The organism is Skermanella aerolata KACC 11604 (assembly GCF_000936425.1).
GTDB classification, from domain to species: Bacteria; Pseudomonadota; Alphaproteobacteria; order Azospirillales; family Azospirillaceae; genus Skermanella; species Skermanella aerolata.
Genome location: NZ_AVFK01000008.1, coordinates 169941 through 227611 on the forward strand (window position 1 = coordinate 169941; position 57671 = coordinate 227611).

The window sequence follows — 57671 nt, forward strand, 5'->3', positions numbered from 1 at the left end:
TCCAGCGGGCGGCGATCCACGTACAAAGTTCCGGTCGTGAAGAAGTGACTGGGGCCAATGTGCTTGTTGCGCTGTTTTCTGAACGCGAGAGCCATGCGGTCTATTACCTGCAAGAGCAGGAAATGACCAGGTTCGACGCGGTAAACTATATCTCTCACGGGATCGCGAAGGCGCCGGGCCGCAATGAAACAAAGCGGGTATCGGGAGCTGACGACGACGCTGCGGCGGAGAAGGTCGTGAAGAAAGGCACTGAGGCTCTCGAGGCATATTGTGTCAACCTTAACAAGAAGGCGGCCGGCGGGAAGATCGATCCGCTGATCGGCCGGGATCAAGAGGTGGAACGGACCATCCAGATCCTTTGCCGTCGCTCCAAGAACAACCCGCTCTACGTGGGTGATCCCGGTGTCGGCAAGACCGCCATCGCCGAGGGTTTGGCGCGCCGTATCGTTCATGGCGAAGTTCCTGACGTTCTGGAAAACGCGACCATCTTCTCGCTCGACATGGGTTCGCTGCTGGCCGGAACACGGTACCGCGGCGACTTCGAAGAGCGGCTGAAGGCTGTGCTCTCCGAGCTGGAGGCCATGGAAGGCTCCATCCTGTTCATCGACGAGATACACACCGTGATTGGTGCGGGTGCCACCTCGGGCGGTGCGATGGATGCGTCCAACCTGCTGAAGCCGGCGCTTGCCAGCGGTGCGCTCCGGTGCGTCGGATCGACGACCTACAAGGAATACCGGAACTACTTCGAGAAGGATCGGGCCCTGGTCCGGCGCTTCCAGAAGATCGACGTCGCCGAGCCGTCGATCGAGGATGCGGTCAAGATCCTGCGGGGCCTCAAGCCCTACTACGAGAAGTATCACCGGGTCCGCTACACGAACGAAGCGATCCGCTCCGCGGTGGAGTTGTCGGCCCGCTATATCGGCGACCGCAAGTTGCCCGACAAAGCGATCGACATCATCGACGAAGTCGGCGCCGCGCAGATGCTGGTTCCGGAGTCGCGCCGCAAGAAGACCATCCAGGTCAAGGACGTCGAGGCGGTGGTCGCCAAGATCGCCCGTATCCCGCCGAAGAGCGTTTCGCGCGATGATCGCGAAGTATTGCTGAACCTGGAACGCGATCTTCGCACCATGGTCTTTGGACAGAATAAGGCCATCGAAGCGCTTTCCTCCGCAATCAAGCTGGCCCGTGCCGGCCTGCGCGATCCGGAGAAGCCGATCGGCAACTACCTGTTCAGCGGCCCTACCGGCGTCGGCAAGACCGAGGCGGCGCGCCAGCTCAGCTTGACGCTGGGGATCGAGCTGATCCGCTTCGACATGTCCGAGTATATGGAGCGTCATACGGTATCGCGCCTGATCGGTGCGCCTCCGGGCTATGTCGGCTTCGATCAGGGTGGGCTTTTGACCGACGCCATCGATCAGCATCCGCATGCGGTGCTACTGCTCGACGAAATCGAAAAGGCGCATCCTGATCTGTTCAACATTCTGTTGCAGGTGATGGACCACGGCAAGCTGACGGACCACAACGGGAAGACGGTCGATTTCCGCAATGTGATCCTGATCATGACGACAAATGCAGGTGCGTCCGACATGGCGAAGCCGGCAATCGGGTTCGAGCGGGCGGCGCGAGTCGGAGAGGATACGGAGGCGATCAACCGGATGTTCACGCCGGAATTCCGTAACCGTCTCGACAGCATCATTCCCTTCTCGGCTTTGTCGCCCGAGGTCATCGGCCAGGTCGTCGACAAGTTCGTCATCCAGTTGGAAGCCCAGCTTACCGACCGGGGCGTGTCGATCGAATTGACCGACGAGGCTCGGGAGTGGCTTGGCAAGAAGGGCTACGATCCGCTTTACGGCGCCCGGCCGCTTGCCCGGGTGATCCAGGAGAACATCAAGAAACCTTTGGCCGAGGAACTGCTGTTCGGCAAGCTGGCGAAGGGCGGCAATGTCAAGGTGGCGGTCGCCGACGACAAGCTGACCTTCATCTACCCCGATCCGCCGCCGACGGATCACGAAGAGGAAAAAGTCCCCGAGATGGTGGACTGACGGCAAACTGACGATCCGGTGAAGATTGCGGCGGCGGGGCTCTTCGGAGCCCCGCCTTCGTTTTTGCCGCAGGGCAACAAACTGCCGCCGTGTTCACGTGACGCCACTCGCATCGCATGCTAATAGATTGGATCCCAGCTACTCGCCGGATGCTCCCCGTGGTTCAACGCACCTATAAGCGCAGTGAAGTCGAAGGCCTGCTACACGCATTGGAGCGACAGGCCAGGGAAGCGGCCAAGCTCGCGGTCGATGCCCAGAAGGAAGCTGCCAACAACAGCTTCATCGCCTACCGTCACTTCCGCGACAAGGTGGGCGAGTTCAAGGCGCTTTGCATCCTGATCGAAGGACGGTTGAAGCATATCGCCGACGGCAAGGCGGACGATCTGAAGAGCGAGTTCGAGCGGATGGACATCCTGATGCTCGGCCTGCTGATCAAGGCCAGCATGCGGTTCTTCTTCGTGCTCTCGGCCAATACGATCCTGCCGCTGGGAGCACGCGAAATCTTCATCGCGGAACTGCACAGCCTCTACGAGGCGCGCGAGAAATTGCGGCGGCCCGATTATCTGAACAGACTGAGCGCGGGACTTGCGGCCGACCTCGATACGGCAGAGGCCATCCTGGAAGAAATCATCGACAAGGCGCCTGGCCTGCTGAAGTTCGGGACCGGCTGACAATGGTGGATACGCTGCTGGAGGGAATTCGGGTACTCGACCTCAGCCAATATCTGCCAGGACCCTATGCCGGCCAGATGCTGGCCGATCTTGGCGCCGATGTCGTCAAGGTCGAACCGCCGGCGGGCGACCCGATGCGACGCCTTGGCGGAGTCGACAGCGACGGTCTGGCTCCAGGCTACAAGCTGGTGAATGCCGGAAAGACCGTCATCCTGCTCGATCTCAAGGGCGAGGAAGACCGGGCTGCGTTCGAGGTGATGGTCGAGCATGCCGATGTCCTGGTCGAGAGTTTTCGCCCTGGCACGCTGGACAAGCTCGGGTTTCCCTATTCCCGGCTGGAAGCGATAAATCCCGGAATGATCCACGTGGCTCTGTCCGGCTGGGGGCAGGGCGGTCCTTACCGCCTGCGCGCTGGCCACGATCTGAACTATATGGCGCTGGGCGGCGGTTTGGTGGCATCCGGCGCCGACGGGACGCCGGTCATGAGCTATCCGCCGGTGGCGGATCATTCCGCCGCCATACAGGCAGTCGCCGCGGTTTCGGCCGCCCTGTTCCGCCGGTCACGAACGGGCAGGGGCGCCTATCTGGACATCAGCCTTATGGAAACCGTGCTCGGCTGGCAATCCTGGCCGCTGACGATGGCCCGCCGCGGCCATCCTCCCCGTCCTGGGGAGGACATGCTGACGGGCGGAGCCGCGTATAACAGGATCTACCGGACTGCCGACGGCCGCTTTGTCAGCCTCGGGTCCATCGAGCAAAAGTTTTGGGCGACTTTCTGCACGACTATCGGCAAGCCCGAACTGATCGGCCGGCACTCGGATCCGATCCCACAGACCGGACTGATCGCCGAAGTGGCCGCAATCTTCGCGGCCGAAACGCTGGGTCATTGGGAGTCGCTGTTCGCGGGGGTGGACTGCTGTCTGGAAACCGTCGCGGAACTGGCCGATGTGCCTGATCACCCGCATATTGCTGCTCGCGGACAGGTGAAGGTCACCGGCGGTCCCGAGCCTATGGTGGAGACCTTCCTGGGCCTGCGGGTCGATGGAGCGCTGCCACGCGAGCGACCGCCTCTGGTTCACGGCGATGCAGAGTCGGTTCTATCCCGGTGGCGCGGCTGACCGTTATCCGTTCTCCTGACGGAAGGGACTGTCGTCCATCAAGGCATCGATATCCTGGGCGACGGCAACCCGCTCGCGCTTCAGGTAGTCTTCGACCGCCGATCGGAAGCCGGGGTCGCGAATCCAGTGGGCGCTATAGGTCGGAGTCGGCAGGTAGCCGCGCTGGATCTTGTGCTGACCCTGCGCACCGGCTTCGACCCTGCTCAACCCGCGCTCGATCGCGAAATCGATGGCGCGGTAGTAGCACGCTTCGAAATGTAGGTGCTTGTAGGTAGCGTTGCATCCCCAGTTGCGGCCATACAAGGTATCGGCACCGAGAAGGTTCAGGGCGCCCGCGACCCACTCGCCGTCGTCCTCGACCAGGATAAGCACGACCCGATCGGCCATGGTTTCACCCAGCAGGCGGAAGAACTTGCGGTTCAGGTATGCACTGCCCCACTTCCGGTCGCTGGTGTCCATGTAGAACTTGTAGAAGACGTCCCAATGCTCCTGGCGAAGATCGTCGCCGGTCAGCGTGTGGATCTTGACGCCGGTTTCAGCGACTTCGCGCCGTTCCTTGCGGATGCTCTTGCGCTTGCGGGAGTTCAGATCGCCAAGGAAATCGTCGAAGCTGCCATAGCCTCGGTTCTCCCAGTGATATTGCTGGCCGATTCGCTGGAGCCAGCCTGCTTCGCCCAAGGTCTCCCAATCCGCTTCGGTCGGAAAGGTGACGTGCACCGAGGAAACCTGATGCCTCAGCGCCAGTTGCTCGAGGGCGGCTATCAATGCCTGGGCCGCCCCTTCCGGCGCGCTCGGATGAAGCAGCAGGCGCGGGCCGGTTACCGGAGTGAACGGCACCGCTGCCTGAAGTTTCGGATAGTAGCTGCCGCCCGCCCGTTCGTACGCATTGGCCCATGCGTGATCGAACACGTATTCGCCGGAGGAATGGCTTTTCAGATAGAGCGGAACCGTTCCGATAATGCTGCCGTCGGGCGCTTCCAGCGCAAGATGCTGCGGCTGCCACCCGGTCGCGGCGCGGCAGGACCCGCTGTCTTCAAGCGCCTTAAGGAAGGCATGACTGAGGAATGGGTTTTCCTCGCCGGCACAGGCATCCCAGGCGGCGGCGTCAATCGCACCGATGCCCGGCATCACCTTGACCGTAACAGTATCTTTTCCGTCTGGCATGCCTACAGAATTAGAGTTTTTGCGGTGCGGCGCAAGACGATTACAAGAGTTCGAAAATCGCCTCGACCTCTACAGCCGAACCGAGCGGCAGGGAGGGGGCGCCGACCGCGAAACGAGCATGCTTGCCGTTGTCGCCGAAGACCTGGAGCATCAGTTCCGACGCACCGTTGATCACCTTGGGATGGTCGTTGAAGTCCGGACCGCAGTTGACGAATCCGCCCAGCTTCAGGCAACGCGCCACCTTGTCCAGATCGCCGCCGCACGCCGCCGCTGCCTGGGCCAGGATGTTCAGGGCACAGACGCGGGCGCAGGCATAACCATCCTCGACCGACAGGTCGGAGCCGACCTTGCCGGTATGGGACAGCGCGCCGTCGCGCATCGGGATCTGCCCGGAGATGAACAGCATCTTGCCGGAGATCGTGTACGGGACGTAGGCGCCGGCCGGTGCCGGCAGCTTCGGCAGGTCGATGCCAAGTTCCGCAAGACGCGCCGCAATGGTGCCCGCCATGTTCTTTCTCCCTTGTTGTTGCCTGTGGCAAATTGTCCGGATCGCCGCTCGCCGGCGCCGGAGGCCAAGACCATAGCCGGACACGCGGCGGCAAGCCAGAGCAGGGCCGCATGAGGGAGAAAAGGGGCCGTCAGGCTGCCAGCTTGTAGCCCTTGACGAGTTGGTCGAGGATCGTCGCAAGCCTGCTCAGTTCACCGGCTGCACTGGACGTTTCGGTCGCACCTGCCGCCGTGCTCTGCGCTATCTCGACCATGGTCAGCAAGGCGTCGTGGACCATATTCGCCTGATCTGCGGTCTGCCCGGTATCGGCTGCTACCGTCTTTGCCGAATCCGCCACCTGACTGACATTGCGCCCGATCTCGCTGGTAGTTGCCGTCTGCTGGGCGACCTCCGTCGCGATGGCGGCTGCTATCTCATCGATCCGCGCGATCACGCCGTGAATGGCTCCGATGGACCCGGAAACCCGCGTCATGGCGTCGGCGACTTGAGAAATGGAGGCGACGGAGCGACCGGTCTGCTCCTGGGTGGCGGTGATGCGCTGGGCGATGTTCTCGGCGGCACGAGCACTTTGGGTAGCCAAGTTCTTGACCTCGGTGGCGACCACGGCGAACCCCTTTCCGGCCTCGCCCGCGCGTGCCGCTTCGATCGTGGCATTCAGCGCCAGAAGGTTGGTCTGCTCCGCGATGTCCGAGATGACCTTGATCACTTCGCCGATTTCGGCGCTGTTGGCGGAAAGCTGGCGGATGTCCTCGACCGCCGATCCGATCGCCGCTTCGGCGCCTCCCAATGTGTCGCGTGCCTGCCCGGCGGCGGCGGACGCCTGATGGGCGACATCCGAACTGTTGGCGGCGTGGCGTGCCACCTCGCTGATCGAAGCGGTCATTTCCTCCGATGCCGCGGCTACGCTGTCGGCACTTTCCGCCAAGCGGCCTGCGATGCTGGACAGTTCGCCGACTGCCGCGACGACGCCGTTCATCGCGTGGCTGATATCGTCGGCGCGGTTGTTCATCGATTCCGCGTTTCGGCTCATCTCCTCGGACGAAGCCGTGAGTTCCACCGACGCCGCGGATACCGATCCGCTTGCCAGACCGACTTCACCGATGCTGCTGCGCAGGCTTTCCAGCAGATGGTTGAAGTCACGGGCCATTTCGGCAACCTCGTCGCCCGTGGAAATGCTGACGGTCTGAGAAAGGTCGCCTCTCCGTGCGGCGGCGATGGATCGTTGCATGACCGGAATCGGCCTTACGATCGCGCGGCCAAGTAGGATGGCGACGGTTCCGAGCAACAGGACGACTAGAAGACACGCGCCACCCAGTTGAAGGGCGGTTACGACGAAGGCCTTGTTGACGTCATCGATATAGATGCCGGAGCCGATGACCCAGCCCCATGATTCATGGCGTTTGGCAAAAGCGATCTTGGGCTGCGGCGCGGTATCCTTGCCCTTGGGCCAGACATACCGAACGGTCACGCCGTTTCCGGCAACCGCTCCCTCCAGCATCTTCGCGACGAAGGCAACGCCATTCTGGTCCTTGACGGCTTTGAGGTTCTTGCCGACCAGGCGGGGGTCGGCGCCATGCGCCACGACGGTTCCGGCCGGGTCCAGAACGAAGAAATACTCACCGTCCGCGTAGCGAAGCGAGGACAGCGCTGCCAATGCCGCCTTCTGGGCCGCATCGTCGGAAGAAGCACCGTCGCGGGCCGCCTGGGCATAGTGATCGACCAGGGTCATGGCGGTCTCGATCAGGTGCTGCGTCTGCCCCTGGCGTTCGGAAAACATTTGGGACCGCAGCGTCATCAGCGATATGCTGGCGACGACAATCAGGCCGGCCAGACCGGCGGCTACGATCAGCATGATCTTGTATTTTATCTTCAAAGTGCCGATCACTTTCGCCTCCCGGCAGAATTATTTACTTACTCCCCAGTAGGAACAGTCTCAGTAGGTTTTGCGAATTAATCGTTAATTTGCGGCATCTCGCGGCGGTTGGACACACCAGTCACCCTGCTAAAGTTTCTTGCGACTGATTCTCAAAACGTGTATTTCAATAATGCGAGTGATTATCAATTTCATGGAGACGGCCGTGTCGAACCAGATGCTCAGTGCCTCCACCTCTCTCCATCGCGACCAGGAAGCGGCTTTGGACCTGGATCACGCCGAACATGACGATGCCGAAACGCTGACCTTGTGGGCCTTCCGGCGCTGGGTCATGGGGCTCAGGTACAAGGCTCCCGAGCAATGGGAAACCGTTCTGCGCGGGTTGCGTCGGCGCTGCGGCGAGGCGGCGGGGCACGATGCGGCCGTGGCCATGGCGGAACTGGTCGATTGCTTGCGCAGAACGGCCCGCCGCACCGTCACTCATCACCAACTCTGCTGCGCCGAACTTGGCGACGACGAAGCTACCCTGCTCGTACTCCTGGCGGCCTGCCAGCGCGGTCATTCCGCGCTGGCCGAAGCGGCAGCCCAGGCATTGTCCGGGACTTCCCGCAATGAAGAACTGACGTTGGCAGCCACACGCTTCGCCGACGCTTTCTCCCAGCGGGGTTTGATGCTGCCCTACCGCGATTTGGCGTTGGACTTGGCCTTTGCCGCCGGTCCCGGTTCCGCGGCTTCAGTCCACTGAACCGCCGACCCGACTGAACTGCCAGCTTGGTCCGCGCTACGCCAGCCCCGTCGTCTGACGCGGCCGGCAGCGGTGCGGCACTTCACCATACTGCGAAATTGAAACCGCACGCGCTTCAAGCGAGGTCCGGCTGACTCCCGGGGAAACGCGGGTCGGAAGGGTCCGTCGGCCGTCCGGGTATCTCGCCCGGTATGATGCCTGTTTGCTCCTCGTCCGGACCTACGTCCGGTGTCTCCGCCGGTTCCGGCACCGGCGGAGCTTTAGGCGAATCCGCTAGATTTTCCGCACTGGCGCTGCCCGCGGATAGTTCGAAAAGCCGATCTTCCATTTCTCACCTCCTGTTCCTATTTTACAACAGTGGCGTGACCTTCTGGTTGCGGCGCCGGTGCTCTCGACATCGCGAAAACCTTCGGCCGAGTCGCTCGAAAAGCATGAGCGGTAGACGCTATGGCGATCTGATGGGAGTGCCGAATGGAGCGGAACGAGTACAGCTTGGGTGTGTTTGATAAACCACAGCGCATGGGAAGATACTGATTCAGGCTTCGATAGTCGCAGAAGCCTTGCTGCGTTGATGAGGACCCCCGGAAAACCAGGGAGAGCGCGCAAGTTCGCCACGTACAGGCGGTTCAGTGTCGTTACGGAATGCGTCGACATTCCACCTGATGAAAATGCCGATGTAACTTCCACACTTGCTCAGACTCCACAGGTGCCCGAAACTCCTTGTTAACTAACTGCCACTTAACGTAACGATTAACCATCATGGTGTCTGAAAGGGTGACGGCTTGACGCAACGAACCGCAGACCATCACAGCTCCAGCCGGACCTCACGGTCCGACCGCCGCACTGAAGGTTTGCCGTCACGGCCTCGGTCCCCGCTACCCGACAGGCACCAAGAATGGCGTCGTGCAAGCAATAAAATCGCGCCCAAAAGCCGCAGTGCGGTATACTCCGTTTTGCCATCGAATTGTCAAACTGTACGGCAAGCATACGGGTATGATTTGGGCAGTGTGGCTGACATATCCTTTTCCAACGAATCCGGCTTCGGCCAACGCTGGCAATTTACGTACGGCGTCATAAATCTCTTTGAGACTAAGCTTATCGATTCGATGAACATGAACCGCCCATGCTCTAGGCTAAATCGTTATGAAGCCGGAATGTCAGCGTGCCGGCCAAGTAGCGATATAGAAAAGGACAGCCTTAAAGTTCGGCGGGGAGGAGTGACTGCTTTCGTTGCCTGCGGCAGCCCTGGCGGAAAAATTTACCGATGAAGCCAGTCGAGCGCTGTAGGACCAATGGAGACCCTTTGAAAGAGGAGTGACCGATGTTCCCGGCCGACGACCTGTTCTCCCGTTACTCGCAAAACTATGAGGGTCGCAAAGAAGTAGAGATGACCCTCTTCGAGTACCTCGAAGCGTGCAAGAATGATCCTCTGATCTATGCCACGGCCGCCGAGCGACTTTTGGCCGCCATCGGTGAAGCGGAGGTTGTGGATACGGCGAAAGACCCGCGTCTTGGCCGCATCTTCATGAACCGCACGATCAAGGTATATCCCGCTTTCAACGAATTCTACGGCATGGAAGAGACGATCGAGCGGATCGTCGGGTTCTTCCGGCATGCGGCCCAGGGTCTGGAAGAGCGTAAACAGATCCTGTATCTGCTGGGACCGGTCGGAGGCGGCAAGTCGTCGCTCGCCGAGCGTCTCAAGTCGTTGATGGAACGGCAGCCGATCTATGCGCTCAAGGCCGGCAAGGATGTCAGCCCGCTGTTCGAGAGCCCGCTCGGGCTGTTCGATCCCGAACAGATGGGTCCGGTGCTCGAAGACAAGTTCGGTATCCCGCGCCGCCGCCTGACCGGCTTGATGAGCCCCTGGGCGGTCAAGCGTCTCGACGAATTCGGCGGCGACATCTCCAAGTTCCGCGTCGTACGCCTGATGCCGTCGAAGCTGCGTCAAGTCGGCGTGTCGAAGACGGAGCCCGGCGACGAGAACAACCAGGATATCTCAAGCCTTGTCGGCAAGGTCGATATCCGCAAGCTCGAGATGTTCAGCCAGAACGATCCCGACGCCTACAGCTTCTCCGGCGGCCTGAACCGGGCGACCCAGGGTATCCTGGAATTCGTCGAAATGTTCAAAGCGCCGATCAAGATGCTGCATCCGTTGCTGACGGCGACCCAGGAAGGCAACTATGTCGGCACCGAGAACATCGGCGCCATGCCATTCCAGGGCGTGATCCTGGCCCACTCCAACGAAGCGGAGTGGCAGACCTTCAAGAACAACAAGAACAACGAAGCTTTCATCGACCGCATCTGTGTCATCAAGGTGCCGTATTGCCTGCGGGTCACCGAAGAACAGAGCATCTATCATAAGCTGATCCAGGGCAGCGACCTTGCGAACTCGCCCTGTGCGCCCGCTACTCTTCAGATGATGGCCCGATTCTCCGTCCTGTCCCGTCTGCGGGAACACGAGAACTCCGGCATCTATTCGAAGATGCGGATCTACGACGGCGAGACCCTGAAGGAAACGGACCCCAAGGCCCGCTCCATGCAGGAATACCGCGACGCCGCCGGCGTCGACGAAGGCATGGAAGGCATCTCGACCCGTTTCGCCTTCAAGGTCTTGGCCGCCACCTTCAATTATGACAATACGGAGATATCGGCGGACCCTGTCCACCTGATGTACATGCTTGAGCAGTCGATCAAGCGTGAACAGTTCCCCGAAGACACGGAAAAGCGTTATCTTGAGTTCATCAAGGGTGAACTGGCTCCCCGCTATGCCGAGTTCATCGGAAACGAGATCCAGAAGGCTTATCTGGAGTCGTATCACGATTACGGACAGAACATGTTCGACCGGTATGTCGATTATGCAGATGCCTGGATCGAGGATCAGGACTTCAAAGACCCCGATACCGGCCAGCTGATGAACCGCGACCTGTTGAACCAGGAACTGACGAAGATCGAGAAGCCTGCGGGTATCGCCAATCCCAAGGACTTCCGCAACGAAGTGGTGAAATTCGCCCTTCGTGCCCGGGCCAACAACGCCGGCCGCAACCCGCCATGGACTTCCTACGAGAAGATCCGCGAGGTGATCGAGCGGCGCATGTTCAGTCAGGTCGAAGACCTGCTGCCGGTCATCAGCTTCGGCAGCAAGAAAGACAGTGATACCGAGAAGAAGCACTCCGACTTCGTCGAACGCATGACCTCGCGTGGATACACCGAACGTCAGGTTCGCCGGCTGGTCGAGTGGTACATGAGAGTGAAGCAGGCCGGCTGACGGAAGGGAATATCGCTGACATGAACATCATTGACCGGCGCCTCAATCCCAAGGGCAAAAGCCTGGCAAACCGCCAGCGCTTCCTGCGCCGCGCCAAGGAGCAGATCGTCAAGGCGGTGCGTGACAGCTCGGGCAAGCGCAACATCCAGGATATCGAGAACGGCGACAAGATCTCGATATCCACGGGTGGCGTGCGGGAACCTTCGTTCCACCGCTCGGCCTCGGGCGGCCTGCGCGAGCATGTGGTGCCGGGCAACAAGGAGTTCGTCGAAGGCGATACCATTCCCAGGCCGGATGGTGGAGGCGGACGGGGCGGCTCGGAAGGCGCCCCGGACGGAGAAGGCGAGGATGACTTCCGGTTCGTCCTGAGCCGGGAGGAATTCCTCGACATCTTCATGGAAGACCTTGAGCTGCCGGATCTCGTGAAGCAGAAGATCAAGCAGACCGAGAGCTTTTCGCTTCATCGGGCAGGCTACAGTTCCAGCGGTTCGCCCAGCAACCTCAATCTGGTGCGCACGATGCGCAACAGCCTGTCGCGCCGCATCGCTCTCCGCCGGCCCAAGCCGGAGGAGATCGAGAGGCTTGAGCAGGAGATTTCGGACCTCGAGGCCAACGGCACCGACGACGACCGGCTGCTGGAACTTCGCGGCGAACTGGACCGCCAGATGCGGCGGAGCCGGCTGATCCCCTACCTCGACCCGGTCGACGTACGCTACAACCGGTTCGAACGCGTTCCTAGGCCGGTGGCCCAGGCGGTCATGTTCTGCCTGATGGACGTTTCCGGTTCGATGACCGAGCATATGAAGGACCTCGCGAAGCGGTTCTTCATCCTGCTCTTCCTGTTCCTCAAGCGGCGTTACCGCCACGTCGACATCGTCTTCATCCGGCACACCCACGAAGCCAAGGAAGTGGACGAGGAGACGTTCTTCTACAGTGCGGAAACCGGCGGCACCGTCGTTTCCACGGCGCTGGAGGAGATGAAGCGGATCATCGCCGACCGGTATCCCGAAGGCGACTGGAACATCTACGCGGCGCAGGCTTCGGACGGCGACAACATGTCCAACGACAATGCCAAGTCGGCGGCGTTGCTGGAGAACGTTATCCTGCCAATGTGCCAATACTTCGCTTATATTGAAGTAAGCCAGGATTACGAAGGCGGACTTGGCGGCGCGCTGGGGGCGACGCTCGGCCGGGAGACGGACCTGTGGCGGACCTACAAGCTGGTGGCGAAACCGGGAGCGCCGATCGCCATGCGGAAGGTCCGGACGCGTAGGGAAATCTTCCCCGTGTTCCGGGAGCTGTTTTCCCGCGAAACTGCGACGACGTAAAACGGCGCCAGCGTAAAACGGCTCCAGTGTAAAATGGCGGTAGTATAGACGGTCGCTCCAATGAGACGGTCACGTGACGGATAGTCTCCGAGGATTGCCAGAGGAACGGTAGATGTCCATGCAGATGCTCGACAGCCCTAACCAGTTGATCTACGAAGGCGCCGATTGGGATTACGATAAGATCAAGCGCGCCTACGACGCGATCGAGCGGATCGCGTTCGACGAGATGGGACTGGATATCTATCCGAACCAGATCGAGGTGATCACGGCCGAGCAGATGCTGGACGCCTACTCGTCCATCGGCATGCCGCTGATGTACAAGCACTGGTCGTTCGGCAAGCATTTCGCGCAGGACGAGACCATGTACCGCAAGGGGCTGCGCGGTCTGGCCTATGAAATCGTGATCAACTCAAGTCCCTGCATCAGCTACATCATGGAAGAGAATTCCATGACGATGCAGACGCTGGTGATCGCGCACGCGGCATTCGGCCACAATCATTTCTTCAAGAATAACAATCTCTTCCGCCAGTGGACCGACGCCAAGGGTATCCTGGACTATCTGGAGTTCGCCAAGACCTTCATCCTCAAATGCGAGGAGCGCTACGGTCATCAGGCGGTCGAGCGCACGCTGGACGCCGCCCATGCGCTGATGAGCCATGGCGTCCACCGCTATCCGCGCAAGCAGCCGCTCGACCTTCGGGAAGAGCAGAAGCGTGAGGACGAGCGGCAGGAATATAACCGCAAGATGTACAACGACCTTTGGCGCACGGTTCCGACAAAGCCCGGCGTCAAGGAAGCCGTTTCGGCGGTCGAGAACCGCAAGGCGCTGCTGGCGCTGCCCGAGGAGAACATCCTCTATTTCCTGGAGAAGAAGGCGCCGCGCCTGCATCAGTGGCAGCGTGAAATCCTGCGCATCGTCCGCCGCGTTGCCCAGTACTTCTATCCGCAGAAGCAGACCAAGCTGATGAACGAAGGGTGTGCCACATACACCCACTACTACATCATGAACCGTCTGCATCAGAAGGGACTGATGAGCGACGGTGCGTACCTGGAGTTCCTTCACTCCCATACCAGCGTCGTCTTCCAGCCGAATTTCGACGATCCTCGCTTCAGCGGGATCAACCCCTATGCCATCGGCTTTGCGATGATGGAGGATATCGAACGTATCGCCACCAAGCCGACCGACGAGGACCGCCAGTGGTTCCCCGATTTCGCCGGCAACGGCGATGCCATGGGGACGTTGCGGGAGGCCTGGGCCAATTTCCGCGACGAGAGCTTCGTTCTCCAGTACCTGAGCCCGCACCTGATGCGCAAGATGCGGATGTTCGAGGTCCGCAACGACGCCTCCGAGCCGGAAATGATGGTGGAGGCGATCCATAACGAGCGTGGTTACCGGAAGCTCCGCAAGGCGCTTGCCCGTCAGTACGACATCGGGTATCTCGAGCCGGACATCCAGATCGTGGATGTGGACTTGGCGGGCGACCGCAAGCTCATCCTTCAGCACCGGGTCATCAACCGGGTCCTGCTGGACGAGAGCGACGCTCGCGCCGTCCTGCGGCATATTGCCAACCTTTGGGGCTACGAGGTCATGCTGGTCGAGGTCGATGCGACCACCGACGCGGTCCTGAAGGAACACACCGTTTCCGCCAGTTCGCTTCTATTGAGTTGAGGTGATGGGCGGACGTCTTGCGCTGGGAGCAGGCATGCTGCTTGGTCTTGCCTACGATAGTAACCGACGCGCCGCCCAAGCCGAACTGGACAACCCACCGATCGGCAGGATGATCGACCTGTCCGACGGTTCCAGGCTTCACTATGTCGAGCGCGGCTCCGGTCCGCCCGTCCTGCTGATCCACGGCGCCTTGATGCAGGCCGAAGACATGGCGATGTCCCTGCTTGGCCCGTTATCGGCAAATTATCGCACGATCGTCATCGACAGGCCGGGGCACGGATACAGCACGCGTCCCGCTCAGTTCGTATCGACCACTTCCGCGTCGATGGCCGGGCAAGCCCGGATGATCCACGAGGCCATGGGCTTGCTCGGCGTCGAGAAGCCGATCATCGTCGGCCACTCCCTCGGCGGAACCGTTGCGCTGGCTTATGCCGTCCAATTCCCTGAACATGTCGGCGGCATCGTATCGCTAGCCGGCTACTGCTTCCCGACACCCCGTTTTGATCTGATGCCGATCATGTTGAACGGCGTTCCCATGGTCGGGCCGATCAGCGCGCATACGATGTCGGCGGACTTCGGGCGGATGTACCTGTCGGCGATGATCGACCGGATCTTCTCGCCCGATCCCGTCCCGGACTATTTCCAGGAGCGCTTTCCCGGTGGCATGCTGCTGCGGCCTAAACAACTTTGCTCGAATGGCGAGGATTTCTCCGCCATGGTCGCAGGTGCCGCCTCCATGTACCACCGCTATCCTCAGATCCAAGTCCCTGTTGCAATCTTGTCGGGATCCGAAGACAGGATCGTCTGGCCGCAATACCATGCGAAGCCTTTGCACAAGATCGTAAGAGGATCGACGCTGGAACTACTGCCCGGGGTGGGGCACATGCTGCATCATGCCCGGACCGATGCGGTTGTCGCTGCCATCCACCGGATAGCCGAGCGGATAGATGAGCGGGTCGGGAAGCTGGGTCTTACCGGTTGAGCCGCTTCGGCCAGCCCCGCATTCACTGGCCGAAGCTTTCCTGACATCAGCGATAAGGTCTAGACGCCACTGCCCTTCTGGTTCTCTGCCTCGGCTTCCGCCGCTTGGCTGCCGAACTGGTCGGCGTCGGTACCTTCCGTGCTTCCGGTGGAAACTCCTCGCAGGGCGTCGGCTGCTTCGGTCAGGTTGTTCGGCACGGTGTCGCCGTCGGCGCCGGAATCCAGCTGGGTGCCGCTCTGGTCCGGGTTGCCGCCAAGCTCGCGAACTGCCTGATCCCAATGGTCCTGTTCTCTGCCTTCAGGCTGGCCTTCCTGTTGCCAAAGCTCATAAGCCCGCTGTTTGATGCGCTCTAGGTCCATCGTGCTTTCCTAGGTCGGAGGGGTGGGTGGGATGGGGTCAAACACATCCCGCGGATTGCTTTAAGTCAACAGGAGTCCCCGATATTCATCCCTGGCGGATCGACACAAATCGCCGGGCAAAGATCGCACTGGATCGAGACCAGGGTTTGGGAGGATGATCGGGTCGGAGTTGTTCGGCCAATGGGGAGGGAAAATCAATGAAGCCCGTCAAGAAGCGCCGCTCCGGCATCGATCCGTTGTTTTTGATCCTAGGCGGTGCCCTGCTGCTGATGGTGATCCTGCTCAGCCTTAGCCGGTAAGTCGTCACCGTTCATGGTCGCGGTGTATGATTGCGAGCACAGTTTGTCGCATCGCAAGAAGTTGAGGCGAGGCATAGAGTCTGCTGTGGCACGGTAAAAACAAGGACTGCCCACTCAGGGGTCCGACGCTGCCGGATCGTCCTGTCACGGACAGGAAGGAGATTTTCCATGGCATCTTCTCTCATCACGACCATCAACGAAGAACACCGCACGATCGCCAAGCTGCTTCATTTGATCGACCGCCAGGTGATGCTGTTCGCGGAGTCGGTTTCGCCCGATCTCGACCTGCTGCACTTGATCATGGAGTACACCCAGAGCTTCCCCGACCTTTACCATCACCCCAAGGAAGATGCGATCTTCGTCAAGCTGAAGGAGCGCGAACCGGCGATGGCGAGTCAGATCGACACCCTGCTCGAAGATCACCGCAACATGCACCAGATCAGCAGCAAGTTCGCCAATCTGGTCGAGCAATTGATCGGCGACGCGACCATGCCACGCGAAGTCTTCATCAAGGCTGCGGTCGACTATGTCGATTTCCAGCGCAATCACATGATGCGGGAGGTCGGAGACGTGCTTCCCGCAGCGATGCGAGTCCTGTCGGCGGCGGACTGGGCGGAACTGGAGGCGAACGCCGAGGAAGGCCACGATCCGCTGGAAGGTGGCAAAGAGCATTTCCAGAGACTTTCGGCATTGCTCCTGAGCGAAGCCTGACGCGGAGCTAGCGCTGCGGAGTAGGGGGGGGGCGATACAAACCTACTCCGCAGCCTTCGGGAAACATATATACAGGGCGCATTATTTGTTGCCGAGGGCACGGAGAGCGCCATGCATCTGACCACCTATACGGACTACTCGCTGCGGGTGCTGATCTATCTCGGGGTCAGGAGCGATGAGCTGGTCACTATCAGGCAGATTTCCGATCATTACGGCATCTCGAACAACCATCTCCTGAAGGTCGTTCACCAGCTTGGGCTTCAGGGATTTATCGAAACCGTCCGGGGACGGAATGGTGGGCTTCGCCTAGCGCGTCCAGCCTCTCAGATCGTGATCGGCGATGTCGTACGGAAAATGGAGCAGGACATGGCCCTGGTCCACTGTTTCGCTTCCAATGGGGCTGCCGAACGCGGAACCGATTGCAAGATCGTAAGCGCCTGCGTACTGAAAGGTGTGTTGAACAAGGCTTTGCTGGCATTCCTGGAGGTGCTGGACCAGCATACGCTGGCGGAACTGGTGGTGCCCAAGGCCAAGCTGGCCGAGCTTCTGATGGCTGAACCCGAGTGAGCTCCATAGTGACTTATAGTCGCGGACCGACAAAGACCAAAGAATTTTCTTGAAGATAATGTTTCCGCATCGTTAGTTCTAGGAAGACGAGGCTATTGGAAAGCCTTGGCTGTGCGTGAGAAATCATAGGATTCGTTCGAATGAATATTCGAGTAATCCGCTATGCCAAGCGCTTCAGGAACTACGATAATGAATTTCATGTTGAGAATCGGACTGCTGGCTGGCGTTGTTCTAGCCAGCGTAGCCTGTCAGTCTACTGAGGAAGCTTATTTCTCCGGGCGGGACGGACCTGTGGATTGTGCGAACTTCCGCATACAAAGTTCTCGTAGCGATCTGAAGCCAGCTGGCGAAAAAAGTTGCTGGATGTCGACGACCAACACTGTCGAGCATGTCGCGACCGGATATGGACGGGCATTCGAGAGTAGCAGCAATCGCATGGCCACCATGCTCTATCTTGCCGGCGCCAAGACGATGATGGGCCATAGAGAGCCTCAATCTCTACTTGGCGACTTCGATATGATCAAGAATGAAGCTGAAGCATGGGAGACGTTGCCAAGCGTCAGGGTGAACGATAAGACGTACAAGCTGATGAGGTTTTCGTTAGAAAAACGAAAATTTTCCTGTATCGGGTTCGTCAATTATGGTGACTCGATTGCCCACGGATACAGAAGCATCAATTTTGGGTTTTCCTGCATGCCCTCTCAGACTGGGATCATGCCTGAAGCTGCAATCCTGAAGGACTTGGAAGCGCTGCACGTCCGGATCTGATCTGCTCATCGGGTGACAGTATCCGGACGCGCGCTTGCTTCGTTCCAGTCAGCCTTCCGCTACCAAGCCGCGGGCGGGACCCTGCTTCTGCCGGTCGCGGTCGCCGGCTTGCGGCTGGCGGCTAAGATCGCGCAACCGCCGCTCGGCCGCAGCGATGCTCTCGTTGTTGCGGCGGGCATCGGCGTCGATCGCTTCGAGCAGGGACCGCAGCATGGCGCGTAGCCGGTCGTTCTCGTTGACCAGCCGGCTATTGTCCGTAGCAAGCTTGCTCATGGACACGCGCGCCATGCTGAGTTCGGCGACCTGACGCTCCAGCGTGCTGGAAAACGTCTCGATCTGGGATAGCAGGCCTTCGCCGCTGGATTTGGACACTTCGAGGCGGGCGAGGGTGGCCTGGTATTCATCGAACAAGGAGTCCTCCCGCGCACTGCTGTTTTCCGGAGCCTTTCGGGGTTCTTCCGCCGTGACGGCGACCAGTGCCCGTGCCGGGAGTGAGTCCGGTTCGTCGTCGCTGAGCTGCCCGATCAGGTTGGCGATAGCCTGGAGGTCGTCCGTCATCGTCGTCTCGCCGGCATGGAAGGACGGGGCGCCGCCGGATGCTGCGGCGCGATCGCGTGGTGTGCCTCTGAGCGCCGCCGGGGTTGGCGGCGCCAGAGGCTGTGAGAGAGACTGCGCGATTGCGGGCAACTGTTTGGTTTCCGCATCCGACTGCGGCTGGGGCAATTGGTCCACCTTGCCCCGTACCAGGAAGTTCAATGACATCGGCAAAGCTCCGCACGATTCGGGCCTGTGATGTCATGGTTATCGTTTGTTAAGCTTAATAAGTCGTGAACTACCCCCTCGACCTGCGCCAGAAGTACAGAGCCAGCGGCACTATCCAGATCGCCAGCGTTATGATCCCAAGGCCCGCAGCCAGCGGCCTTTCGAAGAAGCCCAGGAAGCTGCCGTCCGACTTGATCATCGACGTGACGAAGTTTTCCTCCAGCAGCGGCCCCAGGACGATCCCCAGGATAGTTGGGGCTATCGGAAAGCCGTTCTCCTCCATGATGAAGCCAAGCAAGCCGAAGGCGAGCATGACGCTGATGCCAAAGGCGGAGTTGTTGATGGCGAACGAGCCAACGATGCAGAACAGCAGGATCGTCGGCATCAGCACGTTGCGGGGTACCCGCATCAGCAGCCTCGCCGACTTGATCGCTGCCCAGCCGGCGGGCACCATGAAGATGTTCGCCAGGATGAAGATCAGGAAGACGGCGTAGATATCCTGCGGGTTGTTGATGAAGATCGTCGGTCCAGGATTCATGCCTTTCAGGTACAGCACGCCGATGACGATGGCGGTGATGCTGTCGCCGGGGATGCCGAACACCAGCGCCGGGACCCAGGCGCCGCCAAGTGCTGCGTTGTTGCTCGACGTGCTCTCGATGATGCCTTCGACATGGCCGGTGCCGAACTTCTCCGGCGTCTTGGAGAACCGCTTGCTGACGGCGTAGCTGACCCAGGCCGCGATGTCGGCCCCGGCGCCGGGCAGGGCGCCGATCGCGGTGCCCAGCACATTGCCGCGAAGCGACTGGCGCCAGTACTGCTTGAACAGCCTGCCCCAGCCGGTGAACAGGTTGCCGGCCGGCGCCTGGACGTTGCTGGTGTCGGCCGACATTCCAAGGACGTAGCGGAAGATCTCCGACACCGCGAACAGGCCGATCATCGCCGCGATGAAGTCGATCCCGCCCATCAGATCGACATTGCCGAAGGTGAAGCGCGGCACGCCTGCCGGGTTGTTCAGCCCGATGGTCGCGACCAGAAGGCCGATCATCAGGCTGACCAGCCCCTTGATCGTCGAACCCGATCCGACCACGGTGGCGCAGGTCAAACCGAGGCAGGCCAGCCAGAAGTATTCGAACGAGCTGAACTGGAGCGCCACCTCGGCCAGCGAGGGCGCCGCCACGATCAGGACGGCCGTGCCGAACAACCCGCCCAGGGCGGAGAACAGCAGGTTGGCCCCCAGCGCCAGTTCCCCCTGACCCTTGCGGGTCATGGCGTAGGCTTCATCGGTATAGGCGGCGGATGCCGGAGTGCCGGGAATGCGCAGCAGGGTTCCGGGAATGTCGCCCGCGAAGATCGCCATCGCCGAGCAGGTGACGATGGCGCCGATGGCGGCTACCGGCGACATGAAGAAGGTGATCGGCACTAGGAGCGCCGTCGCCATGGTGGCGGTCAGGCCAGGAACGGAGCCGACGAACAGGCCGAACAGGGCGGCCAGGACGATGGTGACCAGCACGTCGAGCTGGAAGACCAACTGGGCTGCAAGAAGAATCGCATCCATGGCGTCACCAAGCCCAGGGCGTTAGGACGCCCCATGGCAGCGGCACCCGCAAAAGGCTGTAAAATCCGTAATGCACAGCCATCGTGATGCCCGCCGCCAGGACCGGAATCTGCAAGGGTTTGACACCCAGAACGCCGAACAGGATGACAAGTGCTATGAACGCCGTCGGGATGAATCCCAACGGCGTCGAGGCCAGTATATAGAAGATCACCAGCGCTATCGTGATCGCCAGCGTGCGCAGGTGATGGCCGGAGCGCGCCCACGGCGCCAGCGAGACGGCCCCTGTCTCGGCCCATTGCCTCATGCCGCCCGCGATGAGGACGACCGAACAGAGTCCCAACGCTATCGAGATCCAGGTCGGGAATACGGATGCACCGTACTCCTGACCCGGTATGGCTGGAAAGGTCCGGGCATACACCCCGACCGCGAGGGAGAAGGCCAGAAGGACCGCTCCCAGGATCGCGTCGTTGATCCGCATTGCAGCTGCCGCCCTTACTGCCGGGCGATCCCGACCGCCTTCATCACCTTGCCCAGGCTGTCGTTGCTCTCGGACATGAAAGTGCCGAACTGCTCGCCGGACGCGTAGACCATCCCGAAGCCACGCTGGTTCATGAAATCCTTGAACTCGGCGCTGTCATAGACCTGCTTCAACGCCGAAGTCAGCTTCTGGGCGATGTCGTCGGGCAGGCCCTTGGGTGCTACCACGCCGCGCCACGCGGCCATGGTCCAGTCGATGCCGGTCTGTTCCTTCAGCGTCGGGATGTTCGGGAACAGCGGGTGGCGCTTTTCCGCCATGATGGCGAGGCTCTTGACCCGCCCCGCATCGATCAGCGACCGCGCTTCCGGGATGGAGCAGGGCGCTATCTGGACGCCGCCGGCGACAAGGTCCTGAAGACCGGGCGCCGCTCCCTGGCTGGGCACCCAGGCGACTGCCTGCGGAGCGATGTCGGCATCCTGAAGCATACCGGCCAGCGCCAGATGCCAGATACCGCCCTGACCGGTGCCGGAAGCCTTCATGGTGCCCGGCTTGGCGCGGATCGCCTCCAGCAGGTCCTTGGCCGAGTTGTACGGGCTGTCCTGGGCGACCTGAAGCCCAGCCGGGTCCTCGTTCATCAACGCCAGCGGCGTGTAGTCGGCATAGGTGAGCTGGGTCAGCCCCTGCCAATGCATCATGCCGATCTCGACGGTCGCGAGACCCAGCGTATAGCCGTCGGGCGCCGAACTGGCGATGGCCTGATGGCCCACCACGCCGCTGCCGCCGGTCCGGTTGACGACGTTGATCGGCTGCCCAAGCGTCCGTTCCAGCAGGCTGCTGACGATACGCGCCGTGGCGTCGGTGCCGCCGCCGGCGCCCCACGGGACGATCATCGTGATCGGACGCTCGGGATATGCCGCCAAAGCCGGAGCTTGTCCCATCGCCAGCAATCCGCCGACGGCGGTCAGGGCCAGCGCGCAGGTGCGGACGAATGTTCTTCTTTTCATGGTTCCCTCCCAGTGTTTTTCAGTGCTTTTTTGGTTTTTTGTATCAGCCGATGCGCTGGATTAGTTTCAGGCAAGTTCCCCCGGCAGTACCAGCCCTTTTTCCTTCACCATGCGTTCGAGTGCCCGTAGCCAGTGATGGTAGTAGGTCGTTCCCAGGTCCGGATCGCCCCGTTTCTGGGCTTCGGCGATCTCCTCCGACAGGACCGCCGCCCACTCCGGCCATGTGAAATGGCCCGCCTCGTGGAGTTTTACCGTCATGGCGAAGGCATGGGCTTCCCAGGGTTCGCGGAACGGCGGTTCGTCTCCCGGCTTCACGGCGCTGCCTCCAGGTAGTCGTCCCACAGATCGACATAGATCGTATCGTTCGACGGTGCGGCGTCGCCCCACAGGTCGCGGCCGCCGAAGCGGACGCTGTAGCAGTGCTGCGGTTTCTTGCCCAGGCCATGGGCATGGGTGTCGGGAAATACATAGACGCCATGGTCGCGGTCTATCGTGCCGATCCGGCCCCGGCAGTAGCGCGGCACCCGGGTATGGCCCGGCGTCGTGATGTCGAGAACGCGTACCTTCGTCCCTGCATTGAACTTGGCCGGCACGTCGTCGTCGAGCTTGGCGCTGGCGCCCTTGGCGAGGATCGCGGCCACGCGTGCCGGATCGGGCGGCGGGGTTTGGGAAATAGCGGCCGGTTCCCCCGTCGCCAGTTCCTCCGCCGAGACCAGGCCGGTTTCGACCGCCAGCCGCTCGACCCCCTTGAACCAGATCTCGTAGTAGCTGCTGCCGAGGTAATCGGCCGGATGCCGGTTTTCGCGGGCATGGCGGGAGGTGTCGATGTTCCAGCGGCCATGGAAGCCGAGGGCGAGGGTGATCGCGAACGCCCGCTTGTCCCATTCGGCATGAAACAGCGGGTCGTTCGGATCGGTGTCGATCGGCCCCATGCCATGCATGCCGCCCATGTCGTGGGCGCCGTTCATGGCACGCTCTCCGGCGTCTTGGCCCTGGTCACGCCGATCATGCTGTCGCGGGTGACCAGTTCGGCCAGTTGCTCCTCGCTGAAGCCTTCCGTACCGGCGGGACGCTCCGGCAGCACCAGATACCGGAGTTCCGCCGTGCTGTCCCACACCCGAACCTCGACCTCGTCGCCGAGGACCGTGCCGAACTCCCGCAGCACTCCGCGGGGGTCCATGACGGCGCGGGACCGGTAGGGAGCGGACTTGTACCAGACGGGCGGCAAGCCAAGCACCGGCCACGGGTAGCAGGAGCAGAGCGTACAGACGACCATGTTGTGGATCGCGGGCGTGTTCTCGACCACGACCATGTCCTCGCCCTGCCGCCCGGTGAAGCCGAACTCCGCGATCGCCGTGGTGGCGTCGCGCAGCAGCCGCTCCTTGTAGGCGGGGTCCGACCAGGCCCTTGCCACGACCTTGGCGCCGTTGCGCGGACCGACCTTGTGCTCGTAGGTGTCGATCAGCGCGTTCAGCGAGTCTGGATCGACCAGCTTCTTGGCGACAAGCAGAGCTTCCAGCGACTTGACGCGCTCGGCCAGGGGAGACGCCGGCGCCGCATGGGGATGCCCATGGCCGTGGCTATGGTTATGGCCATGGCTATGATCGTGGCCGCCCATCGGTCAGACCGTCCCGGCGTCGACGATGAAGGTCTGGGCGGACAGCATCATGCTGTCGTCGGCGCCCAGGAACAGGACCATGCGGGCGACGTCGTGGGGCTGCAACTCGTCCTTGAGGCATTGGCGGGCCAGCGTCGCATCAAGCTTCTCCGGCGTTACCCAAAGGGTCTTCTGACGCTCGGTCATGATCCAGCCGGGCGCCACATGGTTGACCCGGATCCGCGAGGGTCCGAGGTCGCGGGCGAGCCCGCGCGTCAAGCCGACCGCCCCGGCCTTGGCCGCCTGGTACACGGCCAGATCGTCGGTGCAGACCATCCAGGAGGTCGAGCCCAAATTGACGATCGAGCCGCCGCCGGCCTTCGCCATGCCGGGCGCCACCGACTGCGCCATGAAGAACTGGTGCCGCAGGTTAACGTTGAGGCGCTCGTCCCAGTATTCGGGTGTGACATCGGCGATCTTGTGCCGGTCATCGCGCGCCGCGTTGTTGACCAGCACGCGGATCGGCCCGAGCGACTCCTCGATCCGGCTCGCGGCGGCCTTGGCGGCGGTGAGGTCGGTCAGGTCGCAGGCGACGAACAGGGGAGCCGTTTCCCCGGCTTCCTTGATTGTGCCGAGCAGTGCCTCGGCGGCGGCCTGGTCGCGGTCGATGAAGGCGACCTTCGCCCCCTGAACGACGAAGTGAACGACGGTGGAGGCTCCGATCCCCGAAGCTCCTCCCGTGATCAGAACAGCCTTGTCCTTGAGGCTGGGATAGCGGGCGGCGGCTCGCGCTGCCTCGACGTCTGCGACGGTCACGTCAGCCATTTTCGATGCGTTCCTTGCGGTTGGTTCCGGACTTGCGGTCGGTTCGGCAAGACCGGTCGATCAGATGCTGATGCCGCCATCGACCACGTGGATCTGGCCGGTGGTGAAAGCGGATTCGTCGCTGGCCAGATAGAGCGCCATGGCGGCGATTTCCTCCGGCGTGCCGAGCCGGCCCAGGGGCTGGCGCGCGACGAACGCCTTACGGGCCGCTTCCGCGTCGCCCTGGGCCGCGATCCGGTCGTCGAGCGACGGCGTCTGGATGGTACCGGGGCAGATTGCGTTGCAGCGGATCTCCTTGGTCACGAAGTCGGCCGCGACCGACTTGGTCAATCCGATCACCGCCGCCTTGCTGGTGCCATAGACGAACCGGTTCGGGATGCCCTTCACCGAGGATGCGACCGAGGCGATGTTGACGATCGAACCGCCCTGGCCGCGCTCCAGCATGGCCGGCAGGAAGGCGCGGATGATCCTGTACATGCTGCGGACGTTCAGGTCGAAGGAGAAGTCCCAGTCCTTCTCGCCGCATTCCAGGATCGTGCCGTGATGGACATAGCCGGCGCAGTTCACCAGCGCATCGAAGGCGCCCAGCTCGCCGGCCAGCGACTGGATGGCCTGGGCGTCGAGCACGTCGAGCGCCCGGACCTTCAGGCCCTGGGTGCCTTCAAGCTCGGACAGCTTCTCCATATTGACATCGGTGGCGATGACATCGGCGCCCTCACGCGCGAAGGCCAGCGCGGTGGCGCGTCCGATTCCCTGCGCTGCTGCCGTTACAAGGGCGGTTTTGCCGGACAATCGCATTTCTTACTCCCCCAGCGGACCGCGTTTGCCGCGGTTCGGTTGTTCGTTTCCGGAATTAATCTGTCCCCCGGAGTATTCGGGATGCGCACAGTTTCACCCGCCCAAACTGGTATGTCCACTCCCCTGATGAGCAATCCGACAACCTCTTGGCAACATACCGTCCAGACGGTATGTTGCTTTCCATGAACGAGAACTCACCCCGCAAACGCCAGCCCGAGGTTACCCAACAGCGTCTTCTCGACGTGGCCGGGGAATTGGTTACGGAAAGTGGCGTCATCGCCCTGACGCTGGAAGCGGTCGCCAAGCGGGCAGGGGTCAGCAAAGGCGGGCTGCTGCACCACTTTCCCAGCAAGCACGCGCTGCTGATGGCGATGGTGCAGGACATCTCGGACCGCTTCATGGAGCAGGTCGCGGGGCAGGCCGGCAACGATCCGGATGCCCATGGCCGCAGCGCCCGCGCCTATGTCCGGACTGTCGTCGACGAACCCGATCAGGAAATCCGGCGATGGGGGGCCTTGAGCGCCGCCTTCATGTCCGACCCTTCCCTGATGGCGGATTGGCGGGCGAGGCTGGCCGAACAACGTGCGGCAGATGCGGCGGAGGGGACGGATCCGGTCGGACCGATGATCGCCCGGCTGGCCGCCGACGGTCTCTGGCTGGCCGATGTCTGCGGATTGTACGGCATAGACGAAGACATGCGCGGCCGGATCGCCGACCGGCTCATTGCGCTGACGAGATCATGACCGACGCCGGATCGGGGGAAGCCGAATGACATACGCGTTTCTGTTCACCGCCATCGTGCTGGAAGTCATCGGCACGTCGGCCCTGAAAGCATCGGAGCAGTTCACGAAGCTGCTGCCTGTTCTGGTCATGGCCGCTTGCTACGGGACGTCGTTCTTCTTCCTGTCGCTCGTGCTGCGGACCTTGCCGGTCGGCGTCGCCTACGCGATCTGGAGCGGGCTCGGAATCGTTCTCATCAGCTTGGTTGGTGTCGTCTGGTTCAAGCAGCCGCTCGACCTGCCGGCAATGCTCGGCCTGGGCCTGATCGTGGCTGGCGTGGTTGTGGTAAACCTGTTCTCGAGATCGGTCGGCCACTGAGGGACGGTGCGGCTCAGGCCGCGTCGGCCAGTTCAGCGATAGATTCGGCGTCGGCCAGTTCGACCTTGTGATTTTCGAGCAGGCGGATCAGTCCGGCGGTCTTCAGGCAGGTGATGGTGCGGGAAACGGTTTCGATCGTCAGCCCCAGATAGTCGGCGATGTCGGCCCTGCCCATCGGCATGCTGATCCGGGTGGCGTTCAGACCGCGCCGCGCCGCTTTCCGCGACAGGTTCATCAGGAAGGTGCAGAGCTTTTCCTTGGCAGTCTTCCGGCCGAGCAGCACCATCTGGTCCTGCGCGGTCAGCAACTCATTCGCTGTGATTGCCATCAGGCGGCGGCGCACTTCCTGGTTCTCGTCGATCAGCGCGTCCAGCCGGCGGCGTGAGAAGCGCCGCACGGACGCCGGGGTCACGGCTTCGGCGGTGTAGAGGTAGTTTTCGTTGAAGGACAGACCCAGGAAATCGCCGGTTTCCAGGAAGCCGATGATCTGACGGCGGCCGTCGGGGAGCAGCTTGAAGACCCGGATGATCCCGCTGGTCACTTCGAACACGTTGTCGGCGCTGTCCCCTTCGCGGAACAGCGGCTGGTCGCGGTCCAATGCGGCAGGCGTGGCGATTGCGTCGAGGGGATCCGCCGGGCGCTGGCCCCAATTGCTGTTCGCCCACTGAATTCGGGTAGAGGTCTGCGGAAGAGCCGGAGCGAAGGCTCCGATACCCACGGCGGTCGTTCCGGCAATGGCAAGAGCTGGAGCCATGTTGTCTTCCTCTCCGTTTCCACTCGGCGGGCCTTATGGCCGCGTTCCTGCTGTAGCGGAGGTATAGGCCCAACGGCCCCTGTCACTTAAGTTCGGGATTGTACGTAAGGGCTTCTACGTAAGGGGTTTTACCTATGGTCCTCTGACATATGTCAGGTGACTGTATGATGTTGATTTGCTGGAAGAAGGTGACCGGTGGCGGATCGGGAGGCGGCGAAGTATCTCGGCGGACTGGCGCGGCGGGCACGGTTGTGGATCGGCTTGGCGGTCGGCGCCGGGTTCGCCAGCGGATTGCTCCTGCTGGCACAGGCGGGATTGATCGCCTACGTGCTCCACGCATCCATCGTGGACGGGGTATCCAGGTCGGACCTGATGCCGGCGCTATGGACGTTGCTGGCCGTCTACGCCGCGCGCGGCCTGTGCGCCTGGGGTGCCGAGCTCGCGGGCTTCACGGCGGCAGCCAGCGTCCGGGCGGTGTTGCGGCGCGAGCTGTACGGCCACATCGCGCGCCTGGGACCTGCCTACGCGGGAAGCAGGCACAGCGGCGACCTGGCGACCGTCCTGATCGAGCAGGTCGACGCCCTGGACGGCTACTTCGCCCGGTTCCTGCCGCAGATGGCGCTGTCGGTACTGGTGCCGCTGACGCTTCTGGCCGCGATCTTCCCCGTCAACTGGGTGGTCGGCGGCATGTTGCTTCTCGCGGCTCCCTTCGTACCGCTGTTCATGTCCCTGATCGGCATGGGCGCCGCAGCGGCCAGCAAGCGGCAGTTCGAGGCACTGGCCCGCATGGGCGGATACTTCCTGGACCGGCTGCAAGGACTGACGACACTGAAACTGTTCGGTCAGGCGCGGCGCGAACTTGACCTGATCGGCAAGGTTTCGGACGAGTACCGCCAGCGCACGATGGGCGTCCTCCGCATCGCCTTCCTGTCCTCCGCCGTCCTGGAGCTTTTCAGCGCGATGGCGGTCGCGGTGGTTGCGGTCTATGTCGGCTTCAGCCTGCTGGGCTATGTCCATTTCGGTCCCAGCGGCGGCGTAACGCTGGCGACGGGCTTGTTCGTGCTGATGCTGGCGCCGGAATTCTTCCTGCCGCTCCGCCAGCTTGCCGCGCATTATCATGACCGGGCGGCGGCGGTCGCGGCCGCCGGGCAGATCATGGCGGTACTCGATACCCCTGCCGCACCACGCGGCGGCATCCGGCCGCCGGCCGATGCCGGCCCTATGGCGCTCGACATGACCGGCGTCAGCTTCGCCCATGGCAGTGGGGAGGGAGCGAGACCCGTATTGCAGGATGTCACCCTGAGCGTGGCCGCCGGAGAGCGGGTGGCGCTGGTGGGGCCGAGCGGCGCCGGCAAATCGACGATCATCGGACTCTTCCTCGGCTTCATCAGGCCCGCCGCCGGAACGGTGACGATCGGCGGGCTCGAGGTCGGCCGGATCGATCCGGCCACCGTCACCGCCTGGGTCGGCCAGAACCCGCACCTGTTCCACGGTACGATCTGGGAGAACATCCGGCTCGCCCGGCCCGATGCGACCGATGTCCAGGTCGATGAGGCCGCCGATGCCGCCCATGTCTCCGACTTCGCCGACCGTCTGCCCAATGGGCTGGAAACGCCGATCGGCCAGCGCGGTCACGGCATCTCGGGCGGCGAGGCGCGCCGGGTCGCCCTTGCCCGCGCCTACCTGAAGGACGCGCCGGTCCTGCTGCTGGACGAGCCCACGGCCGGCCTCGACCCGGAGAATGAAAGGCTCGTCCTGTCAGCCCTGGACAGGCTGGCGCGAGGGCGGACGGTACTGATCGCGACGCACAGCGCATCCGGGATCGGCTGGGCTGAACGCCGGATCGAAGTCGGCGGCGGCAGGCTGGAGGTGGTCGATGCGTGAGCTTTGGCCCTTTCTGAAGCTGTTCCGCCGCCACGCCCTGCGCATGGCGTTCGGCGCGCTGCTGATGCTGGTGACGCTGCTCGCCGGCATCGGGCTTCTCGGCGTGTCCGGCTGGTTCATCACCGGCAGCGCCCTGGCCGGTCTGGGGCTGCTGGGAGGCGCCGCCTTCAACATCTTCACTCCCAGTGCCGCCATCCGGGCCGCCGCCCTGATCCGGACCGGCGGCCGCTATGCCGAGCGTCTGGTCAACCATGAAGCGACGTTCCGCCTGCTTGCCGACCTTCGCCGCTGGCTGTTCGCCAGGGCGATCCCGCTCGACGCCGGGCAGATCGCCCGGCTCACCGGCGGCGACTTGCTGACGCGTCTGACCGCCGATATCGACGCGCTCGACAACCTTTATCTTCGGGTCGTGGCGCCCAGCATGGTAGCGGTCATAGCCGCCATCGCCGTCCTGGTCCCGCTTGGCTGGATCGATCCGGCCGTGGCGCTGACGACGGCAGCCTTGATGCTGGTATCGGGCCTCCTGGTGCCCGCGCTTGCGGCCAGACTAGGTGCCGGCGCTGGCGCCGACATGGTCGGCATCGGCGCCCGCTTGCGGTCCCATGCGGTGGACGGCGTTCAGGGCCTGGCCGACCTGCGGGCTTTCGCTGCGGAAGCGCGCCAGGGGGCGGCCATCGCACAGGAAACCGACGGCCTGATCGCCCGCCAGCGCCGGATGAGTTCGATCACCGGACTTTCCTCCGCCCTCTCCCTGATGGCCGCGGGCGGCGCCGTCTGGCTTGCGTTGTTCCTGACGACCGGCCAGGCAGGCGAAGATCGCCTGGACGGCCCGTTGATCGCCCTTGTCGTCTTCCTGGTGATGGCGCTGTTCGAAGCGACGGCACCTCTGCCGCTCGCCTATCAGTTCCTGGGCCGGACCAAGGCTGCGGCACGGCGGCTGACCGAGATAGCCGACATGCAGCCCCGCGTCGGCGACCCGGAACATCCTGTTCCAGTTCCGGACCGTCATGACCTGATGTTCGACGGCATTAGCTTCGGCTATGGCAAACCTGTCCTGGACGATCTTCGGCTTCACCTTCCGGAAGGTCGCACCGCCGTTCTGCTGGGGCCGAGCGGCTCCGGCAAATCGACCCTGGCCCAACTGGCTCTCCGGCTGATCGACCCGGATACTGGCAGCGTGACCCTGGGTGGCGTCGATCTCCGTAGCCTTCGTCAAGAGGACCTGCACAGCCGCATCGCGTATGTCAGCCAGAACACCCACCTGTTTGCGGCCGACATCCGCGACAACCTGCTGATCGCCCGCCCCGGCGCGACCAACGACGAGCTATGGGACGCGCTGGAAACCGTCGACCTAGCCGATTTCGTCGAAAGCCTTCCTAATGGCATCCTGACCTGGGTCGGCGAGAACGGCGTGCTCCTCTCCGGCGGCCAAGCCCGCCGCCTGTCGCTTGCCCGAGCGCTCCTGAAGGACGCTCCGGTGATGATCCTGGACGAGCCGACGGAGGGGCTGGACACGGCGACGGAAGCGGTCGTGATGCAGGCCCTGCGGCCGAAGATGGCAGGACGCACCGTCCTGCTGATCACCCACCGCGAAAGCCTTGTGACCAGTAGCGATCTGGTATGGCGAATGGAAGAAGTCTAAGCCTCGCGGCGGCACGTGCAGATTGTTCTGTTCGCCACTATCCACCAGCTGGTGTGTTGATCTGGAAGCATCAATCCAGGCGAGGAGCGCTTCTCATGCACATACGATCTGCAACCTTCGCTGCGGCGGTAGCGGTGTGTTCCCCCGGCGCCAGTGCGGCACTGGCCGCAAATGCCGTCGGTCAGCCCGACGACCTGCTGAAGCGCGCCGAAGCTGAGCGGCCCGATTTCCTGGCGACGCTGGAGCAGCTTGTGAGCGTCGATACCGGCACCGGTCATGGTCCGGGGCTATCGAAGGTCGAGGTCATCCTGACCGAGCGGCTGAAAGCGCTCGGCGCCGATGTCCGCGTGACCGACGCCAAGCCGTCAACCGGCAGGAACATCGTCGGCACGCTGAAGGGGCAGGGGGAGGCGAAGTTCCTGCTGATGGTCCACTACGACACCGTCTTCCCCGAAGGCACCGTCGCCGAACGTCCCTTCCGCGTCGAGGGCGAGCGCATCCGCGGTCCCGGCGTGGCCGACGCCAAGGGCGGCCTCGCGGTGATCCTCCATTCGCTGAAACTGCTTCAGGATGCCAAGTTCGACCGCTACGGCACGATCACCATCCTGTTCAACCCGGATGAGGAAATGGGCTCGCGCGGATCGAGAGACACCATCGCGGAGCTGGCCGCTCGGCAGGACTATGTCTTCTCCTACGAGCCGCCCGACAGCGATGCAGTCACGGTCGCGACGAACGGCATCAACACCGTCTTCCTTGACGTGAAGGGCAGGGCGTCGCACGCCGGGTCGGCTCCCGAGGAAGGCCGCAACGCCGTCACCGAACTGGCTCATCAGCTTGTCCAGCTGAAGGACCTGGGCGATCCGGCGAAGGGAACGACGGTCAACTGGACGGTCGCCAAGGGAGGCGACAAGCGGAACATCATCCCGGCTCAGGCTTCCGCCGAAGGCGACATGCGCTATTCCGACCTGGCCGAGTACGACCGTGTCCTGGCCGATGGCAAGCGGTTGATCCGGAACACCCTGATCCCCGATACCCAAGTCGAGTTCCGCATCGAGAAGGGCCGTCCGCCGCTGGTGAAGAATCCCGGCTCCGACCGGCTGGCGGGGCTCGCTCATGACATCTATGCCAAGACCGGGCGCGACCTGAAACCCGTCGCCATGCGCTTCGGCACCGATGCCGGCTATGCCTATGATCCGAAGAACCCGAGGCCGGCCATTCTGGAAACGATGGGATTGGTCGGTGCCGGCCTTCATTCCCCGGAGGAATATGCCGAGATGTCCAGCATCGCCCCACGCCTGTTCCTGACGTCCAGCTTGATCATGGAGCTGTCGCAGACCGGAACCGCCAAAACCGAGTAAGGTTATTAACCTTAAGGCGTAGTTAACCATACCTCGCTTATCTCAGTCCATCCACGGGCGGCGGTCGCCCAGGATTGAGGTGGTGTGAGGTATCCGGTTATGAACAAAGGGTTTTTTCTGCTGACGGCGGCGGCTGCGTCGGCATTGCTGCCGCTGTCGTCGGCTCAAGCCCGTGAAGCCTTTACGGCTGTGCTGAGCGCCAATGGCGAAAGCAGGACCTACAGCTACGACAGCATCGAGGATGCGATCGACAGCGTATCCGGTACCAGCCTTAGATCCCTGCTGCCCTCGTACCGCGACAATGCTCCGGCCTCGGCGTCGTTCAATCTTCGCGGTCTGGCTGCGACGATCGAGTATCCGACCGCCGGATCGACCATAGTGTTGAGGGTGCCCTCCGCCGGGATCGAGCGCACCTTCACTGGGGCTACGCGCGATGAGGCGCAGGATGCGGTCACCGACTACTTCAAGGGCGCCGGCGGAGCCGACGTGACCAAGGTTCTCCAGGCCGCTGTCCGGGAGACCGCGATCGATCCGGTGGCCGGCAATCCGGACAGTTTGATGTCGCTGATGGGCGAAGCGGATTTCGCCCAGGGTACCGACGCGCTGGGCGCTGCGACAGGTTCGGGAGCGCCCAATCTTCTGGGGTTCAGCGTCGAGGGCGGACGGGGCACGGCGTCCGGCGGCTACGACCAGGACCGCGTGTCCGGTAAGCTCTCCTACCGTTTCAACTTCGAGGAAAGCAACGCCGCCGTCCTGGTCGACCTGCCGGTCAACTGGGTGCGCAGCGGAGAGTCCGACAGCTTGTCGGGATCGTTCGGCCTAGGCGTCCGGCTTCCCGTGATCGACCGCTGGTCGATCACTCCCGCCGTCCGTGCCGGTGTCGCGGGATCGATCGATCTCGGCGCCGCCGCGGTGGTTTATTCAGGATCGGTGACCAGCGACTTCCGCTGGGACTGGAACGGCTGGCATTTCGGCCTGGGCAACATGGCCGGCCTCTATCGTGCCACGGGTGTCTCGGTCGGCGACTACGACATCGATTACGACCTTACCAACGTGATCCTGCGGAACGGCATTTCCATCTCACGCGACCTGACGGAAGGTCCGGCGCCGCTCCGCGTGACGGCCGCATTCACCGACAGCCGTTACTTGGGCGACGATCTTTATGTTGAGACGTTTGACGAAATCGCGGTCAGCTTTTCCAAGGGCACCGACAACGGCCGCTTCAGCTTCGATTGGGTCGAACTCGGTGCGGCATACGGATTCGGCGACGATTACCAGAGGATCATGGGCAAGCTGAAGATCCGCTTCTGAGCGGCTTGGGTGCCGCCCGCGGGCGCAATCGCCGGCCGGCCTGTCAGTGACAGGTCGGCGGAGCGGTCTCCCGGGGGGACTTGCGCGCCAGCGCCGTCTGGATCAGGTCCACCAGACGTTCGTCGTCGAACGGCTTTTCGATGAAGGCTATGACACCGGCTTCCAGAGCCCGCGCCTTGGTGGCAGGGTCGCCGCGTCCCGTGATCAGGATCACCGGCATGTCGTTCAAACGCGAACCGTAGCGCTCCATGAATTCAAGGCCGCTCATCACGGGCAGATGAAGATCGAGCACGAGACATCCGGCATTTTCCCCATCGAACCTTTCCAGGAATTCCGGACAGGACGGAAAGTCTTGGACCGGCATGCTATAGGATTCGAGAAGGGTTTTCAGAGAATCACGGACAGGCTCATCGTCATCTACGAGGAACACGGTCCTGTTTGATTCTGAAATCACGACACCCACCTCCCGCGACCTGCTAACTGGCGCAATGCCGCATACGCCGGTACTGCGTCATCTTGATGCACAGTAGGCTTCGGCGTGGCCGCGCGAAATACGCAATACTCCCTATGTTCAATTCCGCCGGTCAGCCCGATGGCGGTGAAATGCCGGATTCGAGCGCCATCCGGACGAGCTGCGACAAACTGCGCGCCTGCATCTTCTCCATGACCCGCGCGCGGTGGATCTCCACGGTACGCGGACTGATGTCGAGGTCGAAGGCGATGACCTTGTTGGCGCGTCCGGCTACCAGCCCTTCCAGCACCTCCCGCTCGCGGGGAGTGAGGGAAGCCAGCCGCTGGGCGATTTCCGGATTGGCTGCGGGCCGCAATTCGAGCGCGCGGCGGACGGTTTCGATGATGACGGTGTCGTCGAACGGCTTCTCGATGAAATCGACGGCGCCGGCTTTCATGGCCCGCACCGCCAGAGGCACGTCGGCATGCCCGGTCATCACGATGACCGGAAGCTGGCGATTGCCGGCCGCAAGACTTTCCTGAACTTCGATGCCGCTCATTTCCGGCATGCGCACGTCGATCAGCAGGCAGCCCGGCCGTCCGGGTGCGGAAGAGCCGAGGAAATCCAGCGGCGATGCAAAGGCTTCGACCGTGAAGCCGGCGGATTCCATCAGGATCTGAAGCGAATCGCGTACGGCGTCGTCATCGTCCAGGATGAAGACGGTCGGTTGCCCATTGTTCTCAGCAGGTGTCGTCATCATGATTCTCGGGACGGGCGGTTTCGACCGTGAAATGGAAAGTGACGCCGCCATCCGGATTCGGCGTGGCCCACAGGCGGCCGCCATGGGCGTCGATGATCGAGCGGGATATCGACAGGCCCAGTCCCATGCCCTTCTGCTTGGTGGTGATGAAGGGCTGGAACAGGTTGGCCGCCACGACCGGAGCCAGACCGGGTCCGGTATCGCTGACGGTCACTTCCACCATGTCGTCATACGCTGCCGCCGTGCCTATCGTCAGGTCGCGGACAGGTGACTGGATCAGTGCCTCCATCGCGTTGCGGACCAGATTGAGCACCACCTGCTGGATCTGGATCCTATCGATCCAGACCGGCGGGGCATTCGGCGCCAGTTGGAAGTTTACCCGGATATTCTCCTGCTTGGCGCCGACCAGTGCAAGAGCGCTGGCTTCCTCCACGACCTTGTTGATGGCTTCCAAGGTCCGGTCGGTCTGCCCCTTTTCGATGAAGTCGCGCATCCGACGGATGATCTGACCGGCGCGGACCGCCTGCGCCACCGCCTTGTCCATGGTTTCCAGGACCTTGGGCGAAGGCTTGGTTTCGGCCGCGTCCATCATGCGGCGGCAGGCTTTGACATAGTTGGTGATGGCTGTCAGGGGCTGGTTGAGTTCATGCGCCAGCGTGGACGACATCTGGCCCATCGCGCTGAAGCGGGACACGTGCAACAGCTCGCTTTGCAGGTCCTGAAGCCGCTTTTCCGCGTGCTGGTGCTCGGTCAGGTCACGTACGAAGCCGGTGAACAGCCGGCGGCCGCCAAGATTTACCTCACCGACGGCCAGATCCATCGGGAACGTGGCGCCGTCGGCCCGCTTGCCGACGACGACCCGGCCGATGCCGATGATCCGCTTCTCGCCGGTCGTCAGATAGTGGTCCATGTAGCCGTCATGGGCGGCGCGGTAGGGCGCCGGCATCAGGATGCTGACGTTCCGGCCGACCACGTCGGTCGAGGAGTACCCGAACAGGCGCTCGGCGGCAGGGCTGAAGGACTCGATGGTTCCCAGATCGTCGATCACGATGATCGCATCCGGAACCGTCTCCAGGATGGATGTCAGGCGAGCCTTTCGCTCCAGCAGGTCGTTTTCAAACTGCTTTCGTTGCGTGATGTCGCGAAGGATGCCGATGAAGACCTTGCCGTCGCCGCTGCCGGCCTCTCCAACCGAAAGTTCGAGTGGAAAGACCGTCCCGTCCTTGCGCCGGCCATGGACTTCCCGCCCGATGCCGATGATGCGGCGATGCCCGGTTTCATGGTAGTTGCGGAGATATGTATCATGCTCCTCCTGGTAGGGAGCGGGCATCAGCATCTTGACGTTCCGACCGACGACTTCATGGGTCTCATAGCCGAACAGGCGCAGGCAAGCGGGATTGCAGGTCTGAACCCGACCGGTACAATCGATGATGACTATACCGTCGGGAGCAGTCTCAATCAGCGTTTGCAGCTTAAGATCATCCGCCGGTGATTGGGAGGGCTGGCTGTCCACGTTTATTATGCTCTGGCGCGTCCATGTGAGTCAGGAGCTTACCAGAAAAATTGTACGGGAGGGTCTATTCAACCCCATCCCGGTCAAAAAAGCCGAGCCCGGTCAAAAGGTTCATGTTTGACCTTTATCCATCCCCTGCTAAACCTTCTCTTAATAACGGACGGCTCAGCCGAGAAGCCGTAACGATGGAACCGGGAGGTCCGAAGCTATGAAGATGACACGATGGGTCGCCGCGTGCGCCCTCACGCTATCCACCACATTCGCTTTCGCCGCATCGTCACAGGCGGAGACGGTTCTTCAACTTGGGCACCCGACGGCATCGGCGTCCCATTACGGCGTCGCCGCGGCGACTTTGGGCGACGAGCTGGCGAAGCGCAGCAATGGCAAGTTCAAGGTCGTCTCGACTCCCAACGGCGCCGAGCGGGAAATGATCGAGAGCGCGCAGATCGGCACGCTCGATCTGGTGGTGACCTCGACCGGACCGGTCGGCAACTTCGTGCCGGAAGTGGCGATCGTCGATATTCCCTTCCTGTTCAAGGATTATCAGCACGCCCGTGCCGTGCTCGACGGTCCGATCGGCCAGGACATGCTGAAGCTGTTCCCCGCCAAGGGGATCGAGGCGTTGGCCTGGGGTGAAAATGGCTTCCGGCACATCACCAACAGCAAGCGGCCGATCAATACTCCGGCGGATGCCAAGGGCCTGAAGGTCAGGACCATGGAAAACCAGGTCCACATGACCGCTTTCCGCCAGTTGGGCGTCCTGCCGACCCCGATGGCGTTCACCGAGGTCTTCACGGCCCTTCAGCAGGGTACGGTCGATGGGCAGGAGAACCCGATTCCGGTCATCACGTCCTCCAAGTTCGCCCAGGTGCAGAAGTATCTGACGATGACCGGGCACGTCTATTCGCCGGCCATGATCCTGATGGCGAAATCGACCTATGACGGCCTGTCGGCCGACGAACAGAAGATGTTCCACGAAGCGGCGGCCGTCGCGGCAAAGGCGATGCGCGAGAAGGTCGCTTCGGTGGAAGCCAACGGCGTCGCCGAACTGCGGGCCGCCGGCATGGAGGTGATCACCGACGTCGACCGTACGAAGTTCCAGGAAGCGCTGGAGCCGGCCTATGCCGAGTACTCGAAGAAGTTCGGCAAGGACAAGATCGACCAGATCCGCAATTACGCACCCTGATCCGCGAAATTCATGATCCGGATCTTTCTGCGCGTCGAAGGGGTGATCAACTGGGTGATCGGCCATGCGGCGTCCGCCTGCCTCGTGGTCGCGGCCGTGTCCGCGTTCTATCAGGTCATCACCCGCTTCATCTTCGAACAGCCGTCCACCTGGTCGGAGGCGCTTACCCGCACCTGCCTGATCTGGATGGTCTTCCTGGGCATCACCATCGCATTCCGGCACGGTGCGCTGGTGGCGATTGATCTGGCCTACCGGTCGGTATCCGGCCGGTTGCAAAGCCTGTTGCAGGGCTTCATCACGCTCGGCAGCCTTGCGCTGCTGGGCGTGATCCTGTGGTTCGGCATCCAGATGACATGGCGGGTGCGGTTCCAGACACTGGCCGGGCTGGAGGTTCCGATCGCATGGGCCTACGCCGCCTTGCCTGTGGGAGCGTTCTTCAGTCTGCTCGCCGTGGCGGCCCACTATTTCGACCGCCGCACGGCTGCCCTTGAGGAGACCGCGACATGAGCACGACCATCCTCATAACGATGCTCGTGCTGTTCGCGCTCAGCGTTCCCATCGCCGTCTCGATCGGACTGGCGAGCGTGGTCGGCATCGCGGGGTTCACCAACCTTCCGCTGCTGCTGGTAGCCCAGCAACTCTTCGTCTCGCTCGACCGCTATCCGCTGGCGGCGATCCCTTTCTTCATCCTGGCCGGCAACCTGATGGAAGTCGGCGGCATATCCGGGCGGCTGGTCGATTTCGCCAAATCGATCGTCGGCGGCGTTCAGGGCGGTCTTGCCTGCACCTGCGTCCTGACATGCATGATCTTCGCGGCGGTATCAGGTTCCAGCGTCGCGACGACCTTCGCGATCGGCGCGATCCTGATCCCCGCCATGGTCCGTCACGGCTATCCCGCTCCCTTTGCTGCAGCTCTCCAGGCGACGTCCGCGGAACTCGGCGTCATCATCCCGCCGTCCATCCCGATGATCCTCTACGCCGTGTCGGCGGAGGTCTCGATTGGCGAGTTATTCATCGCGGGCATCGGACCGGGCATCCTGATCGCGGCCGCACTCATCCTGTTCGTCTATGTCTGGTGCCGTATCAAGGGGCTGGGCAAGAACGACAGGGAAGGGCAGCTCGGTTTCACCGCCGCGTTGAAAAGGTCGGCCCTGGCGCTCCTGATGCCGGTCGTGATTATCGGCGGCATCTACGGCGGCGTCTTCACTCCCACCGAGGCTTCCGTCGTCGCGGTCTTCTATGCGCTGGTCGTCGGCATGGTCGTCTACCGCGAGATCAGGTTCGCGGATCTCGGGCCGATCCTGCGGAAGAGCGTGATATCGTCCGCAATCATTATGTTCATCATCGCCAATGCCGGGCTGTTCAGCTTCCTGATCAACCGTGCCGGCGTACCTGTCGCCGTCGGCGAGTGGCTGGTCCAGACTATCGCAACAGGCGCCGGTTTCCTGCTGGCGGTCAACGCCTTCCTGTTCGTGCTCGGCATGTTCGTCGAAACCTCGGCCGCGATCATCGTGCTGGCGCCGATCCTGGCACCGGTCGCCAGCCATTTCGGGATCGATCCGATCCATTTCGGCCTGATCATGGTGGTCAATCTGGCGATGGGCATGATCACGCCGCCCTTCGGCGTAAATCTGTTCGCCGCCTGTCAGGTCGCCCGCATTCCGCTGGACCGGATCGTGGCGCCCTTGCTGCCGTTCGTGCTGGTGATCCTGACCTGCCTGATGATCGTGACCTACGTGCCCGAAGTATCGTTGCTGTTCCGCGATCTGCTGTACTGATGCCGGAAACCAAAACGCTCATGGCGCGGTTGAGGCGGCATGAGCGTATTTCCTGTATTCGTCGGCTGTGCCGGCTGGTCGATCCCAAAGCAGCATGCCGGCTGGTTCCCGCCTGACGGCAGCCATCTGGAGCGCTATGCGCGTTTTCTCCCGGCGGTCGAGATCAACAGCTCGTTCTACCGTCCGCACAAGCCGGCGACCTATGCCCGCTGGGCCGCATCCGTGCCGGACGGCTTCCGGTTCGCGGTCAAGGTGCCCAAGCTCATCACCCACGAATCGCGGCTGGCTGGCTGCGCCGATCCGCTCGACCGCTTCCTCGGCGAGGTCCGCTTCCTTAACGACCGCCTCGGTCCCCTGCTGGTCCAGCTTCCCCCCAGTTTTCCGTTCGACCCTAACCGCATCAAGGCGTTCCTGGGGCTTCTCCGCGACCGTTTCGACGGGGAGGTCGTATGGGAACCTCGGCATCCCAGCTGGTTCATCGACGCCGGTCCGGACCGGATGCTGGCAAAGTTCCGCGTGGCCCGCGTCGCGGCCGATCCGGGCGGCGAGCCTCCGGGTGGCTGGAACGGCCTGATCTATCACCGGCTTCACGGGTCGCCCGAGATCTATCATTCCGACTATGCGCCGGACCGCCTGCCCGGTATCGCGCGGATGGTCGAAGCCGATGCGGCGAAGGCGCCGGTCTGGTGCATTTTCGACAATACCGCCCTTGGGGCCGCTACCCATAACGCCTGCGTCATCTGGGAGAGACTTTATTTGGAAAGCGGAAAGGAATTGCGATTAAAAGGTTGACCCAAATTCCGGTGCGCGCGATCAATGACCGCCCAAAGGGGCACCTTCAGACAGGCAAGCAGATTAGAATGAGCGATACTCAAAACTTCTCCGATACCCCGATTTCCAAGCTGGATAGTGCTCTCGCCCGTATTGACCGGGTGATCGACAGCGTGTCGAAGAAGCTGGACGAGCAGCGCTACGAACACCGCACCGTCGTCGAGGAGCGCGACAGCGCCCGGGCCGAGCTGGACGAGCTGCGCCGCAAATACGAAGAGTTGCAGTCCAAGGCCGACCACGCAGCCGACCGGATCGAAGCTCTGATCGGGATCGTCGAGCGCAGCTTCCCCGAACTGGCAAGCGCAGTCGCCGGCGATCTCAACGGCGCCGATCTCGACGGCGGCGGACAGTTCAACCAAGGCGACCAGAACTATAATCAGGGTAGCGGAAACCAGCCGCAGCAGTCCTACGGCTACTGATGCCGAAGCTGGAAGCATGACTTCGTTCCTTAACATCGTCGAAACGAACGGACCCGTCATGCTTCCGCTCCTTGGGCAGGGTAGGGGGCTTGCTTGCGGACGAAACTGTTGACCGGAAACCCAAACGATATTATTAGCTTATAGCCCTGTCCTTACATAACAGTTGAGCCATGCCGCATCCGACGCCGTTCCGTGACGCTCCGGCCAAACGACTTCGCGGGACTGTGCCACGCGGCGGATCGATCGGCATCACCCTCGCACTCGCGGCGTCGCTGCTGAGCGCCTGTTCAAGCTCCCCATCGACCGACCGGACCAGCCCGGCAGCTTCGGGCGCCTATAGCGGCGGACTTTCCGGCGACCCCTGGGCATCCCACATAGCCGAGGCATCCCAGCGGTTCGACGTTCCGGAGCAATGGATTCGCGCCGTGATGAAGGTGGAGAGCGGCGGCCGTACCCATATGAACGGCAGGCCGATCGTCAGCAGGGCCGGTGCCATGGGCCTCATGCAGGTCATGCCCTCCACCTACGAGGAACTCCGCACCAAACACGGCCTGGGCTCCGATCCGTTCGAGCCGCGTGACAACATCATGGCCGGAACAGCCTATCTGCGGGAGATGTACGAAAAGTTCGGTTCTCCAGGATTTCTCGCGGCCTACAATGCCGGCCCCGGCCGCTATGGCGAATATCTGACAGGCGACCGCGGCCTTCCGTCCGAAACCCGCAACTACGTTGCCATGATCTCCCCGAACCTCGCCGGCGTCGAACCGACCCGGCGGGTTTCCGACACGATGTTCGCGGCAGTGCCTTCCCCGCGCATTCCGGATCGTACGGTCATAGCCGCCGCCGTAGCGCCGCCGTCCCGTCCCGTCGTCGTGGCATCCGCCCTTCCCATCGCCCAAGTGCCGGTGGCACCCCTCCCGTCGGCGCGGCCAAGGCCCGCTCCATCGTCGGTGCCGGTACAACTGGCCTCCGCGCCGGTCGGTGACTGGGGCATCCAAGTCGGCGCCTTCCGGTCGCCGACCGAAAGCAACAAAGCCGTCGAGGATGCCCGTCGTGCGGTTCCCGACCTGCTGACGCCCGCCCGCGTCTATGTGATGGAAGTGAATACGCCCGCCGGCCGTCTTTACCGCGCGCGCCTCATCGGCGTCTCATCCGCCAGTGCCGACCGTGCCTGCGCCCGCCTTTCCAGTCAGGGTGCCGCCTGCATGACTGTTTCGCCGTCGTAAGGCAGTGTTAGCGGCGGTCGGGCAGGAACCTACCGCTGGACCGGGCAGGGCACCTTCGGGTTGTCGTGCATCCGGAACCGGCCGTATAGCGGATCATTCGTGCTGACGCAGAGAGTGTAGCCCTCCGGCACGCCGGCCGGATCGAGAACCAGCCTGATTCTGAACCCGGAATAGGCCAGTCCCGGATCGCCGACGGTTCCGGCGACATCGGGACGTGCGACGGCCTCGACTTCGACTCGGGAAACCGGCAGATCAGTATCGAGTTGGATCATGCCGCCGTTTCCGTCGCCGGAAGACAGCTTGCCCCAGCCTTCGAGGACCACGTCCTGTCCGGCGGTGAACTTGTCGATGTGCCCGGCGATAGTGAGTTTCTGAAGCGCCGCGATTTCCCGCAGGTTCGAATTGATGGCGATGATCGGCTCGACCGGCCCTGCAAAACAGGCAGAAGCATGGAAGCAGACGGTCAGCAGAGCGGTGGCGGCAGGTCTTCTCATGGGGTGCTCGGTCAGGGATAGGGCGGTGAGGAGTACACCTCTCCACCGCCCCCGGACACAAGCATTATCGGGCCGCCGGCCGCTGGCCCGAATCCGTCAGGCATCCCCGCCGTCATCGCCGCGCCGGATCGAGTACTTCTTGGTATACAGCCGCCGGCCGGCGTAGGCGGCGAGACCGATGCCGGCCGCGGCCGCACCGATCACGGCCCAATTGGGCTTGGTGACGAACTTCTTGACGGTGTGGCTGATGGCACGCTCGACCTGCTTGGGCCTTTCAGGATCGAGCAGGCGCGCCTCGACTATCTGCTCCTGAACCTCGTTCAACTCCTCGACTTCCAGCGGGACGAGAGTGCGTCCTTCCGTCTGGCGCAGGCTGTCGATCGCCTTGACCAGGGAGCCGCGCCTTTCGATCGTTTGTTCGACCGTCTCGATGCTCACGTTCAGGTGCTCGGCGATCAAGTCGTTGCGGAAGCCGATCACCGTGTCCGCGATCTCCCTCGCCGAGGGTTCCCCTGGTACCGCCTCGATCGCCAGATCGCATTCGGTATCGAAACCCATCGAGCGGTTGTTGAGGTTCGAGGAGCCGACCCGAAGCAGCCGGTCGTCGATGGTCAGGACCTTCGCGTGGACGTAGATCGGCGTGCCGGCCGCATTGACCGGGAAGTAGATGCGGAAGCGGTCGTGACGATCCTCCCGCCTCAACTGACGAACCATAAGTGACCGCGCGGTGTCCATGACGGACTGCTCCAGCCATCCATCCGCCGACTCGGGATTTATCACGACCACTTCGGGCCCGTCCGGCTCCCGCAGCCGCTTGATCAGCGCGTCGCGGATGGCGTGGGACGCGAGATACTGGCTTTCCATATAGATCGTCTCGCGCGCCGCCAGGATGGCCGTCAGGTAGAGGCGCTCGATCTCCCGGATCTCCTCGTACTTGCCCAGGCGCGGCCACGTCCGGGCGATGGAGACGGGGACCTTCCTCAGGGTGACCTTGAGCCGTTCGGGCCAGGGATCGAGTTCGCAAGCCGGCGGCGGCGGCAGATGGGCACCCGTGGCGCGGTGCCAGCGCTCCCGCGCCAGTTCGCCCAGCGCCTTTGCGGCATCTCCGTCCACGGCGGTCGTTACGTCATGGAACGGCGGGTAGGGCGAGCCGCCCGGAAGGACCCGCAACTCGTCGTCCGGCTTGTGGTCGCGGGTATCCCAGCGACTATCCGTCATGTCGATGCCGCCGCAGAACGCCAGCGCGTCGTCGATCACGATGATCTTCTGGTGATGGGCAGCACCGGATGGGTGCTGGGCATCGAGTCGAAAATGAATCCGGCGCTGGGTCATGAGGTCCAAGGCCAGCACGGGCACAATCTGGCGGCTCAGGGTGAAAAGCATCGCCATGTCCCACTTGAGGACATATGCCTGTAGGCCAGGACGGCTGTTGACCGTATGCTTCAGGAACGCACCGAGTTCGTCGGGCTCGCTCGCCTCGGGATTCGATGGATCCAGCCGCAGCCGAAGGTCGAAGTCCCAGCCAATCATGTAAATCGAATGCTGTGCCCGCTCAATGGCGGCTTTCGCCACAGCGAAATAATCGCAGGCGTCTACGATCAAGGCCATACGGTTGGCTTGCTCGGTCCGCCAGCACGTGCGGCCAGGTTGAAGGATCGATGCTTTGTCTGGCGTCATTTCTTCTTAGCCGCGATCGAGGGAGGGTTGCTCTTAAACTCATAAATGAGCTTGTCGTTCCTTTGGCAGTTCTGGACGAACCTATGTTTCTTTCATGCGCGCAGATTGTGACGAATTCGCCATAACCAAAAAAGTATTTAGGAAAAATTATTGATTAACTCGACTTAATCGTTTGAGGTAGGTAGTCTTGCGGGTATGAGCCACATATCCACCCTTGACCCTGTCCAGTCGATCAGCCCCGTTGCCGGCGAACATCGCCCGCCGCTATGGACACATGCCAAACTGCAAATCCTGTACGGTTATTGGCTCAAGCAAAGGCCAGCCGGCACCGGATTGCCGTCACGCCGCGATATCGATCCAGCCGATTTTTCGACCCTACTGGGCAATGTGTTCCTTCTGAACGTCAACGAGGGTGATCCCAGGTTCGTTTACCGCGTGGCAGGGCAGAAGCTTTCATGGCTGCATCAAACACCGCTGACCGGTAAGCCGCTCGGCACGGGATTGAGTGCTCAGCACGGTGTGGCGGCGGTGAACCGCGCGCAGGATGTGGTTAACTTGCGTCAACCGGCGTGGCGGAGCGGCGATCTCGGCTGGTGCGGCCGCGAGTACCTGAATTTCCAGGAACTCGTTCTGCCGCTTGGCGGACCCGGCGGATCGGTGGCGATGCTTCTGGGGATCCTCGTCGCCATCGATTGCCTGGGGAACGAGTACTGACCGCGGCGGGTCAGCCGGCCTCACCGGCGATTATCCTGGCGTGGAGGTGCAGCGGACAGACGCCTTCGACCGCCACTCCGGAAAAATGCGATCTGACCGCATCTTCGATCCGCTCGCGGCTGCCGTCGCGGGCGGAAGCCAGACGCGGCGCGAACAGCATGTCGAGCGACGCGCGCCAGAACGGTTTGTCCAACGGGACCCGCGCCGTCGGCCGGAGCGACTCCTCCGTGACGTTCTCGAACCCTGCTGCGGTCATCAAGCTCCCCAATGAGCCGGGCTCCTCGAAACGGAAAAGCGGATTGAGTGAGTGCTTCGGGTCCGGTCCGATTATATCCGAAACCGCCGCGTCCAGTTCGGAGAACAGGGTGTTGTCGCTCAAGGGACCCCACACCATGAATGCGGCCTTGCCGTGCCGGTTCAGCACCCGGAGCGTCTCCGCCATGCACGACTGGATGTCAGGAACGAACATTATGCCGAATCGGCAGGTCACCCGGTCGAAATGTTCGTCGGGGAAAGGCAGTGAGGTCATGTCGCCGATTGCGAAGTCCGGCTTCTTCCCGCTGAAGTCCGCTGCACGCCGGATCGCACCGGCGAGCATTTCCGGCACAAGATCGATGCCGATGACATGGCCGGCCGGACCGACGCGCTTGGCCGCGCTCAGTGCCGGTTCCCCGGCACCCGACGCAAGATCAAGCACCCTTTCGCCGGGCATGACACCACAGGCATCCAGCAGTGGCAGGTTCAGGCGGTCCGCCATGTCGGCCATCGGGTCGGACCATCGGTCCCATGCAGCACCGCTGGCGCTCCATCGAGCGCGCTCCTGCGCAGCATCTGGCAAGGCGGAGGAGTTCGTGGTCACATCGGCACCGAAGATTGGGAGGGACGAAACCATGATAACCCCCGAGTGGGCTTCAGCGCAGCACCCGGTTGTCCATCTCAATCAAAATCCTGCCAACAAGTTCCCGTCCTTGCCAAACGAACTTGCGCCTTACGAAAAGGTGCGTGCGATGACGGCGCCTGTCAGCGGATCTATGGTAAGCCGGATACGCTTGCCGTTGGGGTCGAGTGCTTTGACTTCATAAACGTTACGGCCGGCATCGATGGCGTAGATGTGCTTGATACCGGCCTCTTCGACGCTGCGGGCTATCGCAGAGACCGGCAGTGCGCCCGGCGGCAGTGTCTTGTTGCCGATGCCCCAGAAGCCATCGTCGGCGGAGACGGTCGCCATCAGGATCAGTGTTGCGAGGTTGAGTGCGCCGAGGCCAAGAGCCAGCTTTCCGGCGGTGCTTCTCATGATTTTCCCCTCGATCGGACCGTCGTCAGGTTCGCTGGCCGGGATGGATGGGTGCGAAACCATCCCGGCGGTGAAGACCCTGGCGCTTTTCGAACAATGTGACTGTGTTCCGTGTCACACCCGTCCGATCGGTAGTGCGTCGTGCTGGCGGTTCAGCTTCTTCGATCAACAGGCCTTGCTCAGCTGACCTTGCTTAGCGGGCGCGCGGCCACCGGTGCGGCCGCGAACTCCGCCAGATGGGTGCCGAATGCCCGGAGCACCGGAGCGAAGCGCTGCATCAGTTCGTCGGTTACATGGGCATCGGTCTTCAGGATGATCCCCGGGGCCTGGGACATCAGCTTCTGGGACCGCATCGGTCCGATCTTGTCGTCAAGGAACATTGCCAGCCCCATGATGACTCCAAGGCTCGTTTCGTCCGGGTCCTTCGCATCCGCGAGAACTTCGTGAAGTTCTTCAAGCAGGGCGTAGGTAACGATCGAAGTACGTTCAATCACGTCGTCTTGCTTCACCATGGCGGTTCCCCCGGCGGGATGAGAAGGATCTGGAGAGTGACGTTAACTATTGTCTGTAACCAAACTGTTAATTTTCCGCCGACGCCACATTTGAGTTCGTCAGGCATTTGACGTCCCTCAGACGCCACCCCGCATGGTCCGCGATCCAGTCGCGAAGGCGGATCGCTCCGCCGAGATGGCAGGCCGTGGCGTTGGTGATCTGGGGGAGCGAAAGGCGGTGCTCGACACACGCGCCGGGTTGGCCGTTCAGACAGGCAACCACGAGAAGCACATAAGACATGAAACGCCTCAGCAGGTGAATTCGTTCCAAACAACATATTTGCTTAATATTGCTGTAACGGCAAACTGCTGTGCAGTGCAACAAAAATACGTTGCGGATTCAGCGGCGCCAACGGGCGGCGCGGATTTCCAGCGGTTGCAGCACGGCGAACTCGATGATCTGGACGACCACGATGAAGGCGACCGTATAGGCTAGTATACCGGTCACGTCGAACAGCTGGAACAGCACCTGTAGCTGGAATCCCATGCCGTTGCTGCGTCCGAGCAACTCGACGACCAGCACGATCTTCCAGATCAGGGCCAATCCCGAACGGGCAGTCGCCAACAGGTAGGGATAGAGCTGTGGCAGGACAATATGACGCAGGGTCTTCATGTGCCCCAGTCGATAGGCCTCGCCCATCTCCAGGTAGTCGCGGTCGAGCGCGCGGGCGCCCTCCCGCAGAGTGACGACGACGTTGGGGATCTTGTTGACGGCCACGGCCGCGATGGCAGCCGACTCCGTAAGTCCGAACCAGACATAGGTCAGGATGATGGTCACCAGCGCCGGCACGTTGAGGAACAGGACCAGCCAGCCGTCCAGGAAGCGGTCGAGCAGCGTTATGCGGCCCATTGCGATGCCCAGGGCAGTTCCGATGGCCATCGCGATGGCAAAGCTCGCGGCGACCCGGCCCAGGGTGGCGGCGAGGTGGAACAGCAGTCCGCCTTCGATGACTTCATCGGCAAGCCGCAGCGCCACGGCGCCCGGTCCCGGCAGCAGCCTGCTTCCGGTGAACAGGGCTGCGGCTTCCCAAATGACGATCAGGACCAGGAGCGAAAGGATATGGGCCGGCAGACGGCCCACCTTCGACAGCACCGTCAAAACGAAGATCCGGCCCAGAATGTCCCATCCGCAAGATGAGGCGAGGCTCCGACCAACTCGTGTCCGCCTAGTTTGGCAAGTATGTCGTAGACCCTGGCGGCATCCTCCCGTTCGGCGGCCCCCCACGCCGTCGGAATGCCGGCGCGGTAGCCGTCGCGCAGTGCCGTCAGCGTGGCATCGTCCTCGGCCCTGGTAAGAGGGCGCAGACGCTGCCATTCACCGTCGTCCCTCCCCATGACTTCCTTGGCGACTTTGGAGGCGCGAAGAAAGCCTTCGACGGCCTTGGCGTTCCCGGCAGCCCAGGCTTCACTGAAGACATAGCCGATGATCGGCACGTCGGTTGAGATGCCGAGTTCGCGGGCGATCTCTTCGACGGTCGCAAGTTCGCGCAGGCCCGCGGCTTTCAGGCGGGCCGCGAAGTTCCAGTAGTTGAGCACGGCATCGACGCCTCCGTTACGGACCTGCTCGTTGAGGAGCGGCGGCGCGCCGAACGTCTTGGCCGAGTCCTTGTCAGGGTCGAACCCGTGTTTCTGCATCGTCAGCGCCCGCAGCATCAGCCAGCTCTTGTCGAGCGGCCCACCGGCTATACCGATCTTACGGCCCTTCAGGTCGCCGAGCGACCGGATGTCCGATCCGGCCGGGACCATGATGCTTCCGGCTGCTGTGGAGTAGGGGGCGAAGGTATAGTCGGCGCCTTCGGTGCGCTGCCGGGACACCCAGAGCCAGTCGGTCACGATCATGTCGACGCCGCCGCCCTGCAAGGCAACCTGGGTCGCCTGATTGCTGGCGAGATCGACGACTTGCAGGTCTATGTCCTCCGCTTCGTCCAGCTTACGGGTCTTGATCGTATCGAGTTCCCAACTGACCGTGCCGAACTTCAGGACGCCGACCCGGACCACGGGCCGGTCGGCGGCAAGTCCCTGGGTGATGAAGCCTTTGTCGGTGAACACGGAGCTGAGCAGCAGCACCGCCATCGTGAGAAGGCTGGTGACGAGATGCCGCATGGTCGGGTTCCTCCCGGTTTATGCCACCGGCTTCTGACCGCCGGTTATGGATGTGACCGGAGGATAGCGGTTCCCACCGATGGTTGGTACAGGCCGACAGTTGTACTTTGGGAGGATTATCGGGATTTTGACCCCGTTCGCGCCGTCTCCGCTCACATTGCCGCCAGATCCGCGGGATTGGTTCTCCGGCCGGTTCGGCGACCGGTATCTATGCTCTCATAGTGATTCAACTTGCGGAGAGCTAAACGTATCAACACACAACTGAATGTACTGGCAGATCATGCGGCACCATTGCTCAGATACGTGTGTCGAAATTGGAGTAAGGTAGCCAGGATTGGTGAATGAGGCAGTTTCATTCGCCCTGAAAGAGATCCATTAGTAATAAATGTTTAATTCTTATATGGCAAATATCACGAAATTTTCGTGTGCGGCGCGATCGAAAAATTGCCGGCCAAATGCGCCTGCGGGGTGGAGTGATGGCCGAAGGTCAATCAGCGGATCCTTTCGAAGCCTTCGTCACTGCGATGGATGACATTTTCATCGCTACACTGGCCTCCAGCTATTTCGACAAGTCACCCATGTGCCTTGCCTATTTCGGGCGCGACCGGCTCATAGGGTTTGCCAACTCCAATTTTGCCAGGACCTTCGGCTTCGATCCCGCTTCGGATAGGCCATCGACCCTGGCGGCCATCCTGGGTCAGGAGCCCGGCGGAAGGATAGACGCGCTGGAAGCCAGCGTGATGGCCGGGCAGACGGTGTCGTTCAGCCTCGCGGTCTCGCCTCCGGCGACAGGACCTACGGAAGTGTCCGGCTTCCTGATCCCGCATGCCGATCGCGCGGGGACGGTGGTCGGGTACATGGCCTCGATCGAGGACGTTACCGATCGTCAGCAAGCGCTCGATATCCTGCTGCGCCGGGAAAAGTTCGTCACGTCGCTGCTGGATGCGGCAGTCGACGGCATTCTGACGATCGACGCCCGCGGCGTCATCCAATCGGTCAACCGCGCCTGCTGCCAGATGTTCGGCTTCGACGAAATCGAGCTGGTCGGCGCTCCCATCGCCATGCTGATGCCGGCTTCGCACCAGCACCGCCACGCCGGCTATGTCGATAACTACATGTCGTCGGGGCGGGCCAAGATCATCGGCACGGGCCGCGAGGTGCTTGCCCAGCGCAAGGACGGCTCGGTCGTTCCGATCCATCTCAGCGTAGGCGAAATGAGGTTCGGCGACGAGGTAACCTTTATCGGCATCGCCCGGGACGTTTCGGACCGGCATGCGGCGGAAGAACGTGCCCGCTTCCTGACCAATCACGACCCGCTTACGGGTCTGCTGACCCGCCGCGCGTTTCTGGAGCAATGCGATCGGGAAATGGCGGTCAGACTGCCGAGCGGCGACATGGCCCATGTCGTCTTCAGCTTCGACGTCGATCAATTCCGTGAGATCAACGAGGGACTCGGCTACCATATCGGCGACGGCGTATTGAAGGCCATCGTCGCCCGCTTTGCGGAGGTCCTGCCGCGCGACAGCGTCCTGTGCCGCGTCGGCGCGGACGAGTTCGCGGCGCTCGCCCGCTTCCCCAACCGGATCGCGGCGGAAGATATCGCGGATCAAGTCCACGCCCGGCTGCTCAGTCCGATCTATGTTGACCGGCAGCTCGTGCTGGTCCGCATGAGCATCGGGGCCGCTGTCTACGATCCCAGCATCAAGCGTGTCGAGGAACTACTGACCAAGGCGGAGCTGGCGCTTCAGACCGTGCAGCACCAGGGCGGCAACGGCGTCTGCTTCTACACGCCGGAAATGGCGCTGGCAGCGAGCCGCCGGACGCTGCTGACGATGCATCTGGCTCACGCAGTCCAGCGCAACGAACTCAACGTGGTCTTCCAGCCGATCATAGAGGCCAAGAGCGGACGAGTCGCCGGAGCCGAAGCGCTGCTGCGCTGGTCGCACACCAACCTGGGTGCGGTCTCTCCGGCCGAGTTCATTCCGATCGCAGAGGACAGCGGCCTGATCGTTTCCATCACCGACTGGGTGCTGGAGGCCGTCGCGGACCAGGTCGACCGCTGGCATGGCGAGGGTGTCCAGTGCGGACGGGTATTCATGAATGTTTCCGGCCAGCAGTTCCTGCGCGGCAGGCTGACAACTCGCCTCGCGGAACTGATGAAGGAGAAACCCCATCTAGCCGGGCTGATCGGCATCGAGATCACTGAGCAGGCGGCCGTCAGGGACTTGAAGGCCACTGTCCAGGCGATATCCGAACTGGCTTCCATCAGCGTCGAGACGGCGATCGACGACTTCGGCACCGGCTATTCGTCGCTCAGCTATGTCCAGCAGCTTCCCATCACCAAGCTCAAGATCGACCGCATGTTCGTCGACGGCGTACCTCACAACCGCAAGAATTCCGCGCTGGTCCGCGCCGTCGTGGGCATGGCCCACGGTCTGGGGCTGACGGTCGTCGCGGAAGGCGTCGAAACATTGGCGCAGCGGGACTTCCTGACCGATGTCGGGTGCGACCTGTTGCAGGGATACCTGTTCTCGCAGCCGGTGCCACCGAAGACGCTGGTGATCCTGATCGGCGATCAGCCGGATAGCTGGAAGTCCAGTCCCCGGATCGGATCGATGGTCCCGGCGGAGTGAAGGGGCGCGACCAATTGGTAGCACAAGCGCCGGAAGCTAATTTCCAGTGGCGATTTTTGTTCGTGTGACCGAAAGTGGTAACTCACTCATTCGTCGGTCTCCCGATACATGCTGGCCCGCTGTCCGCCCAACGACCTTGATACAATTCTGGAGACGATCGGGACGCCTGTTTTCGTGGCCGGTTCTCCGACCGAAGGCTCGACGCCCGTGCTATCGGCCAATGGACGGCTTTTGTCGGCTCTCGGCGGCTTGCCGCTCTCGGATCTCACAACCGGGCTGGAAGCGGATCTCGAACTATGCCGGTCAGGGACTATTCCGGTCGAAACGGACCACGTCGTGCTACTCGCCAAGGGGGCCGAGCGGTGGCATCTGGTGCTGGCGCCGGTCGTCCTCGACGGTGCCGTCGTGCGGATCCTGGTCACCGTGGCGGACCGACGACCGGCATGCTCGCCGGACGGTGTCCATCCGGAAACCCGCATCAGCGCCATCGTCGAGGATCAGGCTGGCCTGATCTGCCGGTACGATCGGGAAACCAGGCTCACTTTCGTCAACGGCGCCTATGCGCGCAGGTTCGGCATCGAGCCGGCCAAGCTGGTAGGCAGGCGTATCGCGGACCTTCTGTCGCCCGACGAATTCACCCCGGTCAAGGAGGCGCTGGCTTCCCTGACCCAGGAGCATCCGCTGGGCATCACCGAACGGTTGGCGCATTTGCCGGATGGCGACCGGATATGGTTGCGGTGGAGCGACCGGGCCTTCTTCGGCCCGGACGGCGCCGTGGTCGAATACCAGTCGGTCGGCATCGAAATCACCGATCACAAGGAGTTGGAGAGGCAGCTTCAGGAAAGCCGGGATCGTTTCCGGCTGGCGGTCGAAGGCACCCGCGACGGATTGTGGGACTGGAACCTGCGGACCGACGACCTGTGGCTGTCGCCGCGCCTCAAGGAAATGCTGGGCTATTCGGACGAGGAACTGCCCAACGATCTTGCCGCCCTGCGCCAGATCCTGATGCCCGAAGATCAGGAGACGGCGCAGGAGCAGCATCACCGTCACTGGGAGGATGGCCGCCCGTACGAACAGACGGTCCGCTACAGGCACCGGGACGGATCGATCCGGCACATCCTGGCACGGGGCGCCACCGTGTACGACGAGGAGCACCGGCCGCTCCGGATGGTCGGCGCCCATACGGATGTCACCGCGCTGGTGGAGACGGGCAACCTTCTGCGAGTCGCCAAGGATCAGGCAGAACTGGCCAGCCGCGCGAAATCCGAGTTCCTGGCCATGATGAGCCACGAACTGCGGACGCCTCTGAACGCCATCATAGGCTTCGCCGAGATCCTCCGGGACGAGCTTTTCGGTCCCCTCGAAAACGACAGGTACCAGGGCTACGTGCAAGACATCGTCGGCAGCGGCCGGCACCTGCTCACCCTCATCAGCGACATCCTGGACCTGTCGCGTGCCGATGCCGGCCAATTGACTCTGCGGGAGACGTCGCTCGACCTGACGGCCGTCGCGCGCAGCCAACTTGCCCTGGTGGAGGCGCTGGCAGCTTCCGGAGGCGTCAAGCTGGAATGCGCGGCACCCCAGCCGGGTCCCGTCATCTGCGGCGATGAAACCCGCATTCGGCAGATCGTCCTGAATCTCCTGTCCAACTCGGTCAAGTTCACTCAATCGTGCGGCGTCGTCCGGCTGGACATCCGGGAAGAGCCCGACGGATCCATAGCGCTTTCGGTCACCGATACCGGTATCGGCATGAATCCGGAAGATGTTCCCAGGGCGCTGGAGCCGTTCAGCCAGTTGGACGGCGCGCTCAACCGCAGGCACGAGGGTACCGGCCTTGGGCTGGCAATCGTCAAGCGGCTGGTCGAGCTCCATGATGGGGAACTGATGGTCGAAACGGCGCCCAACGAGGGCACCGTCATCACGGTCATATTTCCACCCAACCGCAACATCGGCCATAGTAGCGTACAGCCTCGCCGGAAGCCGGCTGCCGAGCCGGTATCGCTGGTGGCATACGGTGGTGCGTACGGGCGTTTCGAGCTTCTGGACACTCTGCTTCAGGCCGTTCCCATGGCGGTGGCCGTCGTTCGCGACGACGGTATCTGCATCAGGGCGAACCATACCCTGTGCCGCCTTTCAGGCTACGACATGGTTGAGCTTCTTGGCCGGCCGATCGAAACCTTGCTGGAGGAGGAGAGCCGCACCGATGGGCAGCCCATCCGGCAGTCCCAGCGTACGCGGCCGGAAAAGCCGCGTCCCGAAGGCCGCAAGCGTCGGCGGGAGAGCCAGCTGATAACGCGGTTCGGCCGGTCCCGTACCGTCGATGTCATCCGGGAACCGTTCAACGGCCTCGACGGTCACACCTACTCCTTGCTGCTGATCACCGATATCAGCGAACGGCGGCGGGCCGCCCGGGCGCTGCGCGAAAGCGAAGAGCGGTTCCGGCTTGCCGCCGCCGCGGCTCGTTGCGGCATCTGGGACGCCGACCTGTCAAACTGCGACCATTGGCTTTCGGCCTCCTATTTCCACATCCTGGGGCATGACGAGGACGCTCTGGCGGCCAGCGACGCGGCATGGCGGGAGCGGATACATCCCGACGATCAGCCGGCCGCCGACTCCGCCATGGCGGATCACCTGGCGGGCCGCACGCCGCTGTTCGAAGCGACCTACCGGATGCGCCACAAGTCGGGACGGTGGATCTGGATCGCGGCGCGTGGCGCGGCTACGTTCGGTCCGGACGGCAAGCCGAGGCGCTTCGTCGGCACCCTGACCGACATTTCGGACGAGATCGAGGCGCGGCAGGCGCTGGCGGAGCGAGAGGCGCAACTGCGCACCATCCTGACGGTGGCACCGGCCGCCATCGTGACCTTGGACGAGTCCGCCCGGATCGAGCAGTTCAATCCCTGCGCCGAACGCATGTTCGGCTGGCGGGCGGAAGAAGTCAGGGGGCTCGATGCCGGCCTGCTGCTGACCGACGAGGTCGTCTCCGGGGCAGCGGCGCTCAGCCTGCTCCATCCCGATCCCATCAACCCGTCCAGGATGGTCGAGATCGCCGGACGGCGGCGCGACGGTTCCGCCTTCCCCCTGCGGATCGCGATGGCGTCGTTTGGAACAGCCGCCGGCGCCCGCTATGTCGGCATAGCCACCGACATATCGTCGACGCGTGCGGTGGAGGCGCAGCTCAGGGCGGCTTTGCGGCAGTTGGACCGGCAGTTCGGCGAGTTCGTCAAAGTGTCCAACCGGCTGGATCTGGTCCGGCGTGAAGCCGATCTGGCTCTGCTGACCGCAGAACAGTCCAACAAGGCCAAGTCCGAGTTCCTGGCGCGCATGAGCCACGAACTCCGAACGCCGCTCAACGCGGTGATCGGCTTCGCCGAAATCATGCGGGGTGAGTATTATGGCCCGCTCGGATCGGAAAAATACCTCGAATATGCTGGTGACATCGACCAGTGCGGACGTCACCTGCTGTCACTGATCAATGATATCCTGGATATCTCCCGGATCGAAGCGGGCCGCCATGTCATGGAGGAAGAGCAGGTCGATCTCACCGTCACCGTGGACGCGTCCGTCCGCCTGCTTCGCGAGCGTGCGGCGGGGAAGGGCGTCGTGATCGCCGTGCGGGCCAATCCGGTGCCGGTCGTCATGGGCGATCCCCGGACGCTGAAGCAGGTCGTTGTCAATCTGCTGACCAACGCCGTCAAGTTCACGCCTCCTGGCGGCATGGTCGAGATCGGTACCATGACCGATGCATCCGGCGGCGTCTGCGTCGTCGTCAAGGATACCGGCATCGGCATTCCGGAGGGCGAGATCCCGCGTGTGCTGGAGGCTTTCGGACGCGCCAGCAACGTCCATCAGACAGGCGAGGAAGGGACCGGCCTTGGGCTCGTGATCGTCGGTTCGTTCCTTCGCCTGCACGGCGCCACCCTGGATATCGACAGCGCGGTCGGCATAGGCACCACCGTCACCGTGCGTTTGCCGATCGAGCGCGTGCTCGGCACTCAACGCCAACTTCAGCCCTGGGATATCGTAGATGACCGGTAAGGTGCCGGACAACTGGGTGAAGCTGGACCAGACCCAGCTAAGTGCGGTAATTGCGCGTCATGCATGGTTCAAGCGCGGGTCCAAGCAGGGCACGCGTGCCAATCTGGCTTTCCACGACCTGTCCGGCCTGAGCTTTGCCGGCGGCGACCTGTCCGGTGCCGATATGACCGGAGCACTGCTTAAGGGGATCGACGCACGCGGAGCCGACTTTAGCGATACCATACTCTATGGCGCCGATCTGCGGCTGGCGCAGTTGCAGCAGATCGATCTAAGCCGGGCCGATATGCGGGGCTGCTGCCTTCGTGGCGCCGACCTTACCTCCGCCGTGCTGGAACTGGCGAATATCCGGGAAGGGTCGCTTGCCCGCGTCGGCGACGAGAACAGGATATCCTTCGAACTGGCTCCGGCGGAACTCGTCGGCGCCAGCTTGAAGGGGGCCGACCTGACACGGGCGCGCATCGCCGGGACGCTTGCCATGCAGGTGGACATGACAGATGCGATCTTGACCGGGGCCAAGCTGTCCCGCGTCGATTTCCGGAAGGCCAACATGACCGGCGTCGTTCTTGAAGGGGCTGATCTCAGCGATGTCGACTTTTCCGGCGCTACGCTGCACGGCGCCGTGCTGCGGGGCGCCAGCTGGAGGAATGCCCAGCTGACGGGAGCCGACCTGATGGGCGCCGTCGTCGACGGCGAGATCCTGTCGGTTGCCGGCGACGCGAGAAACCTGCCGCAGCCCGCCGCGAGTATCGTGGTGGCGGACATGGTGCAGGCTCACGAACTCTGGATAGGCACCAAAGGAGGAGACGGCAAGCGGTTCGAGGTTGCTGGGCTCGATCTCAGCGGGCTCGATCTTCCGGGCGTCGATCTGGGTGGCGCCGTCCTGACAAACTGCGTGCTGGCGGGCGCCAAACTGGCTGGAGCCGTCCTAACGGTGGTCGATCTGACCATGTCCGACCTGCGCGGCGCCGATCTCAGGAACTGCGACTTGCGGGCGGCCACGTTGCGCCGCGCATTTCTCGCCGATGCGGACATGTCTGGCGCCATCTTCGACTCCGTGCGCCTGAACGAGAGAGCCGGGAACCGGTTGCTCTCGGCAAACCTGGAGCGCGCCCGATTCTGGGGCGCATCTCTGGCCGGGGCGTCGCTGCGGCGTGCCCGTATGATAGGGACGGAACTGCACCGCGCCGATTTGACCGACGTCGATCTTCGGGACGCCGACCTGCGGCAGGCTATCCTGACGGGGGCCAAGATGGACGGCGTCAACCTTGAAGGCGCCGATCTGGCCGGCGTCAGGGGCTTCGAGGCGCCGCCCGCCTGAGCAGCCCGGCGCATCTCCGGAAGACCTCGCCGCCGTCAGGCCGCGTGGGCATGGCTCGGCGCGGACTGCCGCAGGGGCAGTTGCGATTTCAGGATCATGCGGACTGCATCCGCGCCATGACGGGCATGTTCGGAGGTGCCTGTGATGACGGCGGCGATGATGGCGCCGTCCACCAGGATGCCGATCGATTCGGTCACCGCTTCCGGATCTGTCACGCCGGCCTGGTCGGCCAGCGACCGGATGACCGCGAGGACTTTTCTTTTATGGGCCATGGCGAGCGAGCGGATGCGCGGATCTTCCTTGTTGTGCTCGGCGACCGCATTGATGAAGGCGCAGCCATAGAAGCCGTCCTGCTGGAACCAGTTCTCCAGCACCTCGAAGATGCCGACCAGCTTTTCCGCCGGCGACCCGGCAAGCTGGTCCACGGCCGTCTGGAACCACGACCGCCATGCTTCGCCTTCCCGCTCCAGCACCGCGAAGACCAAGCCTTCCTTGGAGCCGAACTGGTTGTAAAGCGTCATCTTGGCGACCCCCGCTTCGGCAAGGATCCTGTCGATCCCCGTGGCGTTGATACCATGAAGGCAAAACAGGCGCGTGGCGGTGTTGAGAAGCCGGTCGCCGGGTTTGGGCGTGAGCTGCTTTTTTTCCATCAGACTGCTTCTCCCTAGTTGGGCGCCGGTGCCAAGGCGACAGCCGCTGGATGCGCCGGGGTGACATGCGATTGTCGTCCCCGGTCACTGTCGCGGCTCTAAACCACAAAAATACCAGGGTTATTTCTCTTATTACCAGTATTCGCGCGTCAAAGCAGTCCCGTGGAGTGCCGCAGCGGCAAAATGTCCCGTCCTTTTCTCTTCCCCGCCGTTTCGCACACTTCGACACTCTTGATCACAAGGCATTCGCCGCCATCTCAAGGGCTGCTAAAATCCAGGTCCGCGAAAACGCCGCGCCTGTCCGCCAAATCAAGGGAGAGCATGCATGATAATCACGACGACCGATCAGGTGGAAGGCCGCCGCGTCATCGACTACCTCGGTGTCGTGACCGGGGAGGCGATCATCGGCGTCAACGTTTTCCGCGACTTCTTCGCCGGCATCCGCGACATCGTCGGCGGCCGTTCGGGAGGCTACCAGAACGCGCTCAAGGACGCCCGCGAGCATGCGATGGCCGACATGCAGGATGCCGCGAAGCGGCTTGGGGCCGATGCCGTGGTCGGCATCGACCTGGACTACGAGGTGCTCGGCAAGGAGAACGGCATGCTGATGGTCAGCATCAATGGCACGGCGGTGCGCCTGGGCTGATCAGCATCTCCCCGATCAACGCATCGGCCTTTTCCAGCGGCAGCGGCTTGGCGAAAAGATAGCCCTGGGCGAACTCGCAGTTGAGCCGGCTCAACGCCACCGCGGCCCCTTCGTCCTCCACGCCCTCGGCATACAGGTCCAGGTCCAGCGCCTTGCCGAGGGCCACGATCGTCCTGACGATCGCGGCGCTGTCGCCATCGAAGAGCATGGGCCGGATGAAGGACTGATCGATCTTCAACCCGTCGATCGGG

55 protein-coding genes (2 of these 55 cut by a window edge) are annotated in these 57671 nt (G+C 62.6%); 28 read left to right on the top strand and 27 right to left on the bottom strand.

The genetic code is table 11. From position 1 onward, the window contains the following. The 3 genes from clpA to N826_RS12805 form a co-directional block, all read left to right on the top strand. Positions 1-2042 carry the 3' portion of an ATP-dependent Clp protease ATP-binding subunit ClpA gene (clpA, locus tag N826_RS12795; RefSeq protein WP_044429248.1) on the top strand. The gene continues 259 nt to the left of window position 1, outside the view, so the window shows 2042 of its 2301 coding nt (coding positions 260-2301); its start codon lies beyond the left edge, outside the window; it ends in the stop codon at positions 2040-2042. 158 nt (positions 2043-2200) lie between these two features. Then, on the top strand, positions 2201-2713 hold the full coding sequence (locus tag N826_RS12800) for a hypothetical protein (protein ID WP_052831177.1): 513 nt from the start codon (positions 2201-2203) through the stop codon (positions 2711-2713). 2 nt (positions 2714-2715) lie between these two features. Further along, positions 2716-3831 carry a CaiB/BaiF CoA transferase family protein gene (locus N826_RS12805; protein ID WP_044429252.1) on the top strand — a complete coding sequence of 372 codons (1116 nt, stop codon included), beginning with the start codon at positions 2716-2718 and terminating at the stop codon, positions 3829-3831. Positions 3832-3834: 3 nt separating this feature from the next. Here the strand turns inward: N826_RS12805 and N826_RS12810 are convergent, their stop codons facing one another. The 3 genes from N826_RS12810 to N826_RS12820 all read right to left on the bottom strand — a co-directional run bounded on the left by N826_RS12810 (position 3835) and on the right by N826_RS12820 (position 7388). After that, positions 3835-4995 (bottom strand): GNAT family N-acetyltransferase, encoded by a 1161-nt coding sequence (locus tag N826_RS12810; RefSeq protein ID WP_044429254.1) that lies wholly within the window; start codon positions 4993-4995, stop codon positions 3835-3837. A gap of 40 nt (positions 4996-5035) precedes the next feature. Continuing rightward, the gene (locus tag N826_RS12815; protein WP_044429255.1) at positions 5036-5503 is read right to left on the bottom strand and encodes a RidA family protein; all 468 of its coding nucleotides are present in this window, start codon (positions 5501-5503) and stop codon (positions 5036-5038) included. Positions 5504-5633: 130 nt separating this feature from the next. Next, entirely contained in the window at positions 5634-7388 is a 1755-nt protein-coding gene (locus N826_RS12820; RefSeq protein ID WP_044429257.1) for a methyl-accepting chemotaxis protein, read from the bottom strand. Between the two features lie 193 nt (positions 7389-7581). Here N826_RS12820 and N826_RS12825 point away from each other — a divergent pair, with 193 nt between their 5' ends. From N826_RS12825 to N826_RS12845, 5 genes are all read left to right on the top strand, one after another. After that, the gene (locus tag N826_RS12825) at positions 7582-8121 is read left to right on the top strand and encodes a hypothetical protein (protein WP_147040483.1); all 540 of its coding nucleotides are present in this window, start codon (positions 7582-7584) and stop codon (positions 8119-8121) included. Positions 8122-9442: 1321 nt separating this feature from the next. Beyond that, the gene (locus tag N826_RS12830) at positions 9443-11389 is read left to right on the top strand and encodes a PrkA family serine protein kinase (RefSeq protein WP_044429263.1); all 1947 of its coding nucleotides are present in this window, start codon (positions 9443-9445) and stop codon (positions 11387-11389) included. Positions 11390-11409: 20 nt separating this feature from the next. Further along, positions 11410-12717, top strand: a complete 1308-nt coding sequence (locus N826_RS12835) for a YeaH/YhbH family protein (RefSeq protein WP_044429265.1) — start codon at positions 11410-11412, stop codon at positions 12715-12717. 112 nt (positions 12718-12829) lie between these two features. Continuing rightward, the gene (locus N826_RS12840) at positions 12830-14386 is read left to right on the top strand and encodes a SpoVR family protein (RefSeq protein ID WP_147040481.1); all 1557 of its coding nucleotides are present in this window, start codon (positions 12830-12832) and stop codon (positions 14384-14386) included. A gap of 4 nt (positions 14387-14390) precedes the next feature. Then, on the top strand, positions 14391-15368 hold the full coding sequence (locus tag N826_RS12845; RefSeq protein ID WP_052831143.1) for an alpha/beta fold hydrolase: 978 nt from the start codon (positions 14391-14393) through the stop codon (positions 15366-15368). A gap of 59 nt (positions 15369-15427) precedes the next feature. Here the strand turns inward: N826_RS12845 and N826_RS12850 are convergent, their stop codons facing one another. Beyond that, the gene (locus tag N826_RS12850; RefSeq protein WP_044429267.1) at positions 15428-15727 is read right to left on the bottom strand and encodes a DUF2934 domain-containing protein; all 300 of its coding nucleotides are present in this window, start codon (positions 15725-15727) and stop codon (positions 15428-15430) included. Positions 15728-16194: 467 nt separating this feature from the next. On the opposite strand from N826_RS12850, the gene N826_RS12855 reads away from it, so the two are divergent. From N826_RS12855 to N826_RS43010, 3 genes are all read left to right on the top strand, one after another. Next, positions 16195-16737 (top strand): hemerythrin domain-containing protein, encoded by a 543-nt coding sequence (locus N826_RS12855; RefSeq protein WP_044429270.1) that lies wholly within the window; start codon positions 16195-16197, stop codon positions 16735-16737. A gap of 111 nt (positions 16738-16848) precedes the next feature. After that, positions 16849-17304 carry an Rrf2 family transcriptional regulator gene (locus N826_RS12860; RefSeq protein WP_044429271.1) on the top strand — a complete coding sequence of 152 codons (456 nt, stop codon included), beginning with the start codon at positions 16849-16851 and terminating at the stop codon, positions 17302-17304. Between the two features lie 189 nt (positions 17305-17493). Next, positions 17494-18072 carry a hypothetical protein gene (locus N826_RS43010; protein WP_147040479.1) on the top strand — a complete coding sequence of 193 codons (579 nt, stop codon included), beginning with the start codon at positions 17494-17496 and terminating at the stop codon, positions 18070-18072. Between the two features lie 48 nt (positions 18073-18120). Here the strand turns inward: N826_RS43010 and N826_RS12870 are convergent, their stop codons facing one another. From N826_RS12870 to N826_RS12910, 9 genes are all read right to left on the bottom strand, one after another. Beyond that, a complete protein-coding gene (locus tag N826_RS12870; RefSeq protein WP_044429274.1) occupies positions 18121-18834 on the bottom strand; it encodes a hypothetical protein in 714 nt (237 codons plus the stop codon). A 70-nt stretch (positions 18835-18904) separates the two neighbouring features. Continuing rightward, a complete protein-coding gene (locus N826_RS12875; RefSeq protein ID WP_044429276.1) occupies positions 18905-20389 on the bottom strand; it encodes a tripartite tricarboxylate transporter permease in 1485 nt (494 codons plus the stop codon). Positions 20390-20393: 4 nt separating this feature from the next. Further along, the gene (locus tag N826_RS12880) at positions 20394-20867 is read right to left on the bottom strand and encodes a tripartite tricarboxylate transporter TctB family protein (RefSeq protein WP_044429278.1); all 474 of its coding nucleotides are present in this window, start codon (positions 20865-20867) and stop codon (positions 20394-20396) included. A gap of 14 nt (positions 20868-20881) precedes the next feature. Next, positions 20882-21871, bottom strand: a complete 990-nt coding sequence (locus tag N826_RS12885) for a tripartite tricarboxylate transporter substrate binding protein (protein ID WP_044429279.1) — start codon at positions 21869-21871, stop codon at positions 20882-20884. Between the two features lie 66 nt (positions 21872-21937). Continuing rightward, the gene (locus tag N826_RS44770) at positions 21938-22186 is read right to left on the bottom strand and encodes a nitrile hydratase accessory protein (protein WP_211099269.1); all 249 of its coding nucleotides are present in this window, start codon (positions 22184-22186) and stop codon (positions 21938-21940) included. Beyond that, positions 22183-22839, bottom strand: coding sequence for a nitrile hydratase subunit beta (nthB, locus tag N826_RS44775; RefSeq protein ID WP_044429280.1), 657 nt, complete (start codon positions 22837-22839; stop codon positions 22183-22185). Before nthB ends, N826_RS44770 begins: the two co-directional genes overlap by 4 nt. Next, positions 22836-23489 carry a nitrile hydratase subunit alpha gene (gene nthA, locus N826_RS12900; protein ID WP_044429283.1) on the bottom strand — a complete coding sequence of 218 codons (654 nt, stop codon included), beginning with the start codon at positions 23487-23489 and terminating at the stop codon, positions 22836-22838. The genes nthB and nthA overlap by 4 nt, the downstream gene beginning before the upstream one ends. A 3-nt stretch (positions 23490-23492) precedes the next feature. Further along, entirely contained in the window at positions 23493-24293 is an 801-nt protein-coding gene (locus N826_RS12905) for an SDR family NAD(P)-dependent oxidoreductase (RefSeq protein WP_044429284.1), read from the bottom strand. Between the two features lie 60 nt (positions 24294-24353). Then, a complete protein-coding gene (locus tag N826_RS12910; RefSeq protein WP_044429286.1) occupies positions 24354-25091 on the bottom strand; it encodes an SDR family oxidoreductase in 738 nt (245 codons plus the stop codon). A 182-nt stretch (positions 25092-25273) separates the two neighbouring features. Between N826_RS12910 and N826_RS12915 the strand changes: the two genes are divergently transcribed. Continuing rightward, the gene (locus N826_RS12915; RefSeq protein WP_044429422.1) at positions 25274-25834 is read left to right on the top strand and encodes a TetR/AcrR family transcriptional regulator; all 561 of its coding nucleotides are present in this window, start codon (positions 25274-25276) and stop codon (positions 25832-25834) included. 25 nt (positions 25835-25859) lie between these two features. Beyond that, positions 25860-26189: a DMT family transporter gene (locus N826_RS12920; protein ID WP_044429287.1), complete on the top strand. Its 330-nt coding sequence runs from the start codon at positions 25860-25862 to the stop codon at positions 26187-26189. A 13-nt stretch (positions 26190-26202) separates the two neighbouring features. Here the strand turns inward: N826_RS12920 and N826_RS12925 are convergent, their stop codons facing one another. Continuing rightward, complete coding sequence (locus N826_RS12925; RefSeq protein ID WP_052831147.1) at positions 26203-26943, bottom strand: cyclic nucleotide-binding domain-containing protein; 741 nt, start codon at positions 26941-26943, stop codon at positions 26203-26205. Between the two features lie 195 nt (positions 26944-27138). On the opposite strand from N826_RS12925, the gene cydD reads away from it, so the two are divergent. From cydD to N826_RS12945, 4 genes are all read left to right on the top strand, one after another. Continuing rightward, positions 27139-28827 (top strand): thiol reductant ABC exporter subunit CydD, encoded by a 1689-nt coding sequence (cydD, locus tag N826_RS12930; RefSeq protein ID WP_044429288.1) that lies wholly within the window; start codon positions 27139-27141, stop codon positions 28825-28827. Then, complete coding sequence (gene cydC / locus N826_RS12935) at positions 28820-30469, top strand: thiol reductant ABC exporter subunit CydC (RefSeq protein WP_063772249.1); 1650 nt, start codon at positions 28820-28822, stop codon at positions 30467-30469. The genes cydD and cydC overlap by 8 nt, the downstream gene beginning before the upstream one ends. Positions 30470-30564: 95 nt before the next feature. Further along, complete coding sequence (locus tag N826_RS12940) at positions 30565-31827, top strand: M20/M25/M40 family metallo-hydrolase (protein WP_044429289.1); 1263 nt, start codon at positions 30565-30567, stop codon at positions 31825-31827. Between the two features lie 99 nt (positions 31828-31926). Next, complete coding sequence (locus N826_RS12945) at positions 31927-33138, top strand: hypothetical protein (RefSeq protein ID WP_044429291.1); 1212 nt, start codon at positions 31927-31929, stop codon at positions 33136-33138. 43 nt (positions 33139-33181) lie between these two features. Here the strand turns inward: N826_RS12945 and N826_RS12950 are convergent, their stop codons facing one another. The 3 genes from N826_RS12950 to N826_RS12960 all read right to left on the bottom strand — a co-directional run bounded on the left by N826_RS12950 (position 33182) and on the right by N826_RS12960 (position 35862). Further along, a complete protein-coding gene (locus N826_RS12950) occupies positions 33182-33601 on the bottom strand; it encodes a response regulator transcription factor (RefSeq protein ID WP_345769877.1) in 420 nt (139 codons plus the stop codon). A 121-nt stretch (positions 33602-33722) separates the two neighbouring features. Continuing rightward, complete coding sequence (gene fixJ / locus N826_RS12955) at positions 33723-34346, bottom strand: response regulator FixJ (RefSeq protein WP_044429429.1); 624 nt, start codon at positions 34344-34346, stop codon at positions 33723-33725. After that, the gene (locus N826_RS12960; protein ID WP_052831151.1) at positions 34330-35862 is read right to left on the bottom strand and encodes a PAS domain-containing sensor histidine kinase; all 1533 of its coding nucleotides are present in this window, start codon (positions 35860-35862) and stop codon (positions 34330-34332) included. Before N826_RS12960 ends, fixJ begins: the two co-directional genes overlap by 17 nt. A 208-nt stretch (positions 35863-36070) precedes the next feature. On the opposite strand from N826_RS12960, the gene N826_RS12965 reads away from it, so the two are divergent. The 6 genes from N826_RS12965 to N826_RS12990 all read left to right on the top strand — a co-directional run bounded on the left by N826_RS12965 (position 36071) and on the right by N826_RS12990 (position 41302). Then, complete coding sequence (locus tag N826_RS12965; protein WP_044429296.1) at positions 36071-37048, top strand: TRAP transporter substrate-binding protein; 978 nt, start codon at positions 36071-36073, stop codon at positions 37046-37048. Positions 37049-37060: 12 nt separating this feature from the next. Next, on the top strand, positions 37061-37555 hold the full coding sequence (locus N826_RS12970) for a TRAP transporter small permease (protein WP_052831153.1): 495 nt from the start codon (positions 37061-37063) through the stop codon (positions 37553-37555). Further along, positions 37552-38826: a TRAP transporter large permease gene (locus N826_RS12975; RefSeq protein ID WP_044429298.1), complete on the top strand. Its 1275-nt coding sequence runs from the start codon at positions 37552-37554 to the stop codon at positions 38824-38826. The genes N826_RS12970 and N826_RS12975 overlap by 4 nt, the downstream gene beginning before the upstream one ends. 39 nt (positions 38827-38865) lie before the next feature. Further along, positions 38866-39618, top strand: coding sequence for a DUF72 domain-containing protein (locus tag N826_RS12980; RefSeq protein ID WP_044429300.1), 753 nt, complete (start codon positions 38866-38868; stop codon positions 39616-39618). Positions 39619-39686: 68 nt separating this feature from the next. Further along, positions 39687-40076 carry a nucleoporin Nup88 family protein gene (locus N826_RS12985; RefSeq protein WP_044429302.1) on the top strand — a complete coding sequence of 130 codons (390 nt, stop codon included), beginning with the start codon at positions 39687-39689 and terminating at the stop codon, positions 40074-40076. Between the two features lie 170 nt (positions 40077-40246). Continuing rightward, positions 40247-41302, top strand: a complete 1056-nt coding sequence (locus N826_RS12990; protein WP_052831155.1) for a lytic transglycosylase domain-containing protein — start codon at positions 40247-40249, stop codon at positions 41300-41302. Positions 41303-41331: 29 nt separating this feature from the next. Here the strand turns inward: N826_RS12990 and N826_RS12995 are convergent, their stop codons facing one another. Further along, positions 41332-41796: a hypothetical protein gene (locus N826_RS12995; protein ID WP_044429304.1), complete on the bottom strand. Its 465-nt coding sequence runs from the start codon at positions 41794-41796 to the stop codon at positions 41332-41334. Positions 41797-41892: 96 nt separating this feature from the next. Next, positions 41893-43404 carry a phospholipase D-like domain-containing protein gene (locus N826_RS13000; RefSeq protein ID WP_063772250.1) on the bottom strand — a complete coding sequence of 504 codons (1512 nt, stop codon included), beginning with the start codon at positions 43402-43404 and terminating at the stop codon, positions 41893-41895. Between the two features lie 264 nt (positions 43405-43668). Between N826_RS13000 and N826_RS13005 the strand changes: the two genes are divergently transcribed. Next, positions 43669-44187 carry a PAS domain-containing protein gene (locus N826_RS13005; RefSeq protein WP_044429306.1) on the top strand — a complete coding sequence of 173 codons (519 nt, stop codon included), beginning with the start codon at positions 43669-43671 and terminating at the stop codon, positions 44185-44187. A gap of 10 nt (positions 44188-44197) precedes the next feature. Here N826_RS13005 and N826_RS13010 read toward each other — a convergent pair whose 3' ends face one another. From N826_RS13010 to N826_RS45225, 6 genes are all read right to left on the bottom strand, one after another. Then, complete coding sequence (locus tag N826_RS13010) at positions 44198-45079, bottom strand: class I SAM-dependent methyltransferase (RefSeq protein WP_244619528.1); 882 nt, start codon at positions 45077-45079, stop codon at positions 44198-44200. Between the two features lie 96 nt (positions 45080-45175). Next, entirely contained in the window at positions 45176-45481 is a 306-nt protein-coding gene (locus N826_RS13015) for a PepSY domain-containing protein (protein ID WP_169789337.1), read from the bottom strand. Between the two features lie 179 nt (positions 45482-45660). Beyond that, positions 45661-45993, bottom strand: coding sequence for a hypothetical protein (locus tag N826_RS13020; protein WP_044429312.1), 333 nt, complete (start codon positions 45991-45993; stop codon positions 45661-45663). A gap of 67 nt (positions 45994-46060) precedes the next feature. After that, a complete protein-coding gene (locus N826_RS13025; protein WP_044429313.1) occupies positions 46061-46273 on the bottom strand; it encodes a hypothetical protein in 213 nt (70 codons plus the stop codon). A gap of 99 nt (positions 46274-46372) precedes the next feature. After that, complete coding sequence (locus N826_RS13030) at positions 46373-47125, bottom strand: ABC transporter permease (RefSeq protein ID WP_308518240.1); 753 nt, start codon at positions 47123-47125, stop codon at positions 46373-46375. A 2-nt stretch (positions 47126-47127) separates the two neighbouring features. Next, positions 47128-48135 (bottom strand): ABC transporter substrate-binding protein, encoded by a 1008-nt coding sequence (locus N826_RS45225; protein WP_052831157.1) that lies wholly within the window; start codon positions 48133-48135, stop codon positions 47128-47130. Between the two features lie 524 nt (positions 48136-48659). Between N826_RS45225 and N826_RS13040 the strand changes: the two genes are divergently transcribed. The 3 genes from N826_RS13040 (at position 48660) to N826_RS13050 (ending at position 56124) form a co-directional block, all read left to right on the top strand. After that, positions 48660-50768, top strand: coding sequence for a putative bifunctional diguanylate cyclase/phosphodiesterase (locus tag N826_RS13040; protein WP_169789338.1), 2109 nt, complete (start codon positions 48660-48662; stop codon positions 50766-50768). Positions 50769-50942: 174 nt separating this feature from the next. Then, positions 50943-54806, top strand: coding sequence for a PAS domain S-box protein (locus N826_RS39945; protein WP_169789339.1), 3864 nt, complete (start codon positions 50943-50945; stop codon positions 54804-54806). Continuing rightward, positions 54796-56124, top strand: coding sequence for a pentapeptide repeat-containing protein (locus N826_RS13050; protein ID WP_044429314.1), 1329 nt, complete (start codon positions 54796-54798; stop codon positions 56122-56124). Before N826_RS39945 ends, N826_RS13050 begins: the two co-directional genes overlap by 11 nt. Positions 56125-56159: 35 nt before the next feature. Here the strand turns inward: N826_RS13050 and N826_RS13055 are convergent, their stop codons facing one another. Continuing rightward, entirely contained in the window at positions 56160-56774 is a 615-nt protein-coding gene (locus N826_RS13055; protein ID WP_044429315.1) for a TetR/AcrR family transcriptional regulator, read from the bottom strand. 325 nt (positions 56775-57099) lie between these two features. Here N826_RS13055 and N826_RS13060 point away from each other — a divergent pair, with 325 nt between their 5' ends. Then, positions 57100-57420 (top strand): heavy metal-binding domain-containing protein, encoded by a 321-nt coding sequence (locus N826_RS13060; protein WP_044429316.1) that lies wholly within the window; start codon positions 57100-57102, stop codon positions 57418-57420. Here N826_RS13060 and N826_RS13065 read toward each other — a convergent pair. Beyond that, positions 57392-57671, bottom strand: the final stretch of a protein-coding gene (locus N826_RS13065; RefSeq protein ID WP_147040474.1) for a putative bifunctional diguanylate cyclase/phosphodiesterase. Its footprint extends 1985 nt past the window's final position; 280 of the gene's 2265 nt are visible here — the last part of the coding sequence; its start codon lies off the right edge, out of view — the gene reads right to left on this strand; it ends in the stop codon at positions 57392-57394. The genes N826_RS13060 and N826_RS13065 overlap by 29 nt on opposite strands.

Bases quoted from the DNA above. Each gene is read 5' to 3' on its own strand.
- N826_RS12925 (WP_052831147.1), bottom strand. From the start codon at position 26,943: ATGGCTCCAGCTCTTGCCATTGCCGGAACGACCGCCGTGGGTATCGGA.
- N826_RS12885 (WP_044429279.1), bottom strand. From the start codon at position 21,871: ATGAAAAGAAGAACATTCGTCCGCACCTGCGCGCTGGCCCTGACCGCC.
- N826_RS12915 (WP_044429422.1), top strand. From the start codon at position 25,274: ATGAACGAGAACTCACCCCGCAAACGCCAGCCCGAGGTTACCCAACAG.
- N826_RS12870 (WP_044429274.1), bottom strand. From the start codon at position 18,834: ATGTCATTGAACTTCCTGGTACGGGGCAAGGTGGACCAATTGCCCCAG.
- N826_RS12850 (WP_044429267.1), bottom strand. From the start codon at position 15,727: ATGGACCTAGAGCGCATCAAACAGCGGGCTTATGAGCTTTGGCAACAG.
- N826_RS12985 (WP_044429302.1), top strand. From the start codon at position 39,687: ATGAGCGATACTCAAAACTTCTCCGATACCCCGATTTCCAAGCTGGAT.
- N826_RS12855 (WP_044429270.1), top strand. From the start codon at position 16,195: ATGGCATCTTCTCTCATCACGACCATCAACGAAGAACACCGCACGATC.
- N826_RS12845 (WP_052831143.1), top strand. From the start codon at position 14,391: ATGGGCGGACGTCTTGCGCTGGGAGCAGGCATGCTGCTTGGTCTTGCC.
- N826_RS13050 (WP_044429314.1), top strand. From the start codon at position 54,796: ATGACCGGTAAGGTGCCGGACAACTGGGTGAAGCTGGACCAGACCCAG.
- N826_RS12910 (WP_044429286.1), bottom strand. From the start codon at position 25,091: ATGCGATTGTCCGGCAAAACCGCCCTTGTAACGGCAGCAGCGCAGGGA.
- cydC (WP_063772249.1), top strand. From the start codon at position 28,820: ATGCGTGAGCTTTGGCCCTTTCTGAAGCTGTTCCGCCGCCACGCCCTG.
- N826_RS12970 (WP_052831153.1), top strand. From the start codon at position 37,061: ATGATCCGGATCTTTCTGCGCGTCGAAGGGGTGATCAACTGGGTGATC.
- N826_RS13000 (WP_063772250.1), bottom strand. From the start codon at position 43,404: ATGGCCTTGATCGTAGACGCCTGCGATTATTTCGCTGTGGCGAAAGCC.
- nthB (WP_044429280.1), bottom strand. From the start codon at position 22,839: ATGAACGGCGCCCACGACATGGGCGGCATGCATGGCATGGGGCCGATC.
- N826_RS12840 (WP_147040481.1), top strand. From the start codon at position 12,830: ATGTCCATGCAGATGCTCGACAGCCCTAACCAGTTGATCTACGAAGGC.
- N826_RS13005 (WP_044429306.1), top strand. From the start codon at position 43,669: ATGAGCCACATATCCACCCTTGACCCTGTCCAGTCGATCAGCCCCGTT.
- N826_RS12905 (WP_044429284.1), bottom strand. From the start codon at position 24,293: ATGGCTGACGTGACCGTCGCAGACGTCGAGGCAGCGCGAGCCGCCGCC.
- N826_RS13025 (WP_044429313.1), bottom strand. From the start codon at position 46,273: ATGTCTTATGTGCTTCTCGTGGTTGCCTGTCTGAACGGCCAACCCGGC.
- N826_RS12940 (WP_044429289.1), top strand. From the start codon at position 30,565: ATGCACATACGATCTGCAACCTTCGCTGCGGCGGTAGCGGTGTGTTCC.
- N826_RS12920 (WP_044429287.1), top strand. From the start codon at position 25,860: ATGACATACGCGTTTCTGTTCACCGCCATCGTGCTGGAAGTCATCGGC.
- N826_RS12990 (WP_052831155.1), top strand. From the start codon at position 40,247: ATGCCGCATCCGACGCCGTTCCGTGACGCTCCGGCCAAACGACTTCGC.
- N826_RS12860 (WP_044429271.1), top strand. From the start codon at position 16,849: ATGCATCTGACCACCTATACGGACTACTCGCTGCGGGTGCTGATCTAT.
- N826_RS13015 (WP_169789337.1), bottom strand. From the start codon at position 45,481: ATGAGAAGCACCGCCGGAAAGCTGGCTCTTGGCCTCGGCGCACTCAAC.
- nthA (WP_044429283.1), bottom strand. From the start codon at position 23,489: ATGGGCGGCCACGATCATAGCCATGGCCATAACCATAGCCACGGCCAT.
- N826_RS12875 (WP_044429276.1), bottom strand. From the start codon at position 20,389: ATGGATGCGATTCTTCTTGCAGCCCAGTTGGTCTTCCAGCTCGACGTG.
- N826_RS13055 (WP_044429315.1), bottom strand. From the start codon at position 56,774: ATGGAAAAAAAGCAGCTCACGCCCAAACCCGGCGACCGGCTTCTCAAC.
- fixJ (WP_044429429.1), bottom strand. From the start codon at position 34,346: ATGACGACACCTGCTGAGAACAATGGGCAACCGACCGTCTTCATCCTG.
- N826_RS13040 (WP_169789338.1), top strand. From the start codon at position 48,660: ATGGATGACATTTTCATCGCTACACTGGCCTCCAGCTATTTCGACAAG.
- N826_RS12835 (WP_044429265.1), top strand. From the start codon at position 11,410: ATGAACATCATTGACCGGCGCCTCAATCCCAAGGGCAAAAGCCTGGCA.
- N826_RS12810 (WP_044429254.1), bottom strand. From the start codon at position 4,995: ATGCCAGACGGAAAAGATACTGTTACGGTCAAGGTGATGCCGGGCATC.
- N826_RS12805 (WP_044429252.1), top strand. From the start codon at position 2,716: ATGGTGGATACGCTGCTGGAGGGAATTCGGGTACTCGACCTCAGCCAA.
- N826_RS12995 (WP_044429304.1), bottom strand. From the start codon at position 41,796: ATGAGAAGACCTGCCGCCACCGCTCTGCTGACCGTCTGCTTCCATGCT.
- N826_RS12830 (WP_044429263.1), top strand. From the start codon at position 9,443: ATGTTCCCGGCCGACGACCTGTTCTCCCGTTACTCGCAAAACTATGAG.
- N826_RS12965 (WP_044429296.1), top strand. From the start codon at position 36,071: ATGAAGATGACACGATGGGTCGCCGCGTGCGCCCTCACGCTATCCACC.
- N826_RS43010 (WP_147040479.1), top strand. From the start codon at position 17,494: ATGAATTTCATGTTGAGAATCGGACTGCTGGCTGGCGTTGTTCTAGCC.
- N826_RS12815 (WP_044429255.1), bottom strand. From the start codon at position 5,503: ATGGCGGGCACCATTGCGGCGCGTCTTGCGGAACTTGGCATCGACCTG.
- N826_RS12880 (WP_044429278.1), bottom strand. From the start codon at position 20,867: ATGCGGATCAACGACGCGATCCTGGGAGCGGTCCTTCTGGCCTTCTCC.
- N826_RS12975 (WP_044429298.1), top strand. From the start codon at position 37,552: ATGAGCACGACCATCCTCATAACGATGCTCGTGCTGTTCGCGCTCAGC.
- N826_RS13010 (WP_244619528.1), bottom strand. From the start codon at position 45,079: ATGGTTTCGTCCCTCCCAATCTTCGGTGCCGATGTGACCACGAACTCC.
- N826_RS12980 (WP_044429300.1), top strand. From the start codon at position 38,866: ATGAGCGTATTTCCTGTATTCGTCGGCTGTGCCGGCTGGTCGATCCCA.
- N826_RS13060 (WP_044429316.1), top strand. From the start codon at position 57,100: ATGATAATCACGACGACCGATCAGGTGGAAGGCCGCCGCGTCATCGAC.
- N826_RS45225 (WP_052831157.1), bottom strand. From the start codon at position 48,135: ATGCGGCATCTCGTCACCAGCCTTCTCACGATGGCGGTGCTGCTGCTC.
- N826_RS13020 (WP_044429312.1), bottom strand. From the start codon at position 45,993: ATGGTGAAGCAAGACGACGTGATTGAACGTACTTCGATCGTTACCTAC.
- N826_RS12945 (WP_044429291.1), top strand. From the start codon at position 31,927: ATGAACAAAGGGTTTTTTCTGCTGACGGCGGCGGCTGCGTCGGCATTG.